General features: G+C 48.7%; 52 protein-coding genes, 9 tRNA genes, 1 other RNA gene and 1 pseudogene (1 of these 63 running past the window's edge). 58 read left to right on the forward strand and 5 right to left on the reverse strand.

The genetic code is table 11. The annotated features are described in order from the left end of the window. Positions 1 to 123 precede the first annotated feature (123 nt). The 16 genes from ACFVU8_RS26045 to ACFVU8_RS26120 all read left to right on the forward strand — a co-directional run bounded on the left by ACFVU8_RS26045 (position 124) and on the right by ACFVU8_RS26120 (position 9,130). Positions 124 to 215, forward strand: a tRNA-Ser gene (locus ACFVU8_RS26045). 29 nt (positions 216 to 244) lie between these two features. Beyond that, positions 245 to 321 (forward strand) — tRNA-Met (locus tag ACFVU8_RS26050). 8 nt (positions 322 to 329) lie between these two features. Continuing rightward, positions 330 to 405, forward strand: a tRNA-Val gene (locus ACFVU8_RS26055). Positions 406 to 433: 28 nt separating this feature from the next. Further along, positions 434 to 509 (forward strand) — tRNA-Thr (locus ACFVU8_RS26060). An 18-nt stretch (positions 510 to 527) separates the two neighbouring features. After that, positions 528 to 605: transfer RNA gene (locus tag ACFVU8_RS26065), tRNA-Asp, on the forward strand. A gap of 81 nt (positions 606 to 686) precedes the next feature. Next, a tRNA-Phe gene (locus ACFVU8_RS26070) sits at positions 687 to 759 on the forward strand. An 8-nt stretch (positions 760 to 767) separates the two neighbouring features. Further along, positions 768 to 853 (forward strand) — tRNA-Tyr (locus tag ACFVU8_RS26075). A 5-nt stretch (positions 854 to 858) separates the two neighbouring features. Continuing rightward, a tRNA-Lys gene (locus ACFVU8_RS26080) sits at positions 859 to 931 on the forward strand. A 169-nt stretch (positions 932 to 1,100) separates the two neighbouring features. After that, positions 1,101 to 2,045, forward strand: a complete 945-nt coding sequence (locus ACFVU8_RS26085; protein WP_387431207.1) for an NAD(P)/FAD-dependent oxidoreductase — start codon at positions 1,101 to 1,103, stop codon at positions 2,043 to 2,045. A 107-nt stretch (positions 2,046 to 2,152) separates the two neighbouring features. Beyond that, positions 2,153 to 3,250 (forward strand): PucR family transcriptional regulator, encoded by a 1,098-nt coding sequence (locus tag ACFVU8_RS26090; protein WP_379470304.1) that lies wholly within the window; start codon positions 2,153 to 2,155, stop codon positions 3,248 to 3,250. Positions 3,251 to 3,359: 109 nt separating this feature from the next. Then, positions 3,360 to 4,481: an ABC transporter ATP-binding protein gene (locus tag ACFVU8_RS26095; protein ID WP_379470302.1), complete on the forward strand. Its 1,122-nt coding sequence runs from the start codon at positions 3,360 to 3,362 to the stop codon at positions 4,479 to 4,481. 237 nt (positions 4,482 to 4,718) lie between these two features. After that, a complete protein-coding gene (gene hprK, locus ACFVU8_RS26100; RefSeq protein ID WP_175369942.1) occupies positions 4,719 to 5,657 on the forward strand; it encodes an HPr(Ser) kinase/phosphatase in 939 nt (312 codons plus the stop codon). A 12-nt stretch (positions 5,658 to 5,669) separates the two neighbouring features. Next, positions 5,670 to 6,701 carry a prolipoprotein diacylglyceryl transferase gene (gene lgt / locus ACFVU8_RS26105; protein ID WP_387431209.1) on the forward strand — a complete coding sequence of 344 codons (1,032 nt, stop codon included), beginning with the start codon at positions 5,670 to 5,672 and terminating at the stop codon, positions 6,699 to 6,701. A 2-nt stretch (positions 6,702 to 6,703) separates the two neighbouring features. Then, positions 6,704 to 7,354, forward strand: a complete 651-nt coding sequence (gene ppaX, locus ACFVU8_RS26110) for a pyrophosphatase PpaX (protein WP_387431211.1) — start codon at positions 6,704 to 6,706, stop codon at positions 7,352 to 7,354. Positions 7,355 to 7,356: 2 nt separating this feature from the next. Beyond that, positions 7,357 to 7,866: an acyltransferase gene (locus tag ACFVU8_RS26115; protein WP_379470297.1), complete on the forward strand. Its 510-nt coding sequence runs from the start codon at positions 7,357 to 7,359 to the stop codon at positions 7,864 to 7,866. A gap of 112 nt (positions 7,867 to 7,978) precedes the next feature. Beyond that, positions 7,979 to 9,130: an acyltransferase gene (locus ACFVU8_RS26120; RefSeq protein ID WP_387431213.1), complete on the forward strand. Its 1,152-nt coding sequence runs from the start codon at positions 7,979 to 7,981 to the stop codon at positions 9,128 to 9,130. A gap of 119 nt (positions 9,131 to 9,249) precedes the next feature. Here ACFVU8_RS26120 and gntK read toward each other — a convergent pair whose 3' ends face one another. Continuing rightward, positions 9,250 to 10,794 carry a gluconokinase gene (gntK, locus tag ACFVU8_RS26125; protein ID WP_387431216.1) on the reverse strand — a complete coding sequence of 515 codons (1,545 nt, stop codon included), beginning with the start codon at positions 10,792 to 10,794 and terminating at the stop codon, positions 9,250 to 9,252. A 434-nt stretch (positions 10,795 to 11,228) separates the two neighbouring features. Here gntK and ACFVU8_RS26130 point away from each other — a divergent pair, with 434 nt between their 5' ends. From ACFVU8_RS26130 to ACFVU8_RS26240, 23 genes are all read left to right on the forward strand, one after another. Next, positions 11,229 to 12,434: an ATP phosphoribosyltransferase regulatory subunit gene (locus tag ACFVU8_RS26130; RefSeq protein ID WP_387431218.1), complete on the forward strand. Its 1,206-nt coding sequence runs from the start codon at positions 11,229 to 11,231 to the stop codon at positions 12,432 to 12,434. A gap of 98 nt (positions 12,435 to 12,532) precedes the next feature. Further along, entirely contained in the window at positions 12,533 to 13,192 is a 660-nt protein-coding gene (gene hisG / locus ACFVU8_RS26135) for an ATP phosphoribosyltransferase (protein ID WP_066375749.1), read from the forward strand. A 24-nt stretch (positions 13,193 to 13,216) separates the two neighbouring features. Continuing rightward, a complete protein-coding gene (gene hisD / locus ACFVU8_RS26140; protein ID WP_175369948.1) occupies positions 13,217 to 14,527 on the forward strand; it encodes a histidinol dehydrogenase in 1,311 nt (436 codons plus the stop codon). Then, on the forward strand, positions 14,514 to 15,122 hold the full coding sequence (gene hisB, locus ACFVU8_RS26145; RefSeq protein WP_175369949.1) for an imidazoleglycerol-phosphate dehydratase HisB: 609 nt from the start codon (positions 14,514 to 14,516) through the stop codon (positions 15,120 to 15,122). Before hisD ends, hisB begins: the two co-directional genes overlap by 14 nt. 1 nt (position 15,123) lies before the next feature. Further along, a complete protein-coding gene (gene hisH / locus ACFVU8_RS26150) occupies positions 15,124 to 15,747 on the forward strand; it encodes an imidazole glycerol phosphate synthase subunit HisH (RefSeq protein ID WP_387431219.1) in 624 nt (207 codons plus the stop codon). Positions 15,748 to 15,933: 186 nt separating this feature from the next. Then, on the forward strand, positions 15,934 to 16,671 hold the full coding sequence (gene hisA, locus ACFVU8_RS26155) for a 1-(5-phosphoribosyl)-5-[(5-phosphoribosylamino)methylideneamino]imidazole-4-carboxamide isomerase (RefSeq protein ID WP_175369951.1): 738 nt from the start codon (positions 15,934 to 15,936) through the stop codon (positions 16,669 to 16,671). A gap of 18 nt (positions 16,672 to 16,689) precedes the next feature. Beyond that, entirely contained in the window at positions 16,690 to 17,448 is a 759-nt protein-coding gene (hisF, locus tag ACFVU8_RS26160; protein WP_175369952.1) for an imidazole glycerol phosphate synthase subunit HisF, read from the forward strand. After that, positions 17,445 to 18,179 carry a bifunctional phosphoribosyl-AMP cyclohydrolase/phosphoribosyl-ATP diphosphatase HisIE gene (gene hisIE / locus ACFVU8_RS26165; RefSeq protein ID WP_387431221.1) on the forward strand — a complete coding sequence of 245 codons (735 nt, stop codon included), beginning with the start codon at positions 17,445 to 17,447 and terminating at the stop codon, positions 18,177 to 18,179. Before hisF ends, hisIE begins: the two co-directional genes overlap by 4 nt. Before the next feature lie 15 nt (positions 18,180 to 18,194). Beyond that, positions 18,195 to 19,022, forward strand: a complete 828-nt coding sequence (hisJ, locus tag ACFVU8_RS26170; RefSeq protein WP_387431223.1) for a histidinol-phosphatase HisJ — start codon at positions 18,195 to 18,197, stop codon at positions 19,020 to 19,022. Between the two features lie 25 nt (positions 19,023 to 19,047). Then, positions 19,048 to 19,998, forward strand: coding sequence for a ribose-phosphate diphosphokinase (locus ACFVU8_RS26175; protein ID WP_066375716.1), 951 nt, complete (start codon positions 19,048 to 19,050; stop codon positions 19,996 to 19,998). Positions 19,999 to 20,262: 264 nt separating this feature from the next. Continuing rightward, positions 20,263 to 21,963, forward strand: coding sequence for a tetratricopeptide repeat protein (locus ACFVU8_RS26180; RefSeq protein ID WP_387431225.1), 1,701 nt, complete (start codon positions 20,263 to 20,265; stop codon positions 21,961 to 21,963). 206 nt (positions 21,964 to 22,169) lie between these two features. Further along, positions 22,170 to 23,123: a thioredoxin-disulfide reductase gene (gene trxB, locus ACFVU8_RS26185; RefSeq protein WP_387431227.1), complete on the forward strand. Its 954-nt coding sequence runs from the start codon at positions 22,170 to 22,172 to the stop codon at positions 23,121 to 23,123. Positions 23,124 to 23,908: 785 nt separating this feature from the next. Next, entirely contained in the window at positions 23,909 to 24,136 is a 228-nt protein-coding gene (locus ACFVU8_RS26190; RefSeq protein WP_387431229.1) for a DUF1858 domain-containing protein, read from the forward strand. 45 nt (positions 24,137 to 24,181) lie between these two features. Beyond that, a complete protein-coding gene (locus ACFVU8_RS26195; RefSeq protein ID WP_387431232.1) occupies positions 24,182 to 25,447 on the forward strand; it encodes a DUF438 domain-containing protein in 1,266 nt (421 codons plus the stop codon). Positions 25,448 to 25,778: 331 nt separating this feature from the next. Then, the gene (locus ACFVU8_RS26200; RefSeq protein ID WP_175369959.1) at positions 25,779 to 26,729 is read left to right on the forward strand and encodes an ROK family glucokinase; all 951 of its coding nucleotides are present in this window, start codon (positions 25,779 to 25,781) and stop codon (positions 26,727 to 26,729) included. Positions 26,730 to 26,786: 57 nt separating this feature from the next. Then, positions 26,787 to 27,686, forward strand: a complete 900-nt coding sequence (rapZ, locus tag ACFVU8_RS26205) for an RNase adapter RapZ (RefSeq protein WP_066375696.1) — start codon at positions 26,787 to 26,789, stop codon at positions 27,684 to 27,686. A 57-nt stretch (positions 27,687 to 27,743) separates the two neighbouring features. After that, positions 27,744 to 28,712, forward strand: a complete 969-nt coding sequence (locus ACFVU8_RS26210; RefSeq protein ID WP_379470308.1) for a gluconeogenesis factor YvcK family protein — start codon at positions 27,744 to 27,746, stop codon at positions 28,710 to 28,712. A 64-nt stretch (positions 28,713 to 28,776) separates the two neighbouring features. Beyond that, positions 28,777 to 29,706 (forward strand): DNA-binding protein WhiA, encoded by a 930-nt coding sequence (gene whiA / locus ACFVU8_RS26215; protein WP_175369961.1) that lies wholly within the window; start codon positions 28,777 to 28,779, stop codon positions 29,704 to 29,706. A gap of 98 nt (positions 29,707 to 29,804) precedes the next feature. Further along, positions 29,805 to 30,074 carry an HPr family phosphocarrier protein gene (locus tag ACFVU8_RS26220; protein WP_019914358.1) on the forward strand — a complete coding sequence of 90 codons (270 nt, stop codon included), beginning with the start codon at positions 29,805 to 29,807 and terminating at the stop codon, positions 30,072 to 30,074. A gap of 114 nt (positions 30,075 to 30,188) precedes the next feature. After that, entirely contained in the window at positions 30,189 to 30,713 is a 525-nt protein-coding gene (locus ACFVU8_RS26225) for a GNAT family N-acetyltransferase (RefSeq protein WP_387431233.1), read from the forward strand. Positions 30,714 to 30,850: 137 nt separating this feature from the next. Continuing rightward, positions 30,851 to 31,606 carry an SIMPL domain-containing protein gene (locus tag ACFVU8_RS26230; protein WP_387431235.1) on the forward strand — a complete coding sequence of 252 codons (756 nt, stop codon included), beginning with the start codon at positions 30,851 to 30,853 and terminating at the stop codon, positions 31,604 to 31,606. A gap of 263 nt (positions 31,607 to 31,869) precedes the next feature. Then, positions 31,870 to 32,976, forward strand: coding sequence for a PdaC/SigV domain-containing protein (locus tag ACFVU8_RS26235; protein WP_387431237.1), 1,107 nt, complete (start codon positions 31,870 to 31,872; stop codon positions 32,974 to 32,976). 84 nt (positions 32,977 to 33,060) lie between these two features. After that, on the forward strand, positions 33,061 to 33,699 hold the full coding sequence (locus tag ACFVU8_RS26240; RefSeq protein WP_387431239.1) for a GDSL-type esterase/lipase family protein: 639 nt from the start codon (positions 33,061 to 33,063) through the stop codon (positions 33,697 to 33,699). A 100-nt stretch (positions 33,700 to 33,799) separates the two neighbouring features. Here the strand turns inward: ACFVU8_RS26240 and clpP are convergent, their stop codons facing one another. Further along, positions 33,800 to 34,396, reverse strand: coding sequence for an ATP-dependent Clp endopeptidase proteolytic subunit ClpP (gene clpP / locus ACFVU8_RS26245; protein ID WP_175369966.1), 597 nt, complete (start codon positions 34,394 to 34,396; stop codon positions 33,800 to 33,802). Positions 34,397 to 34,584: 188 nt separating this feature from the next. Beyond that, positions 34,585 to 34,659, reverse strand: a tRNA-Arg gene (locus ACFVU8_RS26250). 321 nt (positions 34,660 to 34,980) lie between these two features. Between ACFVU8_RS26250 and ACFVU8_RS26255 the strand changes: the two genes are divergently transcribed. From ACFVU8_RS26255 to ACFVU8_RS26320, 14 genes and pseudogenes are all read left to right on the forward strand, one after another. Continuing rightward, positions 34,981 to 36,033 carry a sugar-binding transcriptional regulator gene (locus tag ACFVU8_RS26255; RefSeq protein WP_387431241.1) on the forward strand — a complete coding sequence of 351 codons (1,053 nt, stop codon included), beginning with the start codon at positions 34,981 to 34,983 and terminating at the stop codon, positions 36,031 to 36,033. A gap of 117 nt (positions 36,034 to 36,150) precedes the next feature. Next, the gene (gene gap / locus ACFVU8_RS26260; RefSeq protein ID WP_379470231.1) at positions 36,151 to 37,161 is read left to right on the forward strand and encodes a type I glyceraldehyde-3-phosphate dehydrogenase; all 1,011 of its coding nucleotides are present in this window, start codon (positions 36,151 to 36,153) and stop codon (positions 37,159 to 37,161) included. A gap of 120 nt (positions 37,162 to 37,281) precedes the next feature. Continuing rightward, positions 37,282 to 38,463: a phosphoglycerate kinase gene (locus tag ACFVU8_RS26265; protein WP_175369969.1), complete on the forward strand. Its 1,182-nt coding sequence runs from the start codon at positions 37,282 to 37,284 to the stop codon at positions 38,461 to 38,463. 24 nt (positions 38,464 to 38,487) lie between these two features. After that, entirely contained in the window at positions 38,488 to 39,240 is a 753-nt protein-coding gene (gene tpiA / locus ACFVU8_RS26270; RefSeq protein ID WP_175369970.1) for a triose-phosphate isomerase, read from the forward strand. A 2-nt stretch (positions 39,241 to 39,242) separates the two neighbouring features. Beyond that, entirely contained in the window at positions 39,243 to 40,787 is a 1,545-nt protein-coding gene (gpmI, locus tag ACFVU8_RS26275; protein WP_387431244.1) for a 2,3-bisphosphoglycerate-independent phosphoglycerate mutase, read from the forward strand. 73 nt (positions 40,788 to 40,860) lie between these two features. Then, entirely contained in the window at positions 40,861 to 42,147 is a 1,287-nt protein-coding gene (gene eno, locus ACFVU8_RS26280; RefSeq protein ID WP_379470227.1) for a phosphopyruvate hydratase, read from the forward strand. Between the two features lie 207 nt (positions 42,148 to 42,354). After that, positions 42,355 to 42,588 carry a preprotein translocase subunit SecG gene (gene secG / locus ACFVU8_RS26285; RefSeq protein WP_175369973.1) on the forward strand — a complete coding sequence of 78 codons (234 nt, stop codon included), beginning with the start codon at positions 42,355 to 42,357 and terminating at the stop codon, positions 42,586 to 42,588. Between the two features lie 262 nt (positions 42,589 to 42,850). After that, positions 42,851 to 45,733, forward strand: a complete 2,883-nt coding sequence (gene rnr, locus ACFVU8_RS26290; RefSeq protein ID WP_387431247.1) for a ribonuclease R — start codon at positions 42,851 to 42,853, stop codon at positions 45,731 to 45,733. Positions 45,734 to 46,045: 312 nt separating this feature from the next. Next, positions 46,046 to 46,525 carry an SsrA-binding protein SmpB gene (gene smpB / locus ACFVU8_RS26295; protein WP_175369975.1) on the forward strand — a complete coding sequence of 160 codons (480 nt, stop codon included), beginning with the start codon at positions 46,046 to 46,048 and terminating at the stop codon, positions 46,523 to 46,525. A 194-nt stretch (positions 46,526 to 46,719) separates the two neighbouring features. Continuing rightward, positions 46,720 to 47,084: a transfer-messenger RNA gene (gene ssrA, locus ACFVU8_RS26300) on the forward strand. Positions 47,085 to 47,411: 327 nt separating this feature from the next. Then, positions 47,412 to 47,774, forward strand: a complete 363-nt coding sequence (locus ACFVU8_RS26305) for a hypothetical protein (protein ID WP_387431249.1) — start codon at positions 47,412 to 47,414, stop codon at positions 47,772 to 47,774. 270 nt (positions 47,775 to 48,044) lie between these two features. After that, on the forward strand, positions 48,045 to 48,437 hold the full coding sequence (locus tag ACFVU8_RS26310) for a MerR family transcriptional regulator (RefSeq protein ID WP_387431250.1): 393 nt from the start codon (positions 48,045 to 48,047) through the stop codon (positions 48,435 to 48,437). Next, positions 48,434 to 49,048: pseudogene (locus ACFVU8_RS26315) on the forward strand (SDR family oxidoreductase); the annotation flags it as partial. The gene ACFVU8_RS26310 and the pseudogene ACFVU8_RS26315, both read left to right, overlap by 4 nt. 779 nt (positions 49,049 to 49,827) lie before the next feature. Then, on the forward strand, positions 49,828 to 51,135 hold the full coding sequence (locus ACFVU8_RS26320) for a DUF6270 domain-containing protein (RefSeq protein WP_387431252.1): 1,308 nt from the start codon (positions 49,828 to 49,830) through the stop codon (positions 51,133 to 51,135). Positions 51,136 to 51,454: 319 nt separating this feature from the next. Here ACFVU8_RS26320 and ACFVU8_RS26325 read toward each other — a convergent pair whose 3' ends face one another. After that, positions 51,455 to 51,814 carry a collagen-like triple helix repeat-containing protein gene (locus ACFVU8_RS26325; protein WP_083205389.1) on the reverse strand — a complete coding sequence of 120 codons (360 nt, stop codon included), beginning with the start codon at positions 51,812 to 51,814 and terminating at the stop codon, positions 51,455 to 51,457. 302 nt (positions 51,815 to 52,116) lie between these two features. On the opposite strand from ACFVU8_RS26325, the gene ACFVU8_RS26330 reads away from it, so the two are divergent. Together ACFVU8_RS26330 and ACFVU8_RS26335 are read left to right on the forward strand one after the other, a co-directional pair. Next, positions 52,117 to 52,908, forward strand: coding sequence for a sensor domain-containing protein (locus ACFVU8_RS26330; RefSeq protein ID WP_379470375.1), 792 nt, complete (start codon positions 52,117 to 52,119; stop codon positions 52,906 to 52,908). A gap of 332 nt (positions 52,909 to 53,240) precedes the next feature. After that, on the forward strand, positions 53,241 to 53,804 hold the full coding sequence (locus ACFVU8_RS26335; RefSeq protein ID WP_066375570.1) for a tyrosine-type recombinase/integrase: 564 nt from the start codon (positions 53,241 to 53,243) through the stop codon (positions 53,802 to 53,804). A 73-nt stretch (positions 53,805 to 53,877) separates the two neighbouring features. Here the strand turns inward: ACFVU8_RS26335 and ACFVU8_RS26340 are convergent, their stop codons facing one another. Further along, on the reverse strand, positions 53,878 to 54,561 hold the full coding sequence (locus tag ACFVU8_RS26340; RefSeq protein WP_066375567.1) for a universal stress protein: 684 nt from the start codon (positions 54,559 to 54,561) through the stop codon (positions 53,878 to 53,880). 131 nt (positions 54,562 to 54,692) lie between these two features. Here ACFVU8_RS26340 and ACFVU8_RS26345 point away from each other — a divergent pair, with 131 nt between their 5' ends. The 3 genes in view from ACFVU8_RS26345 to ACFVU8_RS26355 are tightly spaced (at most 1 nt apart) and all read left to right on the forward strand, a layout consistent with a single transcriptional unit that may run on beyond the window. Further along, positions 54,693 to 57,098: a Na+/H+ antiporter subunit A gene (locus ACFVU8_RS26345; protein WP_387431479.1), complete on the forward strand. Its 2,406-nt coding sequence runs from the start codon at positions 54,693 to 54,695 to the stop codon at positions 57,096 to 57,098. Continuing rightward, positions 57,085 to 57,507, forward strand: coding sequence for a Na(+)/H(+) antiporter subunit B (locus tag ACFVU8_RS26350; protein WP_066375562.1), 423 nt, complete (start codon positions 57,085 to 57,087; stop codon positions 57,505 to 57,507). The genes ACFVU8_RS26345 and ACFVU8_RS26350 overlap by 14 nt, the downstream gene beginning before the upstream one ends. 1 nt (position 57,508) lies before the next feature. Further along, positions 57,509 to 57,671 carry the beginning of a Na(+)/H(+) antiporter subunit C gene (locus tag ACFVU8_RS26355; RefSeq protein WP_066375559.1) on the forward strand. 176 nt of this gene lie beyond the right edge of the window, so the window shows 163 of its 339 coding nt (coding positions 1-163); the start codon lies at positions 57,509 to 57,511; its stop codon lies beyond the right edge, outside the window.

Raw genomic sequence — 57,671 nt, forward strand, 5'->3', positions numbered from 1 at the left:
ATGCATGGAGCTGACCAATACTAATCGGTCGAGGGCTTATCCTACATTTAGAATGCAAATTCGTTTCGGATTCAGTTTTCAGGCGATTAAGCCTGTATGGATTATATGGAAAAAGTCTTGTTTGGAGAGATACCCAAGTGGCTATAAGGGGACCCTCTGCTAAGGGGTTAGACTGCGTAAGCGGTGCGTGGGTTCGAATCCCACTCTCTCCGCCATTCCAATCCATATGAATACTAATTATTGTGGCGGTGTAGCTCAGCTGGCTAGAGCGTACGGTTCATACCCGTGAGGTCGGGGGTTCGATCCCCTTCGCCGCTACCATAATACCTGGAGGCTTAGCTCAGCTGGGAGAGCATCTGCCTTACAAGCAGAGGGTCGGGGGTTCGATCCCCTCAGCCTCCACCATTTATAATACCGTAATACCTTACACTGTGCCGGTGTAGCTCAATTGGTAGAGCAACTGACTTGTAATCAGTAGGTTGGGGGTTCAAGTCCTCTCGCCGGCACCATTTTTTCATCTAAATTGTGGAACCGTGGTGTAGTTGGCCTAACATGCCTGCCTGTCACGCAGGAGATCGCGGGTTCGAATCCCGTCGGTTCCGCCATTTATCTTAATGAAGTATAGTTTTCCACAGAAGAGTGGAAGTGTAACTATTCCGCTTCATTGTCATGTAAAAATTTCATATGGCTCGGTAGCTCAGTCGGTAGAGCAGAGGACTGAAAATCCTCGTGTCGGCGGTTCGATTCCGTCCCGAGCCACCTTTCTTGGGGGATTAGCGAAGTGGCCAAACGCATCAGACTGTAAATCTGCTCACGTACGTGTTCGGTGGTTCGAATCCATCATCCCCCACCATTTATGAGCCATTAGCTCAGTTGGTAGAGCACCTGACTTTTAATCAGGGTGTCGAAGGTTCGAGTCCTTCATGGCTCATCCCAATTAGAAAAAGTCATCACCTTTATGGTGGTGGCTTTTTTGTTTTTTAGTTGTTTTTTTGTTTTTCCAGTGAAAACTGAAAAAGGATTACAGTAAGCAAGTTTAAAAATCCGGATTTCGTTTAATTATAAGGGTATTCATGCAGTGCAGAAACGAGGGATATTCCTTGATATATGATGCGATTATTGTTGGTGGTGGGATTGCTGGTTTACAGGCAGCGATTCAGTTGGGTCGGTACTCGGCTCATCGTGTGTTGGTGGTGGACGCTGGGAAGGGACGCTCGAGTCTGTGCCGGAGCTATCATAACATACTGGGATGGCCGGATGGCGTATCGGGAGAGACGCTGAGGGCCAGTGGTAGACAACAGGCGGAACGTGTCGGAGTAGAGTTTTTGGTGGATGAGGTCCTGAAGGCGGAGAAGCAGGAGAACCATTTTCAGCTGCGGGGTAGTCAAGGTCAGACCTATCGCACGAAGACGATATTGCTGGCAACTGGGGTATCGGATCGTTTTCCAGACCTGCCAGGGTTGACCTCCTTGCTGGGCTGCAGTGTATATGTCTGCCCCGACTGTGACGGGTATGAGATTCAGGACCGGCAGACCGTGCTGATGGGTGCGGGGGAAGCCGGGGCAAATATGGCTTTTATTTTACGTGAACGGACGAAGCATTTAACCTATATTAATCATGAGAAAACAGCGTTGTCCCCTGAATTGCTAAATCGCTTGAACGCAGAGGGCATAACATATATAGAAGAAACTATATCGCGTGTGAACGGGCAAGAGGATGGAATGATTACGGGAGTAGCTTTGGAAAATGGTACATTTCTTCCCGCAGAGCGTGGCTTTATTGCTTTTGGCGGAAACCCAGTGCATTCGGAGCTTGCAGCCCAACTAGGCGTGGAATTGCATAAGAACAAGCACATAGAAGCTAATAAGCGCTCAATGACAACCAATGTGGAGAATGTATGGGTGGCAGGAGATGTAGCTGTTCATGCTGAGCAAGCGACAGTAGCTATGGGCGAGGGTGCCCTGGCCGCGATCTGGATGAACAAGGCTTTGAGGAAATTGAAACGTGAAGAACATAACTATTCTGAGAGTACAACCGGAATATGACATAAAATTGCACAAGATATTATCGTTCGACCTGTTCTGACACCGCATGATGCATAGAAATATGTTAAAATAGTCGAAAAGAGTAAGAGTGGTGGAGTATGGTGACGATGGATAGCGAGACATTGCGTCAAAAGTTGGAACAGCTCACCGGAAAAAGAACCGGACTCAAGCAGTTAGGGAGGCAGCAATCCGCTTCCCTTTTTGGCGTAGGAACGGAAGGCAAGGAACAGCAGCCTGTTATCTCTGAAGGAAGTTTGTGGGTGCCCTTATATGATAATGATGGCCGTATAACGACAGTATGGGTAGAACTGGAAGGTCTTAGTTCGCGGGAAGTTCAGCTGGTCAATTATGCAGCCCAGAACTTTGCAGTAGCGCTGAAAGCCACAGGGTTTCGTGAAGAAGGCGAGGTGGAAGCCCGTCAGCTTAGCAGTTGGTTGAATGCTCAGTTGGAGCAAGAGAAGGATGACGCAGAGATCCCTGATGATATGGCTTTAAAGAGCCGGCTTTTCAGCGATATGATTCCTTTTCTCCTAAGTAGTGAAAACGTACACAGTCCTCAGGTATCTTACAGATCGCTAATGAAGTTGCTGCGGAGTTATTTTGAGAATGAGGTTCTGCTTATTCCGCTTCAGGAGAAGGAATGGTTGATTTTAGCGCGTAAGGAACTGCTCACCGGCGGGGATGATAAGGAAGATGAAGAAGAGAATGACGATGATCTGCTGGCCCAGACTTCAATGGGGCTGCATGAGCTGATCGCCAGTGAATGGGTAGGGATCTTTCATCTAGCGGTAGCACCGGCGGTTGTTCCGGTCAAAGGTCTAACGGGTTCAGTGGCGCTGCTACGGGAAACCATCATTTTAGGTCGGATCTTCCAGGTCGGCGAATATATTCATCTCCCTTGGGAACTGCGCTTAGAGCGTCTAGTGAATAGTATTCCTGACACCAGACGGCGCAAGCTACTTGGGCAGATCGGCGACTATAGCTCAGTCTTGTCCGACAAGGAAATGCTGCTCACATTGGAGACTTTCTTTGAAATGGACTGTAATGTGAGCGAAACCGCTAAGAAGCTATATATCCACCGCAATACGCTGCTCTATCGTCTGGACAAGATCAAGCAGGAGACTGGGGCCGATGTCCGAAGCTTTGGAGACGCTGCAATTGTAAAGCTGACGATGCTATTGTATAAAGTGACGAAAAGAAAATAGGTTTTTTGTGAACGTTACAAATAGCCATCCCGGCATAACTGGGGTAAGATAAATGTACAAGAAACGAATTGATGTTTTAATCTAATAAATGACTCGAGGGGGAAATACAATGGCAGGCGTACGTTTAGAGCATATTTTCAAAAAATACCCGGGTTCTGATAAAGCTACAGTTGAGGATATCAATCTTGATATTAAAGATAAAGAATTTCTAGTACTGGTTGGACCTTCCGGTTGCGGTAAATCCACAACTTTGCGGATGATCGCAGGTCTGGAAGAAATCTCCGAAGGTAAAATGTACATTGGCGACCGTGTCGTGAATGACGTTGCTCCTAAAGACCGTGACATCGCGATGGTATTCCAATCTTACGCGTTGTACCCGCACATGAGCGTATACCAAAACATGGCGTTTGGTTTGAAATTGCGTAAAGTGAAGAAAGAAGAAATCGACAAGAAGGTACGTGAAGCTGCGAAGATCCTCGACATCGAGCACTTGCTTGAGCGTAAACCAAAAGCACTCTCCGGTGGTCAACGCCAACGTGTCGCTTTGGGACGTGCGATTGTCCGTGATCCGCAAGTCTTCTTGATGGATGAGCCTCTTTCCAACTTGGATGCTAAACTTCGTGGTCAAATGCGCGCGGAAATCACTAAACTGGTTAAGCGCCTTGAAACTACTTGTATCTACGTAACGCATGACCAAACAGAAGCTATGACAATGGGTGACCGTATCGTAGTTATGTACGATGGTATCATTCAACAAGCTGCTTCTCCTGAAGAGCTTTACAACCAACCTCAAAACCTGTTCGTAGCGGGCTTTATCGGTTCCCCTACAATGAACTTTATTACAGGTACTTTGAGCGATGTAAACGGCGCTGTTCGTTTCCGTGCTGACAACCTGGATGTTGAAGTACCAGGCGGCAAAGCTCAAATCGTTCGTAACAAAGGCTTCATCGGTAAAGAAGTGGTTATGGGCGTTCGTCCAGAAGATATCCACGAAGAGCCAGTATTCCTGGAAGCTTCTCCGAACACAATCTTCTCTTCGTTGGTTGATGTTACCGAGAACCTGGGTCACGAAATGCTCTTGTACCTGAGCGGTGTGGGCAACAGCACTGTTATTGCCCGTGTAGACGGACGTTCTACAACTCGTGAAGGCAGCAAGCCAAAATTGGCGATCGACATGAACAAAGTTCATTTCTTCGACAAAGAATCCGAAAAGAACATTTTGCTGGGATAAGACTTACCCCGCTTTGCGAGCCACCCCTTTGGGGTGGCTTTTTGGTTGGCCTGTGAAGGGTATGCATCCTTCTCCTAAGGGGGATATACCCTTTGTTAAGGGGCATTAAGATTGCATTCATAGGCATTATCCATTAAGATTAGCAGGAGAATTACCTGCGGATGGAATGGGAATATCATCCTAACCGAACGCGGGATAGCGGAGAAAAAACCGCAGGCGAGGAAAGGAAGAATTCACATGGCTAAGAAGGTAAAAGTATCTGAATTGGTACAGCATTTTCAATTAGAAGTGGTATCGGGACATGAGGGTCTGAAGCGGCCGATCACGGTCGATGACCTCAACCGCCCTGGTCTGGAAATGGCCGGTTATTTTGAATATTACCCTGAAGAACGTGTTCAGCTGCTGGGCAAGACCGAGCTGGCTTTCTTCTCCATGCTGCCGGAGGAAGAGCGGAAGAGCCGTGTCCGGGGCATTTGTAATGACAATACGCCTTGTATTGTAATCACCCGTGCTTTGGAAGTACCACAGGAACTCATTGATATAAGTAATGAAAAGGGATTGCCTGTGCTGCGCAGCTCGATGGCTACTACGATTTTTTCCAGCCGTCTGACGAGTTTCCTGGAAGGGCGTTTGGCTCCTACGGCTACCATTCATGGCGTATTGTGTGACGTGTATGGGGTAGGGATGCTTATTACAGGTAGCAGTGGTATCGGTAAGAGTGAGACGGCGCTTGAGCTTGTCAAACGCGGTCATCGTCTGATTGCCGATGATGCGGTTGAGATTCGCCAAACTTCGGATAACCAGCTTCATGGTACAGCACCGGAACTGATCCGTCACTTGCTGGAGATTCGCGGCGTAGGGATTATCAACGTGATGACGCTATTTGGTGCAGGTGCCATTCGTAATCATAAGCGTATTACGCTAGTGGTTAGACTGGAAGCTTGGCAGCAGGATAAACAATACGACCGCCTGGGGCTTGATGAAGAGACGACTCGTATTATCGATACGGACATTCCGCTCGTAACCATTCCTGTTCGTCCGGGACGTAACCTTGCCGTTATTATCGAGGTTGCGGCGATGAACTACCGGTTGAAGCAAATGGGCTTTAATGCGGCGCTACAGTTTACCAACAAATTAACAGCCACCATCTCTGAGGATATGGATGATCTGGACTAGGAGTGTGAGAGAATGTTCCCTTTAGCTTTGGACCCTATAGTCTTTAGAATTGGATCTCTGCCGGTTCACTGGTATGGTTTGATTCTAGGACTGGGCGCACTGGTGGGATTATTTCTGGTCATTCGCGAGGGCAGCAGGTTTGGCATTCCTCAGGAGTTCTTTATGGACATGCTTTTGCTGGGAGTGCCCTCCGCAATTATCGGTGCCCGCATTTATTATGTAGCGTTCAAGTGGAATGACTATAAGGATAACTTTGTGGATGTCTTCAAAATCTGGAACGGAGGCATTGCCATCTACGGGGCGCTAATCGGTGCCATTATATGCGGAATCATCTATTTCCGGTATAAAGGTTATCCATTCTGGCGCATTATCGATATTTGCGCACCTGGGCTGCTTGCCGGTCAGATGATCGGGCGTTGGGGGAACTTTGTGAATCAGGAAGCCTATGGCGGCGTTGTTGAGGAATCTTTCCTGCGCAGCAAGCTACATCTGCCTGACTTCATTGTTAATCAAATGTACATAGGAGATGCTTTTCATCATCCTACCTTCCTCTATGAGTCACTCTGGAGTCTGCTCGGGATCGCAATTCTAATGATACTCCGGCGCCAGAAGTTTGTCCGTGCAGGTGAAATATTCCTGTCTTACTTCATCTGGTACTCCATTGGACGTTTCTTCATTGAGGCCTTGCGTACGGACAGTCTAGGTTACAATGGAAGCAGTGGTCTGGCATCATTCATAAATGGACTGTGGAGTCCGATGAAATGGCTGGGCTTTGAACCAGGGTTCCTGGATCCAAACTACGGAAATATCCGCATTTCTCAGCTGTTGTCCTTGTTAATTATTGTTGCTGCTGTGGTGCTCATTATTATCCGTCGGACTACAGGACAGCCGAAAGCTCATTATTCCGATCCTATTGTTTCGACAAAGACTGGGAACACAGATGCCGTTGTACCTGACAGCGCAGAGCATACACCACAGCAGGCCTCTAAGGGGTCACAGGCCGGTCTCAAGCCGCCTGCTGAAGAGGATAAGAAGGAGCAGTAAACTTGAAAATAGAATGCGTTCTTTTTGATCTGGATGGAACGATTGTTGATACGAACGAGTTGATTCTGAATTCGTTCATGTATGCACTACAGCACAATAACCTGCCCACACTGAGCAGGGAAGAGATGATTCCCCACATGGGGACTACGCTTCAGCATCAGATGAGAGTGTTCTCGGGGCTGGAGGATATAAGTGGTTTGGAAGCTTCCTACCGCTCCTATAATTACGAGCATCACGATGCCCTGATTCGTTCTTTTCCACATGTGAATGAGACGATGGAAGCATTGGCGCGGCGGGGGATTAAGATGGGGATTGTAACCACCAAGATCCGTCCGACGACTATCAAAGCGCTAGAAATGTTCGATCTGCTCAAGTACATGGATACCATTGTGACAGTGAACGATGTTACGGAACCTAAGCCACATCCGGAGCCTGTCCTGACAGCTGTACGCAATCTGAATGCTGATCTCCGTACAACCTTGATGGTGGGGGACAGCATCGTGGATATTCAGTCGGCCAAGGCTGCGGGAGTGTATGCGGCAGCTGTCGCCTGGTCACTCAAGGGCGAGGAGACGCTTAGCAAGTATGGGCCGGACTATATCATCCACGATATGAAGGAAATCTGTGATCTCGTGGATCAAGGGACGGATTAATCGTGAGAAATGTGACCCGTTATCCCGTGGAAGGGCATAACTCGTTGTGGTACATCTACCGCACGGTCAGCCCGTGGAAGGGCGTCAAAAACTTTATATTCATTCAAATTGCCCGTTACTGTCCGATTCTGCCGTTAAAGAACTGGATATACCGGCGTGTGCTCGGTATGAAGGTAGGAAAGCATACGGCGTTTGGACTGATGGCGATGGTGGATGTATTTTTTCCGGAGAAAATAACGGTTGGTGAAAACTCAATTATTGGCTATAACACAACTATCCTGGCGCATGAGTATCTCATTAAGGAATACCGCCTGGGTGAAGTCATTATCGGGGAGAACGTACTGGTGGGTGCCAATACCACGATCCTTCCCGGGGTGACCATTGGGGATGGGGCGATCGTAGCTGCGGGCTCTGTAGTCCACAGAGACGTGCCAGCCGGTGCTTTTGTGGGAGGTAATCCACTTAGAGACCTGAAATCGTCTCAAAGCGCGGAGAGTGTGGAAGAATCGTGAATAACAGCTTGGACCCTGCAGTTGAATATTGCGTGCTTGTGCGCAACACCTGCAGGGTTTTTCGCGTCTTATATGAATAATGGAAACACAAAGTTTAACAGGAGGGAAGATAATGAAGCAAAAAGAAAGGATTCCACAGCTGGATATTTTCCGGGCCATTGCTATTTTTGCCGTGCTGGCGATTCATGCTACTTCGCGTACACTCGCGGAGACGCTGGGAACCTCCATGTTTCACCCGTTCTTATTCATTAATAAATTCAGTCAGTTTGCAGTACCTTCATTTGTATTCTTGAGCGGGTTTGTCTTGTTCTACAATTACATAGATCGGCCGCTAAGCGGCAAGACGCTTGGGAAATTCTATAGCAGACGGTTAATTTATATCATAGTGCCGTATGTGATGTTCTCGCTGATGTACTTTATATTGAAAATGACCGCAGGACATAGTTGGAGTCTGCCGCCCATGGAGCTGGCTTCCAAGCTGGGCAAGTATCTGCTGACAGGTACGGCGTACACGCACCTTTATTATGTCATTATCATTATTCAATTCTATGTGCTGTTCCCGCTGATTCTGTGGTGTCTGCAAAAGGTCCGTTCACTGGCGGCTTGGGCTCCGTTAATCGGGCTGGCGCTTCAGTGGGGCTTCGTCGTTCTTAACAAATATATGACCAACCACGGGTACTGGCAGTTGACGAAGGGAAGCCTGGCCATTACATACTTCTCTTACTTCCTGCTCGGGGCAGGGATAGCGGTCTATTACGGATCATTGAAAAAATGGCTGGTACCTTCTCGCGAAGGCTGGCGTGCCGGCAGGGGTTATGTCTGGGTTGCACTCTGGTTGCTGTGGATCGCTGCAGGTGTGGTTCATGTGGAGCTGTGGTTCAATAACTTTACCAAGAAAACCGTCATCAACAGTCTGTGGTATGAGGCATTCTCCAATCTGCATGCGCTGCTCTCCTGCCTTGTTCTGCTGCAGCTGTCCTTCCTGCTATACGGGGCGGGCCGCAGTCTGACTGCTAGATTGCTGACCTCTGCAGGCGCATGCTCGTTCGGAATCTACTTGATCCATCCGGCGCTTCTCTTCTTCTATAGAAAGCTGCCGTTCCATGGCGGTTCACTGGCCTACACTGCGGCCATTGCCGGAGGCTGGCTGGTCGCGTTGCTCGTGTCCTGGTTGATTGTCGCGATAGCCTTCCGCTATGTGAAGCCAGCATGGATTGTGTTCGGCTCTGCACCGCAGAAGGCGAAACCAGGCGTGCAGAGCTAATCTGCGGACCTGTAGCCTACATTCTGCCTAAAATACTAGGTGACAGCTTAAAAAGCGCCGTACATCCCCAAAGTGGGGTGTGCGGCGCTTTCTGGTTACTATAGAAGAAATAGCGGATTCTACTCCCCGGCTTGTTCCCGCTGGAATTGGGCAATGGCCTCGTACTGACTTTCCAGACTTCTAAATACGGAAATATAGATCGGCAGGAGTTTCTTGTACACCTTGGCATGCTCAGTGAACGGATGGTGCTGGTGTGTGGAGCCAATCATATCGAACACGACGTCGAAGGATTCTGCACGCCCAGTGGCGAGCAGTCCGAGGACAACCGCGCCTAGGCAAGAGCTTTCGAAGCTCTCTGGCACAACCACCTCCTGGTCGAAAATATCGGCCATCATCTGCCGCCAGAGCGGGGAGCGGGCGAAGCCGCCTGTCGCAAGAATTTGATGCGGGCGGCCGATACTCTCTTCCATCGCCAGCAGCACGGTATACATATTGAAGATCACGCCTTCCAGCACGGAGCGGATCATATGCTCTTTGTGATGGTTTATCGACAGTCCAAAAAAGGAGCCGCGGGCGTCAGGATTCCATAGTGGCGCTCGTTCACCTGTCAGATAAGGATGGAACAGTAAGCCGCCGCTGCCGGGGGGCACCTGCTCGGCGATACGTGTCAGCACCTCGTAGGGATCGATGCCAAGACGCTTAGCGGTTTCTACTTCGGAGGCTGCGAATTCATCGCGTACCCAGCGGAACAGCATGCCGCCATTGTTCACCGGTCCGCCGATGACCCAATGGTCTGCCGTAAGAGCGTAACAGAAAATCCGCCCTTTGGGATCTGTAATCGGACGATTTACAACCGTTCGGATAGCCCCGCTGGTCCCGATCGTAGCGGCGACAACTCCCGGCTTAATGGCACCTACACCGAGATTGGACAGCACGCCATCACTGGCGCCAACGACGAACCGGGTCGATTGGAGCAAGCCAAGCTTGTCCGCCAGCCCGGGGAGCAGGCCCTGCATGACATGTGTAGTCGGCACAATCTTCGAGAGTCGGTCTTTGGTAATCCCGGCGATATTCAGGGCTTCAGCATCCCAGTCGAGCTGCTCCAAGTTAAGCATCCCAGTCGAAGAGGCGATGGAGTAATCAATAACATATTCGCCGAACAGCTTGGCGAATATGTATTCTTTAATGGAAATGAACTTATCGGCCTGCTGGAACACGTCCGGATGATCTTCCCGCAGCCACATTAGCTTGGTAATTGGCGACATGGGATGGATAGGTGTCCCTGTTCGAAGGTACAGGTCCTGGCCATGCAGTTCATTCTTGAGACGCAGCGCACAACCTGCACTACGGTTATCGGCCCAGGTGATACAGGCCGTTAAGGGATTGCCGCTGCCGTCAATGGCAATAACACTATGCATGGCGGAGCTGAAGGAGACGAACAATACATCGTCTGCCCGGGTCCCGCTCTGTTTCATTACATCCGACACAGTGCGGATGACCGCTTCTAGAATCGCATTCGGGTCCTGCTCTGCCACCGATGGGGATGGCTGGTGAAGCGGGTAGCCGATATTTGCCTGGGCTACAATGCCACCGTTTTCCCGGAAGAGGACCGCTTTGGTGCTAGTCGTCCCGATATCCACGCCAATCATATAGGAATTGCTCATGCTTCAGTCCTTCTTTCCATTGGAAGTACTGCATAAGATACGAACATTTTAAAGGGGATTTCATGCAGTCTGAAGAAAATGTATTACGTACACAATTACATAAATCTTTGAAATATTCCGATATTCTAAGTACAACGAGGTCAACTAGGCCGATTCCCTAACGATTTTAGCATACCTTGACAGGGCGGTTCCAACCCCTTTAAGCCAGAGCTCTGCTTTGCATCTGAACGGAGTGGAAGGTCCGAGGGGTTTTGTAACTACGGTAACCATCAAGAAATTAGGTTTGAAAAGCAACAGTTTTACAAGGCACAATTGACGATTTAGAGTAGTACGTGATACGATATTGCAAATACTTTAATTTGCTACCACTTTACCATAGTAAAGTAAGTGGAATTTATAAATTACAATGATACCTGATGAGGTGAACCTAGAAGATGTCCAAACCAAAAGGATTCGAGAAGCCAGCCGGCGTGCGTGACTATCTCCCGCATGCGGTATCGAAGCTGCGCAAGATTGAAAGAGACGTGCTGCATTGCATGAGCCGTTGGGGATACCGGCAGATGATCACACCTACGCTGGAATACTACGATACCGTTGGTGTTGCCAGCTCTACATCCGATCAGAAGTTATATAAATTACTGAACAACCGCGGTCAGGCACTGGTGCTGCGTTCGGAGATGACTGCGCCCGTAGCCCGGGTGGTATCCTCGCTGCTGAAGGATGAGCCACTGCCGCTCCGTCTCTCTTATCACGCTAATGTCTTCCGGGCAATTGAGGAAGAGGCCGGGCGGGAAGCGGAATTTTTCCAGACTGGCGTTGAACTGGTGGGTGACGATTCCCCAGAGGCGGATGCAGAGGTGGTTGCGCTGGCGATTGCATCGCTGCAGGCTGCAGGTGTGAAGTCTTTCAAAATCGCGATGGGCCATGTCGGTTTCCTAAATGGGCTGTTCCAGGAGGCTGTGCCGGGTCTGCCGGAGGCTCAAGAGGAATTAAAGAGCCACCTGCTGAGCCGGGATTATGTCTCCTTCCGTGAAACCCTGCGCCGTCTGGAGTTGCCTGAAGCACAGAAGAATGAGCTTAACGACCTGCTGCGTCTTCGTGGCGGTAAGGAAATATGCAATCAGGCGCTGGAACTTAGCGGTCACCCGCTGGCCCGGGCTTCCATCGAGCATTTATGCAAAGTGTGGGAGGTGCTGGAATCTTACGGGGTGTCCCAGCACGTGTTGATCGATCTGACGATGATCGGAGACTTCACTTACTATACCGGAATGACCTTCGAGGGCTACGCGGCTGAGTTGGGCTTCCCGGTATGCAGCGGCGGACGTTATGACAATCTGTTGCAGCAGTTTGGTCGTCCCGTTCCTTCCACAGGCTTTTCGCTCAAGACGAATCGTATTCTGGACGGTGTTCCTGCAGAGAATGAAACGGAAGAGCTGCCTATTCTGGTACAATACGATGTATCCCGGCGTCAGGATGGGCTGCAGGAGGCTGCGCGATTACGGTCGGAGGGACGTGTTGTAGTAACCCGTTTGCTCTCCGAGCAAGGAGATTCTGATAGCGGCGATAAACCAGGGGCTGATAGCGCCGGGCTACAGGAAGAAAGATATGAGGAAGTACGTACATTCGCGGTCCGTTCATGACTTCGAATTATAAATATAATTAACCAGATCTAAATAACTGTCGTGAGCGACAGGAGAAAATAACCAATGATCGCACCGGAAATGGAGGCAATTGAACAATGGCGCAGATTTTGAAGGTGGCTATGCCTAAAGGCCGCATTTACAATAAAGCGGCGGAATTATTCCGTCAAGCCGGGCTTCCGATTCCGCCGGATGGCGAAGAATCCCGCAAGCTGGTCGTCCCAATTCCCGAAGCTGGCATGGAATTCATACTGGCGAAGCCGGTAGATGTTCCTACATATGTCGAATATGGTGTGGCAGACATCGGAATCGTGGGGAAGGATGTTCTGCTGGAAGAGGACCGGGATGTGTATGAACTGCTTGACCTTGGTATTGCACGGTGCCGGATGTCGATTATCGGCCTGCCGAACTGGCAGCCGGGCATTCAGCAGCGGGTGGCAACCAAGTACCCCAATGTTGCGTCCCGTTACTTCCGCGAGCAGGGTCAGCAGGTGGAGGTTGTTAAGCTGAACGGCTCTATCGAACTGGCCCCGCTGATCGGACTGGCGGATCGGATCGTTGATATGGTGGAGACAGGACAGACCTTGCGGGATAACGGACTCGTGGAAATGACCAGTATCTTTGAAATTACAAGCCGTCTTGTGGCGAACCGGGTAAGCTACCGGATGAAGAATGCAGAAATCCAGCAGCTGTGTGACCGGCTTCAAGGCGTGATTGCAGGTCCAGGGCTCGAAGTTGGCGTGAGCAAGCAGCGTTAGGGATGTCTAAAGGAGGAACCAGCAGTGAAGATCCAATCAAGCAAAGAATTCAATCTTCAGCGGGAAGTTGAATATGGAACGCCGGAGCAGAATAAGGCCGTGAAGGAAATTGTGGCCGATATTAAAAAAGAAGGAGACGCTGCGCTTTTCCGTTACACGGAGCGTCATGACGGTGCCCTCTTGACGCCGGATACACTGCGGGTGAAGCCGGAGGAGCTAGAGGCAGCCTACGGGAAGGTTGAGGCGTCGTTTGTCTCCGCCATCCGCGCGGCGGCAGCCAACATTCGGGCGTTCCATGCCCGGCAGAAACGCAATTCCTGGATGGATCTGCAGCCGGATGGCACCATCCTCGGCCAGATCATCCGCCCGCTGAAGCGGGTGGGCGTATACGTACCAGGCGGGAAGGCGGCTTACCCGTCTTCCGTGCTAATGAATGTCATCCCCGCCCAAATCGCGGGCGTGCCGGAGATTGTGATGGTGACTCCGCCATCCACCGGCGGCAAGGAAGGCATTGACCCTTATATTCTCGTGGCCGCCGCGGAAGCGGGCGTACACGAGATCTACCGTGTCGGCGGTGCGCAGGCGATAGCCGCGCTGGCCTACGGCACGGAGAGCATTGCGCCTGTCGATAAAATCTGCGGCCCCGGCAACATCTACGTCGCGCTGGCAAAGCGCGAGGTGTACGGGGCTGTCGATATCGACAGCATCGCCGGTCCAAGCGAGATTGTCGTGCTGGCGGATGAGACCGCCGAGCCGGCTTATGTCGCTGCTGACCTGCTCTCACAGGCCGAGCATGACGAGATGGCCTCGGCCATTCTGGTGACGCCATCGCAAAGCTTGGCGGAATCGGTTGCCGCCGAAGTGGAGCGGCAATTACAGGCGTTGCCGCGGCAGGCCATCGCCCGGGCCTCGGTGGAGAATTACGGTGCGATCATCGTCGTAGAGTCGATGGAAGAGGGAATCTCGGTCGTTAACCGGCTGGCGCCGGAACACCTGGAGATTGTAACGGCCGATCCGATGAGCCTGACCGGGGCCATCGAGAATGCTGGGGCGATTTTCCTGGGCGCGTATAGCTCGGAGCCGGTGGGGGATTATTTTGCGGGACCGAACCATATCATACCGACCAATGGCACGGCGCGTTTTTCCTCCCCTGTGGATGTGGACGATTTTATCAAGAAATCAAGCCTGATCTACTACAGCAAGGAAGCTTTGCTGCGTGACGGGCAGACGATTATAGAACTGGCGCGCCGTGAAGGGCTGGAAGGCCATGCGCGGGCCATTGAAATCAGACTGGAGAACGAACTGAAAGGTGGAAACGGACATGGAGAGCAATAACGGACAGGTGGCACGCGAAGCGGGGTTAAGCCGCACAACGAACGAGACGGACATCAAGCTGTCCTTTGCTGTAGACGGGAACGGGACTTCGGAGCTTGAGACTGGAGTGCCTTTTCTGAACCATATGCTGGATCTCTTCACCAAGCACGGCCAGTTTGATCTGACGGTTCAGGCGAATGGCGATATTGATATTGACGATCACCACACGGTGGAGGATATCGGTATTTGTCTCGGGCAGGCGCTGCGTGAAGCGCTGGGCGATAAAAAGGGAATCAAGCGTTATGCGAGTGTGTTCGTTCCAATGGACGAGGCGCTGGCTCAGGTTGTTATTGATATCAGCAACCGGCCTCACTTTGAGTACCGGGCAGAGTATCCTTCTCAGCAGGTAGGAAGCTTCTCGACAGAGCTGGTGCATGAATTCCTCTGGAAGCTCGCACTGGAAGCACGGATTACCCTGCATGTCATCGTACACTACGGCTCCAACACGCACCACATGATCGAGGCTGTGTTCAAGGCGCTGGGACGTGCACTGGATGAAGCCACCTTGATTGATCCTCGTGTGAAGGGTGTGCCTTCCACTAAGGGAGTGCTTTAACATGGCTGTTGCGATCGTCGATTATGGTATGGGCAATCTGCACAGCGTCAGCAAGGCTGTCGAGCGTCTCGGCTACGAGGCGTTGGTGACGGGTGATCGTGAACAGATCTTGGCTGCGGACAGCGTTATTCTGCCGGGTGTCGGCGCCTTTGGCGATGCCATGGAGCATCTGCGGGAGAGCGGCCTGGATACGGTGGTAAAAGAGGCCGCTGCCGCTGGGCAACCGCTCCTCGGTATCTGCCTCGGCATGCAGCTGCTGTTCAGCAGCAGTGAGGAGCATGGCTCCCATGCTGGCCTAGATATTCTGCCTGGCTCCGTGGTGCGCTTCGCGCCCCGTGATGGCTATAAGGTGCCGCATATGGGCTGGAACCGCTTGAGCTTCCGTCAGCCGGAGAGCCCACTGCTGGAAGGGCTTGAGGAAGGACATGTGTACTTCGTCCATTCCTATCATGTGGAAGTGGGCCGGGAGAGCAATCTGTTGGCCGTGACTGATTATGGTCATCCAGTAACGGCAATCGTTGGACAGGATAACGTCTTCGGCATGCAATTCCACCCGGAGAAGAGCGGGGACCTTGGCGTGCAGTTACTGGGGAATTTTTTGAAGCTTACTAGGGAACGGGTTTAGGGGATTTTTAACGGCTACGGACAATGAGCTTCTGAGAATCAAGTAAGGGCTAAGAGTAAGGTGTTAAAACCGTAGCAACGAGAATTAGAATACTTGTTCCGAGAGTAACAATAACCGTATCAGCTATAACAAACATAAGCCCATTGCTGGGCTATAACCATATTGTAACGAGAGCGGGGAGCGTCAATGTCTTCTTTTATAGTGTATCCGGCGATTGATATCCGGGATGGAAAATGCGTCAGATTGCAGCAGGGCGATTACAATCAGGAAACAATCTTCAGCGACAGTCCACTGAAGGTGGCGCAGTCGTGGGAAGCCCAAGGTGGAGAGTTTATCCATCTGGTTGACCTTGACGGAGCAAAGGCCGGACACCCGGTCAACGATGCCATTATTGGCGCCATTGCTTCCAGTGTGAATGTTCCTGTACAGGTTGGTGGAGGTCTTCGTACCCTTGCCGATGTAGAAAAGCTGCTGGGCCTTGGGGTCAGCCGTCTGATTATCGGGACAGCGGCGATCAATGACCGCGAATTCACGGAAGCCGTGCTGGGTAAATACGGCGACAAGGTAGCCATCGGCATTGATGCGCGGAACGGCTTCGTAGCCACGCATGGCTGGCTGGAAACCTCGGAGGTGCGTGCGGAGGATCTAGCCAAGGAATTGGCGGCCAAAGGCGCTGAGACCTTTATCTACACTGACATTTCCCGGGATGGCATGATGCAGGGTCCGAACGTGGAAGGCATTCTGTCGATGGCAGCGGCCAGCGGCAAAACAGTGATCGCTTCCGGCGGTGTGACCAGCCTTGATGACCTGCTGCGTCTGAACGTGCATAGCAGCAGTGGTATTGGCGGCGCAATTGTCGGTAAAGCGCTTTACACTGGCAACATCGACCTTGGCGGAGCATTGAAGGCGCTAGGACAGAAATAAGATCGGGGGATATCATCTATGTTGGCTAAACGTATCATTCCCTGCCTCGACGTCAAGGACGGGCGGGTAGTCAAAGGCGTCAACTTTGTCAATTTGCGCGACGCTGGTGATCCAGTCGAACTGGCAGCTCTATACGACCGCGAAGGTGCGGATGAGCTGGTATTTCTGGACATCTCCGCTTCAGTGGAAGGCCGGGCGACCATGATTGAGGTGGTACGGCAGACCGCAGGTGAGATCAGAATTCCTTTTACCGTCGGCGGCGGAATTTCCGCACCGGAGGATATGAAGCGGCTGCTGCGCGCAGGTGCGGATAAGATTGGTATCAACACTGCGGCTATCACCAATCCGCAGCTAATTTTGGAAGGTGCCCGGCGTTTCGGTTCCCAATGTATTGTCGTGGCTATTGATGCCAAATACAATGACGCTTGGGGCGAGTGGGAAGTGTATACGCATGGCGGACGCAAGCCGACCGGAATCCGTGCACTTTCCTGGGCCAAGGAAGCGGAAAAACTGGGAGCAGGTGAAATCTTGCTTACGAGTATGGATGCTGACGGCACAAAGGACGGCTTTGACCTGAAGCTGACAAGCGCTGTCTGCGATCTGCTCAGCATTCCTGTGATTGCTTCAGGCGGGGCCGGGAAGAAAGAACACTTTTACGATGTATTTACGGAAGGAAAGGCGGATGCTGGGCTGGCCGCTACCATTTTTCACTATAAAGAAATTGCTATTCATGAGTTGAAGACTGATTTGAAGCAAAAAGGGGTGGAGATCCGATGAGCCAGGAGCAAGGAAAGAAAGAGCTGACACAACAAGAGGTCTTGGAGGGCATCCGCTGGAACGAGGCGGGTCTGCTGCCAGCAGTCGTTCAGGATGCAAATACGCTGGAGGTTCTAATGTTCGCCTATATGAACGAGGAATCGCTGCGGCTGTCGCTGGAGAGTGGGCAGACTTGGTTCTGGAGTCGTTCGCGCAGTGAACTATGGCATAAGGGCGGTACTTCCGGAAATACCCAAGGGATCATTTCCATTCATTACGATTGCGACAGTGATACTCTGTTGGTCAAAGTGGTTCCTGAAGGCCCCGCTTGCCACACAGGCGAGACCTCCTGCTTCTTCCGCGAGATTCCGCTTAATCCACCAGTTGAGGTGGCACTGGACGCAGAGAAAGATGCGCAAGCGGCCAATGCTGCAGCCAATCTTTCAGACGCTCAGCGCTTCGCGGTACTTGGCGAACTGGAACGCGTCATTGCTGAGCGGGAAGTAGAACGGCCGGAAGGTGCGTACACAACTTATCTGTTCGATAAGGGCGTCGACAAGATTCTGAAAAAAGTAGGCGAAGAAGCTTCCGAAACGATTATCGCCGCCAAGAATAAAGATAACGCCGAGCTGCGCCTGGAGATCAGTGATCTGATCTACCACCTGCTCGTGCTGCTGCAGGAACGCAAGCTGCCGCTGGACGAGATCATGGAAGAACTAAGCGCTCGTCACGAACGCCCACGCCGCGACTAAGGGGGTTCTTAAGAAATGCATATCGACTATCATACCCATCATGAACGCTGCGGGCATGCTGTGGGCAAGCTGGAGGAGTACGTCAAGCGCGGGATAGAGCTGGGTCTGGAACAAATGGGCTTATCTGATCATTTGCCGTTGATTCATGTGGACCCGGCTAGCTATTATCCCGAGATGGCGATGCCACTGTCAGAGCTGCCCCGCTATGTGGAAGAGTGTCTGTCGCTAAAAGAGCGATACCGGGGCATTATTGATCTGAGAGTAGGCCTGGAGGCTGATTATATCGAAGGCTACGAGGAGCAGATTCGTGAGTTGCTGTCTCCGTACCCGTGGGATTATTTAATCGGTTCCGTACACTTTCTGGGAGAGTGGGATATCACGGATTTCCGGCAAGTTCACGGCTGGGAGGGCAAGGATCCCCTGGACGTTTACCGGAAATATTATGATGCGGTTAGGAAGTCGGCGTTATCGGGATTATATGATATTATAGGACATATGGATGTGATTAAGCGCTTCGGCTATGGGCCGCAAAGCCCTGAAGGGCGTGCTGAGGTAAGGGAGCTTGAACGCAGCGCGTTGCAAGCCATTGCTGAAAGTGGCATCGCCATGGAGCTGAACGCTTCCGGGCTGACTAAGCCCTGCGCTGAGATGTTCCCGGCGGAGCATGTGCTTCAGGAGGCGCTGGCGCTCGGTATTCCGCTTACCCTTGGTTCTGATGCTCATGACCCAGCTAAGCTCGGCGAAGGCCTTCAAGAGGCCCGCAGGCTGCTGTGGGAGACGGGCTTCCGCGAGTTAGCGGTATTCGAGGGTCGCAAGCGCACATTCGTACCGTTTGAACTATAAAAATATAATCTTGCAGGAGGGCGTCATGCATCATCATCAATTGCGTATTTTTTCCGGTTCGTCGAATCCAAAGCTGGCCGCAAATATTGCGGAACGGTTAGGAGTGGAATTGGGGCAGATCAAGCTGACCCGCTTCAAGAGCGGCGAGATTTACGTGCATTACGAAGAAAGCATCCGGAACTGCGACGTATTTTTGGTGCAATCCCTCTCTCATCCCATCAATGAGATGTTTGTAGAGCTGCTGGTAATGATTGATGCCGCCAAGCGTGCATCGGCTCGCACCGTCAATATTATTGTGCCGTATTACGGGTATGCCCGGCAGGAACGCAAGTCCGCACCTCGTGAGCCGATCTCGGCTAAAATGGTGGCGGATGTGCTAACCACAGCGGGCGCGAACCGCGTCATTACGATCGATCTGCATGCAGCAGCCATTCAGGGCTTCTTCAATATTCCTGTCGATCATCTGACGGCGCTTGACCTGATCAGCGGATATCTGAAGAATAAGAAGCTTACGGATCTCGTGGTCGTCTCTCCGGATGCCGGACGTGCATCGATGGCTGAAAAGCTGGCGAACCGTCTGGACTCGCCGTTCGCGATCATGATCAAGAAGCGTCCAGCCCATAATGAATCAGTCATTACTCATGTGATCGGTGATGTGGAAGGGCGTACGCCTATTATTATAGAAGATCTGATTGATACGGGAACCACGATTGTTAATGTGGTCGAGGGTTTGAAGGAAAGAGGGGCCAAGGACAGCATCATCTGCGCTACGCATGGCCTGTTCTCCGGGCCGGCATTAGAGAAGCTGGATCATCCTAACATTCAGGAAGTCGTGGTCACCGATTCCATCGCATTGCCTGATAACCACTCCAGCCGCTTCAAAGTATTGTCTGTCGCCCCTATGTTGGCACAGGCTACGCGCATCATTCTGGAAGGTGGCTCCATTGATCAATTATTCAGAGACGCGGGAATCTAGATTCCCCGTCTTTTTTTATGCGTAATCTTCATGATTGAGGTCTCAGGCTCTCTCTGAAGGCTTTCTTTTCCTGTTTTTGCAGTCAGAACCCTATTCGCATGGTGAGAATCTCCTTGATACATGTGGTATACTGTGTGAAGACAGTCGGAACCATTACTGGAAACGACAGAGACCTTAAATAAGGAGTGTAGGGCTGCCGCAGGGCGCCACTCTCCTATTTTTCATAAGGATAAAGGAAGCTTACAAGGGAGGTGCGTTGCTTCCATGATGGAAACCACTTCAGAGAACGATGCGGTGAACAGCAAGCTGATCCCCGTCACTCTGGATGCCAATTTTTTCTTTGAAAGAGCCGTTCGGTCGCTGGACCGCTTTCAATATGATAAGGCATTAAAACATTTTCGCAAGGCTGTAGAGTACGAGCCGGATAATCCGGTGAATCATTGCAACATGGCGGGTATATTATCAGAGATGGGTAAATATGAAGCCTCGAATGATATATTGGCCCAGGTTCTGGAGACAATAGATCCAGGAATGACGGAATGCCACTTCTATATGGCTAATAATTACGCTAATATGGAAAGCTTTGAAGAGGCGGAGCGGGCGCTCGTCACATATCTGGAAGAGGATGCCAAGGGAGAGTTCCTGGCTGAATCCGAGGAACTGATGGAGCTGCTGCAGTACGAGCTGGATCGCCCGGCACCGCTGAACCGGATCAAGAGCCGGGAAGGGGTCGTGGAACATGACCGGGCCCGGGCACTTTTGGAAGCAGGTCAGTTTACGCAGGCAGTGGGACTGCTGGAAGAGATCGTGAGCGCTACTCCGGACTTTCTCGCCGCACATAACAATCTGGCCCTGGCCTATTTCTATATGGGGCGTTTCGCCAAGGCCCGGGAGTGCATCTCCGAGGTGCTTGAGCAAGATTCCGGCAATTTGCATGCCCTGTGCAATCTGGCGATCTTCTTGCAATATGAAGGGGACCGGGATCAACTCACCGGGCTGGTACGCATGCTAGAGGCTACAGTTCCCTTCCACCAGGAGCATGTCTTCAAATTGGCAACGACCATGGGTATTCTGGGCCGCCACCGCACCGCTTACGGCCATTTCCGTCGTCTGCTGAAGGATGAAGAGGTTGGCGGGGATGCTAGCCTCTACCATTACTGTGCGGCTGCAGCCAGCAACAGCGGGCTTTATGCCGAAGCTCAGCGCTGCTGGCGGCAAGTTACCAAGCTGGACCCCGAATCGGTGGTTCCGCAGTTCTTCTTAGCCCAGCTGGAGCAAGCCCAGAGTGAAGGGATCGAAATGCCGCTGGTGAGTTACAACTATCAACTGCCCTTTCAGGAGAAGTTGAAGCTGTGGAAGGACAACAAGGGCAGCTTCGCCGAGGAAGTGAAGACCAACCCGCTTCTGCGCTCCTCATTCTTCTGGGCGCTGCGCTATGGCGATACCAACACGAAGCTGCAGGTCACCGAAGCATTGCGCTGGATTGACGACGCAGAGATGTCCCGGATTCTACAAGACCTGCTGAGCCAACAGCCTTTGCAGGAGGAGAAACTGCAGGAGGCCGCTCTGCTTAGCCTGCAGAAGCTGATTGGCAGTGGCCCGGTGGAGACCGCGCCGCTGCAGCAAGATCCAGAACCGGCACCCTTGTTCCAGAAGGGACAGCCGGAATGGAAAGAGGACTGGCAGCGGGTCATTGACCAGACCGCCAGCATGATGGACCGCCGCTATGATGCCGGCCAGAAGAAGGACGCCGAGCAGCTCTGGCAGCAGTTCATCGGGCGACTGTACCCGGATGTGCCTTACATCCGCCACGCTGAGGGCTGGTGTGCCGCCCTGGAGTATCTCACTGCCAAGCTGCATAAAAGGCCGGTCACGTTCCGTGAGGTCGCGCAGCGATATGGCGTCACCGAATCGATGGTCAGCCGCTATGCCAAGCGGATCGCAGCAGAATGTGAAATTAACTAGATCTTGGACAGGAGCTTGACTCCGCGTTTACCGAGAACAGATAAGTGCCTGATGCATACCGGAGGATGTCTGAAAATATCACAATTTATAGGCGTTATGACATAAATGAGACCTATTTTTTGACGAGAAAACGGATGTCGATTCTCTTTTTTGGAGGACGGCCAACCCGTTTCTTATAAAACCCTATCTGCGAGGAGGCCACTGTGATGTACAAAACAATTGTAATCGGAACAGGCCCGGCCGGGCTGACTGCCGCTATTTATCTAGCACGTGCCAACTTGAACCCGCTGGTTATTGAAGGTTTGCAGCCGGGTGGACAGCTGACCACCACTACAGAAGTAGAGAACTTTCCAGGATTCCCTGAAGGAATACTCGGTCCTGAGTTGATGGATAATATGCGCAAGCAGGCTGAGCGTTTCGGTGCGGAATTCAAGAATGGTTGGGTGGAGTCTGTTGATTTCTCCCAGCGTCCATTCAAAGTAACGGTAGATGGATTAGGCGTACTAGAGGCGGAGTCGGTGATTATCTCGACCGGCGCTTCGGCCAGATATCTGGGTATTCCCGGTGAGCAAGACAACGTGGGGCGCGGGGTCAGCACATGCGCAACCTGTGACGGATTCTTTTTCCGCGGCAAAAAGATTGTTGTGGTTGGCGGCGGCGACTCCGCGATGGAGGAAGCCAGCTTCCTGACCCGGTTTGCTTCCAGCGTCACGCTGGTACATCGCCGGGACGAACTGCGTGCTTCGAAGATCATGCAGGATCGTGCACGGGACAACAGCAAGGTAGCCTGGGCGCTTAACCGGACTCCGCTTGAAGTCACGACAGACGAGTCTGGCGTGAAGGGCTTGACGGTGCGCAACAATGAGACGGGGCAAGAAGAGCTTGTTGAAGCAGACGGTGTATTTATCGCTATCGGGCACACCCCAAACACGGCATTCCTTGGTGGACAAATTACCACGGATGAAGGCGGATATATTGTAGTGAACCCGGGTACAACGGAGACGAATATTCCAGGCGTCTTCGCCTGTGGCGATGTGCAGGATAATCGCTACCGCCAAGCGATCTCGGCTGCGGGCACAGGTTGTATGGCTGCAATGGATGCGGAGAAGTTCCTCGAAGGTACCATGGTGCATGACTGGAGCGAGACTCTCGATAAATAAGCATATTTTCAATGTAAAAAAACCGCGTACCGTTGAGGGTACGCGGTTTTTTTTATGTTTAGATTAAATCTCCATATGTAGCACGTTCGTCCCCAATATTTCCCTCTGGATTATTCTTAAATTTCATCTATATAGACGAATTAGAATGACAAACAAAGCCTGAGTTAATAATCATGATTTCCGAAGTGTAATTAACGGCATTTTTGTATCTTAAATAGTCTGCAATTAGTGGTTATTAGAAATTAAGTGCAATATTGTACCTTAAATCTTCCACAATACCCCTTTTAACGTGATTTCTTAAAAATAAGCTACAAAAATGCTCTTAGTTTGCTTATATGCCTCTATTTGAGAAATATAAGGTACAAAAATGCTCTTATATGGCCTGAACTGAAAAATTTACTTAATGGAACGGATTGGAAGGGGATTTTGGATCTGTAGGAGCGATAGTGTCGTCCTAAAAGCTTTTCGTAGGAAAACTGGCATCGGAAGCATAGGCATACGCGGTCCGGGCTTTACCCGCGAATAGCGGTACAATCCCAATAAATCTGGAGACAACCGTAGCCGGAAGTCCAAACACTTGCCGTAATGACAACTATAGACTTGTTAACATCCAGGTTCAATCTACATAGTTGAAGAGGTTACGATTATCGAAAGGTTGTTGCTTGAAAATCTCTACCTGCCCGCTTAAAAACACTTTTTTTCACTTTGTGATTGCAATCACTATGGTGCCTGTTTTCCTATGATAACCTGATGTTGAGAACAGTTCTCAGTGAGGGGGAGTACAGATGAAAAAGGTGTTGAAGCTGGATGAATCCATCTTCGAACTGGTGGGCAGGCACCCCGAGGTAATGGAGATTATGGTGGAGCTAGGATTTCACGATATTGCCAAGCCAGGAATGCTGCAGACGGCCGGCCGTTTCATGACCCTGTCCAAGGGAATCAAGTTGAAGAAAATGGACCCGGATACCGTTAAGCTGACTTTTGAGCAGCGGGGGTTCAAGGTTCTGGAATAGATGCTCCGCCGAATGACCCCCATTACAGACAAGGAGAGAATACCAATGAGCGAACTGATTAATAACCGTGAAGCCACAGTGCCGGAGCAGACCCGCCGTCAAGCCATGCTAAAGGAGATTATCAAGGAACTGCATGCTGGAAAAAGCGTAGAGGAGGTCAAAGCCCGCTTCGCTGAAGCGGTAGGGAATGTGACGGTAGCCGAAATTTCCGCGATGGAGCATTCGCTAATGACAGAGGAGGGCATTCCGGTCTCCGAGGTGCAGCGCCTGTGTTCCGTGCATACGGCAATTTTTAAAGGCTCAATAGAGGAGATTCACCGTTCCTCGACGCCGGAAGAACAGCCTGGACACCCTGTGCATACATTCAAGCTGGAGAACCGTGAGGTGGAAAAGCTCCTGAACTTCCGTCTATCTCTGCACGCAGACAAATTCGGGAGAGCGGACAGCGAGGAGATGGTCTACAAGCTACTGGAGGACCTCAATCTGTTGCTGGACCTCGACAAGCATTATAGTCGTAAGGAAAATCTTTTGTTCCCTTATCTAGAGAAATACGGGATCTATGGTCCGACCAAAGTGATGTGGGGCGTCGATGACGGCATCCGCAGCCTGATTAAGACCGCCAAGGCGCAGCTGAGTCCTTATCAAGGTAATCAGAAGGAAGTTGGCGAGCTGCTGACAGAGATCATCCAGGAAGTTAATGAGATGATATTTAAGGAAGAAAATATTCTGCTGCCTATGGCGCTCGACAAGCTGACTGAGGATGAATGGGTGAAGATTGCCCGGGAAAGCGATGAAATCGGCTTTTGCCTGACCTTCCCTGAGCAGGAATGGATACCGGAGCGTGCCTCGGAGCCGGAGGGAGCCGCACAGTCCGCAGTTTTAGAAGAAGGTGGGGAAGCGCCGCAGGGCTTTATCCGTTTTGAGACTGGACTGTTGTCACTTCATCAACTGGAGACTGTGCTCAATCATTTGCCGGTGGACCTGACTTTTATAGATGAGAACGACGTGGTACGGTATTTCTCGCACGGCAAGGAGCGTATTTTCGCCCGGACCAAAGCGGTTATCGGCCGTACAGTACAGAACTGCCATCCGCCGCAAAGTGTACATGTAGTAGAGAAGCTGCTGGAAGATTTCAAGGCGGGCCGCAAGGATGCCGAGGATTTCTGGATTGCGATCAAGGATAAATTCATCTATATCCGTTATTTTGCTGTGCGGGATAAGGAAGGTAACTATATGGGCACTCTGGAGTTTACGCAGAATATTGCTCCGATCCGGGCGCTAGAGGGACAGAAACGCATTTTATCGGAGTAACATCAGCACTGCGAGTGGATTATAATATACCAGGGAGTCCTGGTAGTCGAATATATGACTCTCTACCCCAGTGGGCAGGGAGTCTTTTTTAAAATATAAGAATTTATATGTTCTACGCTACAAATTATCCTTATATTTCTCGCTGAAACGGATACCGTCCCTTAGAGGACGGCAAAGCCGTGTCTACTTACTAATATAGAATTAATCAGTCTCACAGGAGATATATAACAAAAAGCCGGGTGTGTCGCCTTTCCTTGACCGCAGGGAGGGCTTCTATTATAGTGGGTACGTAGGATTAACTATTTTAGTATAGAAAAAGGTGGCTTGTTACATGTCTGAAAATATCTACGTTGGCGTGGATTTGGGCGGAACCGCAATCAAGGTTGGAATCTGCAATGCCGAGGGGCACCTGCTGCATACTTATGAAGGTCCGACAGGGACCCAAGAAGGCGTCGATACGGTTATCGATAATATCGTAAAGTACGTACGTCAAATCGTTGAAGACTCTCCATACACTTGGGACCAGCTTGCCGGTGTGGGAGCAGGGGTGGCCGGGTTCACAAATATCCGTGAAGGAATCATCATTCTTGCGCCGAACATAGGTTTTCGGGATGTGCCGATCCGTGCCATTCTGGAGGAGCGTTTAAACAAGCCTGTCAAAATAGACAATGATGCCAATGTGGCAGCTCTTGGCGAAGCCTGGAGCGGTGCGGGACGCGGCGTAGACAATTGTGTTTGCTATACTCTCGGAACCGGTGTCGGTGGCGGTATTATCATTAACGGTAAGATTTATCAAGGCTTCGGAGGCCTGGCTGGTGAGCTTGGACACATCTCTGTTGTGCCGGATCTGGAAGCTATTCAATGTGGCTGCGGCAAGATGGGTTGTCTGGAAACCGTTTCCTCGGCAACGGGAATTATTCGTATGGCCAATGACGCTGTAGCACGCGGTGATCGTACTTCCCTGTCCATGGTGGAGAAAATCGCTGCTAAGGAAGTATTCGATGCGGCAAAAGCTGGCGATGAAGTTGCGATCCGTATCGTTAACCGTGCTGCCTTCTATCTGGGCAAGTCTATGGCTGCTGTAGCTGCTGTGCTTAACCCTGAGAGCTTTATTGTAGGCGGAGGCGTGTCCAAGGCCGGAGATATTCTATTTGATGAGGTTCGCCGTGTATTCGCTAAGCTGGCGCCTGAGCCGCTCCAGGGTGGCGTAAGCATTATCCCTGCCGAGCTGGGTAATGATGCTGGTATTGTTGGCGCCGCAGGCTTGCTGCTTCGCTCTTAGAGTTGTTCTCGAAAGACCGCCTTTATTCATATAATATCCGATAGGAGGGGACGCTTGATGACGGAACTGGAGGAAGCTCCGACCGGAGGAGCCACCCTGATCATCATTACAGGCATGTCGGGTGCGGGCAAGACGATTGCTGTTCAGAGTCTGGAAGACTTAGGCTTCTTCTGCGTCGATAATTTGCCGCCCGTACTGATCCCGAAGTTTGCAGAGCTGATCGAGCAGTCCAAAGGCAAAATCGCCAAGGTCGCGCTTGTCATCGATTTGCGGGGGCGGGAATTTTTCACGGCCCTGTCTGAATCACTCAGCTTTATTAAAGAACAGTTCACCATCGGATGCGAGATTTTGTTCCTCGACGCGACCGATTCCGTACTCGTCCAGCGCTATAAGGAAAGCCGGCGCCGGCATCCGCTTGCCCCGAAAGGCATGCCGCTTGATGGCATCAAGCTGGAACGCAAAATGCTGGATGAACTGAAGAGTTCAGCAACCCAGTACCTGGACACCAGCAGCATGAAACCGGCGCAGTTGAAGGAGAAGATTGTATCTCGTTTTTCCCACCTTGGAAAAAGCACACTCTCTGTCAATATCACATCGTTCGGCTTCAAGTACGGAATACCCATTGATGCAGACCTCGTTTTCGATGTCCGCTTTCTGCCCAATCCGCATTATGTGGATCACCTGCGGCCTCACACAGGCCAGGATAGTGATGTCTATGAGTACGTAATGAAATGGCCTGAAACGCAGGCGTTCCTGACCAAACTGCTCGATATGCTTCATTTTCTGATTCCCCAGTACCGCAAGGAAGGTAAATCCCAGATTATTATTGGCATTGGCTGTACCGGCGGTAAGCATCGTTCGGTAGCGATATCAGAATATCTGGGTAAAATGCTGGGGGTCAGCGAGACGGAATCCGTCACGGTCAGTCATCGTGATTCCGAGCGTGATCGGCATTAACGAGAGAAGGGATCAATAGTGGCTGAAGAACAAAGACAGCGTCCCCGAATCGTCGTGATGGGCGGCGGGACCGGACTGTCTGTAATGCTTCGCGGTTTGAAGGAAAAGCCGCTTGATATAACGGCTATCGTCACGGTAGCCGATGATGGGGGCAGTTCCGGCATTCTGCGCAGTGAGCTGCAGATGCCTCCTCCAGGCGATATCCGCAACGTCCTCACGGCGATGGCGGATGTAGAGCCGCTGATGGCGGATATCATGCGATACCGCTTCAGCAATGGTGAGGGGCTTGCCGGGCATAGCCTCGGCAACCTGATTCTGGCGGCGCTCACTGATATCTCCGGTGACTTCGTCACCGCCGTGCGTGAGCTCAGCCGATTGTTCGCCGTACGCGGAAGGGTGCTTCCGGCTGCGGGCGATGCGGTTGTGCTGCATGCCGAAATGGCGGATGGCAGCATTATCACCGGCGAATCGAAGATTCCGGAAGCCGGTGGTGTCATCAAGCGGGTGTTCTTGGAGCCTGCCGATGTGGAACCGCTCCCCGAAGCGCTGCAGGCCATTGAAGAGGCTGATGCGATTCTTCTTGGACCGGGCAGTCTCTACACCAGCATTCTGCCGAACCTGCTTGTGCCGAAGCTGGCGGAGGCGGTCGTGAATTCGAATGCGATCAAGATTTTTGTCTGTAATGTCATGACACAGCCCGGAGAGACGGATAATTACACCGTGAGTGATCACCTCCAGGCGGTCTATGAGCATATTGGGCTGCATCTGTTCGATTACGTCATCGTCAATGATGGCGAAATCCCAGAGCAGGTACAGAGTAAATACGCCGAGAAGGGCGCACGTCCGGTGCAGCTCGACCGGGAGGCGCTTGAAAGCAACCGCTATAAGGTGATTGCCGATAAGCTTGTACTATTTCGGACGTATTTAAGGCATGATACGGATAAGTTAAGCCATCACATTTACCAGCTTGTACAGGACTGGATGACCAGAAAACCTGTCAGCAACGGATCGGGCCCCGAGGCTTAGGTACAGTTGTCTGCGGAATTTCCCGTAGCGGTAATAAAGTGATATCATGAAAGAGGTGAGATTCTTGTCTTTTGCGGCACTTACCAAAAAAGAGCTGACGATGGTGGAGAGCCAGCCCTGCTGTGAGAAAGCGGAAATGTCAGCCCTGATCCGGATGAACGGTTCGGTGCAGCTTTCAAGCAAAAAGGTGGTTCTTGACATCTCGACGGAGAACGCCGCGATTGCAAGACGGGTATATTCTTTGCTTAAGAAATATTACCAGGTCCATATCGAGCTGCTCGTGCGTAAAAAAATGCGTTTGAAGAAGAATAATGTCTATATCGTTCGAATCCCGAGCCATGTGCAGGAGATATTGAATGATCTAAGAATCGTCTCCGAGGGCTTTATTTTCACGGATGGGATTGACCATGAAATTGTCGCTAAGAATTGCTGCAAGCGGGCTTATCTGCGCGGAGCATTCATGGCGGGCGGATCGGTCAACAACCCGGAGGGCTCCTCTTACCATCTGGAGATTGCTTCTATGTATGAGGAGCATTGCAAGGCGTTAGTGGATCTTGCGGGTGAATTCCACCTGAATGCTCGCTGCATTGAGCGAAAAAAAGGCTTCATTCTGTACATCAAGGAAGGCGAGAAAATTATCGAATTCCTTAGCTTGATTGGGGCGCACCAGGCCTTGTTCAAATTTGAAGATGTGCGGATTATGCGCGACATGCGTAATTCCGTCAACCGGATCGTGAACTGCGAGACGGCCAATTTGAACAAAACCATCAGTGCAGCCGTGCGGCAGATTGAGAATATCAAGCTGCTGCAGCGGGAAGTTGGCCTGCAAAGCCTGCCGGATAAGCTGCGTGAAGTAGCAGAAATACGGCTGGCGCACCCGGATATCAACCTTAAAGAGGTTGGTGAGATGTTGAAGGGAACGGTCAGTAAATCGGGCGTAAACCACCGACTGCGGAAGATTGATGAGCTGGCGGATAAGGTAAGAGGCGGCTAAGTATTTTTTTTCTAGTGTGGAATAAGTAATAATGATATAATATTATAAAATTTAATGTGAAATTTTTGGGCAGATCTCAATTAGGGGGTAAGTGTTTCATGACAAAGCACCCGGTAGTTGTACGGCTGAAGACGGGTCTCCATGCTCGGCCGGCAGCATTGTTCGTGCAAGAAGCCAACAAGTTTTCGTCGGAGATTTTCGTGGAAAAAGACGATAAAAAAGTAAACGCTAAGAGCATTATGGGTATCATGAGTCTGGCGATCAGTTCCGGCACGGAGATTTATATTAGCGCAGATGGCGCTGATGCGGATCAAGCTGTAACCGCTTTGACCAGTTTGGTGAGCAAGGAAGAACTGGAGAACCAATAATTGTAAGGCCTTACTTTATATTCGGCAGGACCAAAAGCCCCCTTGTGGGCTTTTTTTCATATTGAAAACTATAAATTTGAATTTATTAGACTATTGATAATGAGGTGTATAGTTATGGCGAAACATGTGAGATTGGTAACGCCGGGTCCTGAGTATAAAGAGGCCTATTTGGAATTTTACCGGGAATGGGTCGATAGTGAGGAAGATATCGTTCCTTGGGTTGTTGAGAAGGATCCTAGTGATTTTGCAGCGATGTTGCACTTTCTGGAGGAGAACCGACTAGGCCTGGGTCTACCGGAAGGCTGGGTGGCGAATTCAACATTTTGGCTGGTGACCGAGGATGGGCAAGTTGTCGGCGCTGTTAATATCAGACACACTTTAACCGAGCGAGGGCTACTCGTGAGTGGGCATATCGGCTATGGGATCAGACCTGCGGCCAGACGCAAGGGGTACGCTACAGAATTGCTAAAGCAGGCGCTGGTGAAGGCCCGGGAGCTCGGTATTAATAAAGTGCTGGTACTCTGTGATGCAGTGAATACAGGATCGGCGAAGACGATTGCTAATAACGGCGGCGTCGAAGATAAGCCCTACACCGAGGAAGATGGGAATGTCATCCGTCGCTTCTGGATTGAGAACTGAGTTAAGGGATATCTTGAATAGAGTCTGGAATAATTGATAAATATTTTTGTGTTGAGGCATAAAATGATGCAACATTTGCCAACCCGTCCCGTCTAAAGGGTACCAACTAATCAAGAAGCTGAAAGGGGATAGTAAACATGAATAAAGTAGCTAAATCATTAGGAACGGTAATGCTGGCAGGGAGTTTATTGATTGGAGGCAGTGCTTTGAGCGCTGTATTCCAGGGGACTGCCACGGCTTATGCGGATGAGGTACAGAAGAATGTTGTGAATGTAGTAGGTAAAGGGGAATTGTCCATCAAGCCGGATATCGTCTATCTGTCCATTGCGGTAGATACCTCAGCAGCGACAGCGCAGGAAGCACAGAAAACAAACGCAGCCAAGATCCAAAAAATCACTACACTGTTGAAGGGTACTTGGAAGATCGCGGATAAGGACATTCAAAGCACCCAATTCTATGTACAGCCAAATTACACTTACAGTGAGAAAGAAGGACAGCAGGTAAAGGGCTACAACGCTAATCATACATTGGTGGTTGCCTATCGTGATCTGTCAAAAGTAGGAGAGTTGTTGGATGCTGCTTCCGCTGCAGGTGCTAACAATATCGGCAATGCACGTTTTGCAGTAGAGGACAGCGCTGCTTTTGAAGCACAGGTTATTGAAAAAGCAATGGCTAACGCCGATGTTAAAGCTGGTGCGATCGCCAAAGCCGCTAAGCGCAGCCTGGGTCAGGTGATCAGTGTTAGCCAAAACGACCTTGGTAGCCAACCAGTGTTCTTCGATCAAACTTTAAAGGCGATGGCCGCTTCAGCTGATGCCTCTGGCAACACATCCGTGCAGCCGGGAGAAGTTAAAGTGACTACACAGCTTAATGTAACCTATGAATTGAAATAAACCAGCAGTCCCGTCATGAATGACGATAGGCTGTAATCATGAAGGGGCCATTTCCAGCCGCGTGTGCGGAGGGAGTGGCCTCTTTTTGCTGCGGATATTCTATAGAAAGGTACGAATTCTCTCATTTTGTTTAATGAAATGTAATAACACTACCTGTTATGCTGCTAATTTACTAAGGAATTGTAAAGAGATTTGTAACGACTGCATATGGCGTGTTCTCTATAATTAGAGGAGTGCAAATGACTCGGAGGGAGAAATGACAAATGAGTAAGATATCGATGAAAAATGGACGAAAATGGGGCGTGGGCCTGCTGGCGGCGGGGCTGCTGCTGGGCGGAGGCGTGCTGCCAGTACATACTAGCTTTGCTGCACCTGCTGTGAACAATCCGAGCAAAGCGGACACAGTAGCAGTTCTGAAATGGAATGGTGCCCTTACACAGCAGACCGGAATTGTTAGAAACGGACAGGTTTTTGTACCAGTAACTTTTCTGCGTGATGTCGTGAAACTTCCTGTAACCTACAGTCAAAAGGACAGCGCCTATACGATTGGAAAAGACAGCGCGGAGACGAAACTTCTGGTCTCTTCGTATGGGGTGTCCATCACGGTGAACAACTTTTTCATTAACGATTATGAAGGACTAAACGTCAATAACCGGCTTTATGTACCACTGGGCCTCCTGACCGATTATATGGGTTATAAAGGTGACTGGAACGCCCCCTCTGGCCGCCTGAACCTCATGGTCAGTCCGCAGAATGCACTGAAAATCACCACGGCGAATTATGCCAAGGGTAGTGAGGATAAGGGGGCAGTCATCAACCTCGATTACCCACAGATAAGCGGGCTAGCTAATACGGATGTGCAACAGAAAATCAACGCTGCACTCAAGCAGTCGGCCATGAGATTCGCGGCTGGGGCCGAAGCAGACATCGCAGACAGGGACGAACAGAGCCCTCCCTATGAATATGATGCAGGATATGCGGTGACCTACAATCAAAATGGTGTGCTGAGTGTGCTGCTGAATCAGTATGGTTATAGCGGAGGCGCGCATGGTATGTCCTACCGTCAGGCCTTTACCTTTTCTTTGAAGGATGGGAAACAGCTGCTCTTGCGTGATCTGTTCGGCGCTAATCCCAATTACAAGAAAGACCTGAACACCAAGCTGAGCCAGCGATTCAAAGCTGATGAAAGTTATTTTGGCGGCTTCATAGGTCTGAATACGGAGCAAAGTTACTATTTGAAAGACGGTAAGGTCGTTATCTTCTTCCAACTTTATGAATACACTCCATACGCTGCCGGATTCCCTGAATTCGCCTTCACTTTCAAGGAGTTGTTACCGAATGGGAGTAGCCCGTTTTCCGCTTTAAATTAGAGCCAAGGACACCTCCCCGTTACCTCTTCTATGCAAGGCTCATATGATACATAGAGGTCCAGCATAGAGCGGGGAGGGAGAGTTATGAGCTTTCAGTATACAGCGCTGGGTGATTCCTTGACGACCGGATTTGGGGCGTTGCCGGGCAATGGATTTGTGCCAGTATACCGCAGAACGGCGGAGTCCAGGCTGGGTTCCTTCGTGGCCTCGTCCAATCTGGGTGTTAATGGGATGACTACAGCTGAACTGGAACAACGTCTGCGTAGAAGCAACGTCTTCCGGCAATCGGTGCGGGAAGCGGACATTATCACGATATCTATCGGCGGCAATGACCTAATCCGTGCAGCAAAGTCGGGGTCAGGCCCTAATGGGATTTCACCCAGGGTTCTGCAAAAATCATTGCAGGAATGTAGGCAGAACTTCGGCGGCATCATGAACTTGCTTGGACAATTGAAGGCGGGTACACGGGAGCCTTATATCATAAGAATCGTGGGATTGTATAATCCCTACCCCCAAGTAGAGGAAGCGACAGCATGGGTACGTCAATTTAACCAGTATGCTTCTGGTTACAGCAGCCGGGTAGTAGGTTTCGCTTCGATCTACGGTGAGTTCGCCGGCAACGAGCGAGGTTTGCTATCGATTGACCATCTTCATCCCAATGGACGGGGATATCGGGTGATTGCGAGCAAACTGGATGGACTCGGGTACGGAATGCTGTACTGATTAACAGACGTAGGATAAGAGCATAAAGTCCGATCGAATATGTAAAAAAAGCCCCTGGATCTGCAGCGCAGATTCAGGGGCTTTTGCATGCTCAGGAGAATTAAACTCCAGGAACCAGTGTCTTCTCAATCACTTTGTCAACAATACCGTACTCGGCAGCATCAGCAGCGCTCATGAAGTAGTCACGGTCAGTATCCTTCTCAATACGCTCCAGCGGTTGGCCAGTACGTTCGGACAGGATACGGTTCAGCTTGTCACGCAGCTTCAGGATACGACGGGCGCGGATTTCGATATCCGTTGCCTGTCCCTGAGCACCGCCCAGCGGCTGGTGAATCATGATCTCGCTGTTCGGAAGCGCAAAACGCTTGCCTTTAGCACCGGCGTTCAACAGGAAAGCTCCCATAGAAGCAGCCATGCCCACACAAATGGTGGAAACGTCAGGCTTGATGTATTGCATTGTATCAAATATAGCCATACCAGCAGTGATTGATCCGCCAGGACTGTTCACATAGAGGTGAATATCCTTCTCCGGGTCCTCAGCTGCCAGGAACAGCATTTGGGCGATGATGGAATTGGCCACCACGTCATTAACCTCCGTTCCGAGGAAAATGATGCGGTCCTTCAGCAAGCGGGAATAGATGTCATAAGCGCGTTCACCGCGGTTGCTCTGTTCTACTACCATTGGGATATAACTCACGTGGAAAACCTCCTTGGTATTGGCTCTTCGAATGTGTTCATTTTTTACTCTTACCGTAATAACCACATGATAAACAAATTCAAACAAAAAGTCAAAGAAAGTCAAACTTAGTTGCAAAAAAAAGAGCCACATCATGGCACTTTGGTTAAGAACACTATAGAACTTACAAATAAAGCTGTTAAAATTAGTGGCGCGCCCGCCAAGAATCGAACTTGGATCTCAGGCTTCGGAGGCCTACGTCATATCCATTGGACCACGGGCGCAACAGAAATTATTATAATACAAGAAGGTTACAATTGCAATGTATTAATATCAAAGCGTTAGAATCTTTATTTCCCATGGGTATCGGATGGAAATGGTACAAGCCCGTCCTCGCTGCAGAACAAGCAATATAGATGCGGTAAAGCCCTTACATCCCGTGATATATGTATAAGTTGAAAAGAGGTTGTGAATTCTACTCTCGGAAGACTTGCGCTCCCTGCGAAATTTGGTTAGAATAGGGGTGGGACTTAAAAAGTTAACCCGGGACGTTTTAAGACCATGAACAAGGGAATAGAGAAAGACGAAGTTGCAGGAGTGAAAGCATGCGTAATTTATTGGAAATCCAAAAGCAGCTTCTGCCTGATCTCATGGAAACCCTTAAGAGACGGTACACGATTCTTCATCAGATCATGTTGTCCGATATTATCGGGCGCAGAACGCTGGCCGCTTCCCTTGATATGACGGAGCGGGTGCTGCGTGCCGAGACGGATCTTCTGAAATCGCAAGGGCTCATTGAGATCGAGAGCGTAGGCATGCGCATTAGCGATGCCGGTCGCAGACTGCTTGACCTGCTGGAGCCGATCGCCAAGAGCCTGTTCGGCCTGGATGATCTGGAAGAGAAAATCCGCACAACCTATGGTCTTAGTAAAGTTATCATAGTACCGGGTGACTGCGAGTCGTCACCGTTCACCAAACGAGAGCTTGGACGCGCTGGCGCCAAGGCGTTACTCGGTGTACTGCGTTCAGACGATACCATTGCCGTTACAGGCGGCTCAACGCTAGCCGAGATGGCCGATCAGTTGTCCCCCCCGCTATCCCATTCCTATAAGAACGCCTGGTTTGTACCGGCGCGCGGAGGGCTGGGAGAGAGTATGGAGATTCAAGCGAATACCATCGCATCCACGATGGCCAAACGGGTAGGCGCAAACTACCGGCTGCTACATGTACCGGATTTGCTCAGCGAGGATGCTTATCAGTCCCTTGGACTGGACTCCAATATTGGAGAGATCGTCGGCATCATCCGCCGCTCACGTATCATCGTGCACGGTATCGGTGACGCCCTGGAGATGACCCGCCGCCGTAATCTGGATGAAGCCACAGTGGCAGAGATCCAAGGAGAAGGGGCGGTAGCCGAATCTTTTGGTTATTACTTCAATGAAGAGGGCAAGGTGGTTCACACCATGCTCACAATGGGACTGCGTCTGGAGGATATCATGCGGACGGAAGTCGTCGTCGGAATTGCCGGCGGCAAACGCAAGGCCAAAGCCATTCATGCGATGCTTCGTTTTGGGCAGGAGGATATTCTGATTACCGATGAGGCCGCTGCGGTGGAGATTGGCAGAGAAATCGACAGTGAATTACAGCTTCCTTTATAGTTTTACAGAAAATGGGGAGCAACGTTAATTATTTTGCATTATACTTAATATTGTTGTCATGACAAGCTTTACGGCCTGTCTTGAATAAATAAAACGAAATCTAGGAGGAACTATTCAATGAGTGTAAAAGTAGGTATTAACGGTTTTGGACGTATTGGCCGCCTTGCTTTCCGCCGTATTCAAAATGTAGAAGGTATCGAAGTGGTAGCAATCAATGACTTGACTGACGCTAAGATGCTTGCTCATTTGCTTAAATATGATACAACTCAAGGCACTTTCAAAGGCGATGTTGAAGTGCATGATGGATTCTTCAAAGTAAACGGTAAAGAAGTTAAGGTTCTTGCGAACCGCAACCCAGAAGAATTGCCTTGGGGCGACCTTGGCGTTGACATCGTACTGGAGTGCACAGGCTTCTTCACAACTAAAGAAGCAGCTGAGAAGCACTTGAAAGGCGGAGCTAAGAAAGTAGTTATCTCTGCTCCAGCTACTGGCGATATGAAAACTATCGTTTACAACGTTAACCATGACATCCTTGATGGTACTGAAACTGTTATCTCCGGTGCTTCTTGCACAACGAACTGCCTAGCTCCAATGGCTAAAGTTCTGAACGACAAGTTCGGTATCGTTGAAGGCTTGATGACTACAATTCACGCTTACACTGGCGACCAAAACACTTTGGATGCTCCTCACTCCAAAGGTGACTTCAGACGCGCACGTGCAGCTGCTGAGAACATCATCCCTAACACTACCGGTGCTGCTAAAGCGATCGGTCTGGTTATTCCAGAACTGAAAGGCAAACTCGACGGCGCTGCTCAACGCGTTCCAGTAGCTACAGGTTCCCTGACTGAGCTGGTAACTGTACTTGAGAAGAGCGTAACTGTGGAAGAACTGAACGCAGCTATGAAAGAAGCTTCTGATCCAGAAACTTATGGCTACACTGAAGATGAAATCGTATCTTCCGACGTTAAGGGTATCACTTTCGGTTCCCTGTTCGATGCTACACAAACTAAAGTATTGACTGTTGGCGACAAACAACTGGTTAAAACCGTTGCTTGGTATGACAATGAAATGTCCTACACTGCTCAATTGGTTCGTACTTTGGAGCACTTCGCAAAAATCGCTAAGTAATATCACTTTTATATAAGCATTATCTATAGAGCGGAAACAGAAGTTCCTTGTTTCCGCTCTTTCTAAATGCATTCCTTGTAATTCCTGTTCGGATAAACTATGGGTGTGGAGGAAACTGTCATGAACAAAAAGAGTGTACGTGATGTAGAAGTAAAGGGTAAACGCGTATTCGTACGCGTCGATTTCAATGTTCCTGTAGAAGATGGTAAAATTACAGATGATACTCGTATCCGTGAAACGCTTCCTACGATTAAATACCTGATCGAGAACGGTGCGAAGGTCATTCTGGCCAGCCACATGGGCCGTCCTAAAGGTGAATTCGTAGATTCCTTGCGTTTGACAGCTGCTGCTGAGCGTCTGTCCGAGCTGCTTGGCAAACCAGTGGCAAAAGCAGATGAAGCAGTTGGCGAAGCCGTTAAAGCTAAAATCGCTGAACTGGGCGAAGGCGACGTTCTCGTACTTGAGAATGTACGTTTCTACCCAGGTGAAGAGAAGAACGATCCTGAACTGGCTAAGCAGTTTGCAGAACTGGCTGACCTGTTCGTGAATGACGCATTTGGCGCGGCTCACCGTGCACATGCATCTACAGAAGGTATCGCTCACTTCCTTCCAGCAGTATCTGGTCTGCTCATGGAGAAAGAATTGTCCGTACTTGGTAAAGCATTGTCCAATCCGGAACGTCCTTTCACTGCCATCATCGGCGGTTCCAAAGTAAAAGACAAAATCGATGTAATCGACAACCTGCTGACACTGGCTGACAATGTCCTGATCGGTGGCGGCTTGTCCTACACCTTCACTAAAGCATTGGGATTCGAGATCGGTATTTCCCTGGTGGACAACGAGAAATTGGATGTTGCCCTTGGATTCATCGAGAAAGCAAAAGCGCTCGGCAAGAACTTCTTGCTTCCAGTTGACGTCGTAGTAGCCGACAAATTCGGTGCCGATGCTAACACGAAGATTGTTCCTTTCAATGAAATTCCAGAAGGCTGGGAAGGTCTTGATATCGGACCAAAAACTCGTGAAATCTATGCAGATGTAATCAAAAACTCCAAGCTGGTTGTATGGAACGGTCCTATGGGCGTATTCGAAATCGACAAGTTTGCTGAAGGTACACTTGCAGTAGCTAATGCTTGCGCAACTACAGAAGGTTACACTGTAATCGGTGGTGGTGATTCCGCAGCGGCAGCAGAGAAGTTCCATCTGGCTGACAAAATGGATCACATCTCCACTGGCGGCGGCGCATCCCTGGAATTCATGGAAGGCAAGGCTCTTCCTGGCGTAGAAGCACTTAACGATAAGTAAGACGTAGAAGGAGGCAACCAAGCCATGAGAACACCTATTATCGCCGGCAACTGGAAAATGTTCAAAACTGTTCCGGAGGCGGAAAGCTTTATCGCCGACATCAAAGGCAAAGCGGAAGTAGAAGGCGTAGAGACTGTAATCTGCGCTCCATTCACTAACCTGCCTGCTTTGGTAGCAGCAGTAAAAGGTACTAACATCAAGATTGGTGCACAAAACCTGCACTTCGAAGATAACGGAGCTTACACAGGCGAGATCAGCGGCGTAATGCTTAGCGATCTTGGTGTGGATTATGTTATCATCGGCCACTCCGAGCGTCGTGCTTATTTTGGCGAGACAGACGAAATCGTGAACAAGAAGCTGCACGCAGCATTCCGTCACGGCATTACTCCAATCGTATGTGTAGGCGAAAAGCTCGAAGAGCGTGAAGCTGACCAAACTAAAGACGTTTGTAAAGTTCAAACTGAAGCTGCATTCCAAGGCCTTAGCGCTGAGCAAGCAGCTAAAGTGGTTATCGCTTATGAGCCGATCTGGGCCATTGGTACAGGTAAATCCTCTACTTCCGAGGACGCTAATGAAGTTATTGCCTACATCCGCAGCCTTGTAAAAGGTCTGTATGATGAAGCAACAGCTGAAGCGGTTCGCATTCAATACGGCGGCAGTGTGAAGCCTGAGAATGTAACGGAGTACATGGGTCAAAGCGACATCGACGGCGCTCTCGTCGGCGGTGCCAGTCTGCAACCTGATTCCTTCGTGTCCCTGGTTGAGGGGGCGAAGTAATAATGTCAGCTCCAAGACCTGTAGCTCTTATTATCATGGACGGTTTCGGTTTGCGCGGTACGGATGAAGGCAACGCTGTTGCTCAAGCCAACAAGCCCAACTATGACCGTTATCTTAAGCAATATCCGAACACCACACTAACCGCTTGCGGTGAAGCTGTGGGTCTGCCGGAAGGACAAATGGGGAACTCTGAAGTGGGTCACCTTAACATTGGTGCCGGCCGGATCGTATACCAGGATCTTACCCGTATTGACAAATCGATTCGTGACGGAGAATTCTTCGATAACGAGACGCTTGTTGCGGCTGTAAGAAATGCTAAAACAACCGGTAAAAAACTTCATCTGTACGCGCTTGTATCCGACGGAGGGGTACATAGCCATATTCAACACTTGTTCGCAATGCTTGATCTGGCGAAGAAGGAAGATATGCACGACGTGTACATCCATGCCTTTATGGATGGCCGCGACGTAGCGCCTGATAGTGGTCAGAAGTTCATTAAGGACCTGCTGGCTAAGATCGAAGAAGTTGGTGTAGGCCATATCGCTACCGTATCTGGACGTTACTTCGCGATGGACCGCGACAAACGTTGGGAACGGGTAGAGAAAGCTTACCGTGCAATGGTTTATGGCGAAGGCCCGAAATACACAGATGCACTGCAAGCAATCACTTCATCTTATCAGAATTCTGTATATGATGAATTTGTTGAGCCAAGTGTAATTGTGGACAGCGAAGGCAAGCCTCTGACAACGGTAGAGAGCGGCGATTCCGTCGTATTCCTTAACTTCCGTCCAGACCGTGCCATTCAACTGTCGCAAGTCTTCACCAATGCGGATTTCCGCGGTTTCGACCGGGGTCCGTTGTTCCCGCAAGGACTGCATTTCGTATGCCTGACGACATTCAGCGAAACGGTGCAAGGATACGTAGCCTACGCGCCGAAGAACCTGGACAACACGTTAGGTGAAGTGCTAGTGCAGAATAACAAGAAGCAATTGCGCATTGCAGAGACTGAAAAGTATCCGCACGTGACTTTCTTCTTCAGCGGCGGCCGCGATGAAGAGCTTCCTGGGGAGACCCGTATTCTGATTAATTCGCCGAAGGTAGCAACCTATGACTTGAAGCCGGAGATGAGCGCATACGAAGTGGCTGCAGCCTGCGTAGCGGAAATCGAAGCCGATAGACAAGATGCTATTATCTTGAACTTCGCCAATCCTGATATGGTTGGACACTCTGGTATGCTGGAGCCGACCATCAAGGCTGTTGAAGTAACAGATGAGTGCGTAGGTAAGGTAGTAGACGGGGTTGTTGCCAAGGGCGGCGTAGCGATTATTATCGCCGACCATGGTAATGCGGATATGGTGTTTGACGAGGACGGTCGTCCGTTCACGGCGCACACTACCAATCCTGTACCGTTCATCCTCACCGATGAAAATGTTGTACTGCGCGATTCCGGCATTCTGGCGGATGTAGCACCAACTATTCTGGATCTGATGGGCCTTCCGCAACCTGCGGAAATGACCGGACAATCCATGATTGCCAGCCGCAAGTAAGCTTCACCCGGCGCTGGAACGTTTAATAAAGCAAGATTAAGACTATACCAACGATAAAAGGAGATTAACTAACATGACTATTATTTCTGACGTATATGCTCGTGAGGTCCTTGACTCCCGCGGTAACCCAACTGTAGAGGTTGACGTTTACCTGGAATCCGGTGCTAAAGGCCGCGCTATCGTTCCTTCCGGCGCTTCCACTGGTGCACACGAAGCTGTAGAGCTTCGTGATGGTGACAAATCCCGTTACCTCGGTAAAGGCGTTCTGAAAGCTGTTGAGAACGTAAATGAGCTGATCGCTCCAGAAGTTATCGGTATGGACGCTCTTGACCAACTGGGTATCGACAAATTGATGATCGCCCTTGATGGTACTCCAAACAAAGGTAAACTCGGCGCTAACGCTATCTTGGCTGTATCCATGGCTGTAGCTCGCGCAGCTGCTGACGCTTTGGATGTACCTTTGTATGTATACCTTGGCGGATTCAACGCTAAAGCTCTTCCAGTACCAATGATGAACATCATCAACGGTGGTGAGCATGCTGACAACAACATCGACGTTCAAGAGTTCATGGTTCTTCCTGTAGGAGCTCCAAGCTTCAAAGAAGCTCTTCGCGTTGGTGCGGAAATCTTCCACAACCTGAAATCCGTACTGAGCTCCAAAGGCTTGAACACAGCTGTAGGTGACGAAGGTGGTTTCGCACCGAACCTTGGTTCCAACGAAGAAGCAATCACTACAATCATCGAAGCTATCGAAAAAGCAGGTTACAAACCAGGTGTTGACGTATTCCTGGGTATGGACGTTGCTTCCACTGAGTTCTACAAAGACGGTAAATACACACTTGCTGGCGAAGGTAAATCTTACACTTCCGCTGAGTATGTTGACCTTCTTGCTTCTTGGGTTGATAAATACCCAATCATCACCATCGAAGACGGTATGTCCGAAGACGACTGGGATGGTTGGAAATTGCTTACTGAAAAATTGGGCGACAAAGTTCAATTGGTTGGTGACGACTTGTTCGTTACTAACACTGAGCGTCTTGCAACAGGTATCGAAAAAGGTATCGGTAACTCCATCTTGGTTAAAGTTAACCAAATTGGTACACTGACTGAAACTTTCGATGCAATCGAAATGGCTAAACGCGCTGGTTACACAGCGGTTATCTCCCACCGTTCCGGTGAATCCGAAGATAGCACCATCGCTGACATCGCAGTTGCGACTAACGCTGGTCAAATCAAGACAGGTGCTCCTTCCCGTACAGACCGTGTTGCTAAATACAACCAATTGCTTCGCATCGAAGACGAACTGGGTGAATTGGCTCAATACAACGGCCTGAAATCCTTCTACAACCTCAAAAGATAATTTACTTCTCTCGAAGAAGTGAACAGAAGACCTGCCGTTTTCGGCAGGTCTTTTTTTGATTGTAGACAAATCGCTGGATTTCAAAGGAACTTATGGTCTTACTGGTTGTATTACCCCAGTTGTTATGATAAAATGAGAATGCTGTTTAAGATTCGTGAACCCTAAATGCCTATAGATATGATGCTTAGACGTAGGAGGTGGAAGTGAATGGATATCTTTTTGAAAGTATTGCTCCTTGTTTTTTCGATCGGTCTGATTACGGTCGTTCTTCTGCAAAAGGGGAAAAGCGCAGGTCTTTCCGGTGCCATCTCCGGCGGTGCTGAGCATCTTTTCGGTAAAACAAAGGCACGTGGTATGGAACTCGTACTGCAACGTGTAACAGTTGGTTTGGCAGCTGGATTCTTTATCATGGCGATCCTTGTTGCAGTTTTTGTTGACTAGATTCTTTATAATGTACATGCAAAGCCTTGGCTCTCTTCTGGATGGAACAGAGCGAAGGCTTTTTTTGTTATATATCTTAATTTTTTGTCCCGACTTAACGTCCAGATTACAGTTCTAGGGATGCCGACGATTGATTTCGTGTATACTAGGGTATGAAGTAGGTAAAGGTAAATTTTACTTGCGGCATATTTATCCTATAGGGACAAGCCATACATATATGCCAGCGGCTACGGAGCCGCGGAGGGCCGAGGTGAAGGAACAAATGATAACACAGGAAGTACTACTTGATTTTATGCGCGAAACAGCTTACAAACCTATGACTTACGACGAACTGGTGAGCCATTTCGCTCTGGAAGATAGCAACGAGTTCAAAGCGTTCGAGGATCTGCTGATTTCCTTGGAACAGGACGGGCGTATGGTGTTGACCCGCCATGGCCGCTACGGCGTGCCGGAACGGATGGACCTGCTGCGCGGAAGACTGCAAGCACATGCTAAGGGCTTTGCTTTTCTTATCCCCGATGATCGGGAACATCCTGACGTATACATCCATGCGAACGACCTGAAGGGTGCCATGAATGGCGATATCGTACTGGTGCGCGTGAGCTCCAAGAGCCCATCCGGTGGACGGATGGAAGGCGAGGTTGTACGGATTGTTAGAAGAGGTGTGCTGCAGACTGTAGGCGTATTCCAAAGCCTGGAGACTTATGGTTTTGTGCTGCCTGATGATAAACGGATTAACCGGGATATTTTTATTCCTAGGGAGTCCTTTAATGGTGCCGTGGACGGCGAGAAGGTCGTTGTACGCATCGTGAATTATCCGGAGGGCCGGTCAGCGGCTGAAGGGGAGATTATCGAGATTCTTGGACACAAGGATGATCCGGGTATCGATATTCTATCTGTTATCCGCAAGCATCAGCTGCCGGAGGCTTTCCCAGAGGAAGTTATGGCGGAGGCGAATGCTGCCCCAGATGCCATTACCGAAGAGGAGATCGTTCAACAGGGACGACGCGATCTACGCGGTCTGAACATTGTTACCATTGACGGTGAAGATGCGAAGGACCTCGATGATGCAGTCAACGTAGAGCGGCTCCCGAACGGAAACTATAAGCTCGGCGTTCACATTGCGGACGTCGGCTATTATGTGCGTGAGAGCTCAGAACTCGATAAAGAAGCTTATGATCGCGGGTGTAGCGTGTATTTGGTGGATCGGGTAATCCCGATGCTGCCACACCGGCTGTCAAACGGGATTTGCAGCTTGAATCCGCAGGTGGACCGTCTGACGATGTCGTGTGAGATGGAGTTCAACGAGCATATGAAGGTTGTGAAGCATGATGTCTTCACGAGCGTTATTCGTACCAAAGAGCGGATGACTTATAAAAATGTCCGCAGAATTCTGGAGGATGAAGATCCTGAGCTGCTGGAACGTTACAGTCCGCTGATTGAAGACTTCCGTCTGATGAAAGAGCTGGCCATGAAGCTTCGCGATGCGCGGATGCGGCGCGGGGCGGTTGACTTTGACTTTGAAGAGAGCAAGATTATTGTTGATGAGAACGGCAAGGCTGTAGATATTGTAAAACGGGAACGTTCTGTTGCTGAGCAGATTATTGAAGAATTCATGCTGGCAGCCAATGAGACAGTGGCTGAGCATTTCCACTGGCTGAAGGTTCCTTTCCTATATCGGATTCACGAAGACCCAGACCCGGAGAAGCTGCAGAACTTTATGGCTTTTGCGGCCAACTTCGGCCATCATGTCAAGGGCCGGGGCAACTCTGTTCACCCGCGTGCGCTGCAGAACCTTTTGGAGGAGATTCAGGGTACGAAGGAACAGACGGTTATCAGCACGATGATGCTTCGCTCTATGAAGCAGGCTAAATATGATGCGGAAAGCACAGGCCACTTTGGCCTTGCTGCAGAATACTATTCCCACTTTACGTCGCCAATTCGCCGTTATCCCGATCTGGTTATTCACCGGGTGATGCGCGAGGTGATTGAAGGCGGCGGTGTGCTGACTCCAAAGAGACAAGAATATCTTGCTACCCGGATGCCGGACATTGCCCAGCAGTCCTCTGAGCGCGAACGCGTAGCAGTAGAAGCAGAACGGGATACCGAGCAGCTTAAGAAAGCGGAGTACATGCTGGATAAGGTGGGCGAGGAATTCGATGCCATGATCAGCAGTGTGACCAGCTTCGGGATGTTCATTGAGCTGGAAAACACCGTGGAAGGGTTAATTCGTCTCAGTGCGCTGACTGATGATTATTACCACTTCGACGAAGCCCATATGGCACTCATCGGTGAGCGCACCTCGAAGGTGTTCCGTATCGGTGATGAGGTGAAGATTCGGGTCGCCCGTGTGAATATGGACGACCACACGATCGACTTCGAGCTCGTTGATATGAAGCCGCGCGCGGCAGGCGAGCGCCGTAGCGGTGGTTTTGGCGGCGGACGCGGAGGCAAGGGCGGCCGTCCAAGCGGGTTCAACAAGCCAGGCAGCGGTAAGGCTGGCGCTGGTAAGGGCCGCGGCGGCAAAGGCAAGCCCGGCTCGGGTGCCGATGCTGGCAAGGCAGGCAGAGGCAAGGGCGCGGGTGTTACGGCCGATGCTGGCAAGTCCGGCAAAGGGAAGACAGGCGCGGCGGGTGCACGCGCCTGGGAAATGCCGCGCGGTGCCGAAGGCAGCGTGGCTGGCAGTGGCCGCGGCAAGCGTAAGCGCGGCGGCCGTGGGGCCGGCGAGGATGCGAGCCGGGCAGCAGCAGTGCTCGCTCCCGGCGTAAGCACGGGTGCAGAGCGCAGCGACGGCGCCGAGCGTACCGCTGGCGGCGCGAAGGAGCAGGGCCGAAGTGGAGGCATCAACTTCGGCTTCGGCTCTGGCAAGGGCGGCTACAGCGCGCCAGGCAGCGGGCATGACCGCAACGGCCGCAGCGACTTCCGCGGCGTGGACGGCAGCACGAAGTTCCGCAGCCGTGAGGATCGCGGCGGCACCAGCTCTGCTGGGGCGGGCACCGAAGGCAAAGGGCGCCGCAAGAAAAAAGCCAAGGGCGGCGTGTTCATCGGACAAGCCGTGACCCCGGGCAACGTGGAGACCGCAGAGCAGGTATCCTCTAAGCGTAAAGACGGCGAGGGCAAGAGCCGTAAGAAGAAAAAGAAATAACTCGCAGCGCAATAAGCTGCTGAAAGAATACTTATTAAGACGCTGTTCTCTGATTGCAGGGAACGGCGTTCTTTTTACAGCAGCAAAAAAAGCATTTGCTTAGCCCGTAAGAGTCCTTGGCACAGAGATAAACCTCAATTCCATACTCCTAAGGGTCGAGGACATACAAAATTCCAAGACACGAGGAGAAGGCCAAAGTATAAATTGGAGACTGACCTGCCAACTTCCTTGCGCTCCGTGGATTCCATTTGTTACAATATAGATCTGACGTTCGGATGATTTTTATGAAATATGATTCGAGGAGTGATTCTCATGGGTAAAAAGGCAGACGGGAAAGTGCTCGCCCAGAATAAAAAAGCATCCCATGATTATTTTATCGAGGACACTTTTGAGGCTGGAATGGTGCTGACGGGAACGGAGATCAAATCGCTTCGTAACGGCCGCGCTAATATTGGGGATGCTTTTGCCACGATTCGTAATGGCGAGATTCACATTCACAATATGCATATCAGTCCTTTTGAGCAGGGCAACCGTTCCAATCCTGATGATCCTACCCGTACACGTAAGCTGCTGATGCATAAAGCGCAGATTCACAAGCTGCTTGGTCTGTCGAAGCAGGATGGTTACTCCATCGTGCCGCTGAAGATCTACGTGCGCAATGGCTATGCGAAGCTGTTGATTGGCTTGGGTAAAGGTAAGAAGCAATATGACAAGCGTGATTCTGCTGCTAAAAGAGATGCACAACGCGATATTCAACGTGCACTGCGCGAGAAGCAAAAGATCGCCAGATAGTCTAGTTGGTGCGTTGTTTGTAGCAGTTCCAGTTTCAACCTTCAATTCCTTTAACCCACGTGTTAAAGTGTTGATAAATGTGATATACTGTGTAAGTAAAGTAATTGCTTCTAAGCAGTCTTCTGATGAAGAAGCTGTGGATTGGATCTCTCTTGCTGGATGATCCGCTTAATCCGAAGCGCCCTTTTTAATGAGGGGCCGTTCTTGGATTCGACGGGGGTAGTTCGAGCATGAGCAGCGAGTAGTGGGGACGCGTCCGCTTCATCAACGCTAAAGCCTATTAAACGGCAAACAACAAAACAACTACGCTTTCGCAGCTTAATAACCTGTGTGCGTGCTTCTACCCTGCATCGCCCATGTGACAGGGATAGGGGCTAACAAGTAGTGGGATACGCCGCTTGGTCTCCGCCTGGGGTCAACGGAAGAAGATAATCAGGCTGACCCAACGTATAGCCGGTTACGGGGCGATACTCGGGTGACATCAAAACTGTGACTACACTCGTAGAAACTTATGTGCCGTTATCTTCGGACAGGGGTTCGACTCCCCTCGGCTCCATATGGAGTATTAGAAAAGCGACCTTGATGGGTCGCTTTTTTGTAACCTTACAAGTAAATTTTAGTCGTTTTTTATAATGATATGGAAATTTCTCAAATGTATATTTGTGTTTTATAGTGTCTACTGTATGTCTTCGCCATGTTTGATATGCGTTTTAAACTGCAGAAGATTCTCTCTACCGCCACGAATATCATCCGCATGAGGATGGTTTCAATACTATTATTAACGAGATTATCCTTTAGCAAAGTATCTTTGCTATAATTATTTATATGATAGCATTCACTGATAACGCTTTTTTATAATAAACTCTACAGTGGCTGGTGAATCTGAATGAGTGAAAAATTTTGGTTAGTGGTACAGTATCCTTTGAAAAGTGCAAAAGGCAGTCAACGTGATCAATGGTTAAGAGATAAAGTCATGGAATACTTGGAGATATCGCTAGCAGATGCTAATTTAGGCTATGTTGATGGCTCTGATATGGGGAAATGTATTTCCGACCCGAAAAAATATGCTCTTAATATATTTTGTGTCATTACAGAAGAAGAGCGGAGTATAGCCTTGGTAAAAAGAGTTTTGAGAGAAAGCAGGCTTGATTATACTCATATAAAAATTGCTACAATGCCCTACGGAAAAGAAGAAACATATACTTTGAAATATGCCTATAAAAAGGGTGTTACTGATTTTTTACTATAGCCTGATATTGTGTTATTTGTGATAAAAGTGCAGCTAACAATCATAAAAAATTATGATTCGTTATCTTCGGACAGGGGTTAGACTCCCCCTCTGGTCCATATGAAGTATTAGTGAAGACACCTTTAAGGGTGTCTTTTTTCATTTTAGTGACTGTTTTGAGCTAAGCATGGCGATCATTTTTTACTCCCACCCCCCCAGTTGACTTAAACCATGGTTTAAGTTGTATGCTAATTATGTCGACAACAACAGATAATACGGGGAGGCCTCCGGATGAAGTATTATTCCATTGGTGAAGTTGCAGCCAAATTCAATATACCTGAATCAACACTACGTTATTATGAGAAAAAAGGGCTAATACCACAGAGCGAGCGTGATGAGGCGGGGAGAAGGTTATTTTCAGAGGATCATATAGGCCTGCTTGGAACGGTGATTTGTTTGAAAAACACGAATATGTCCATAAGTCGCATCAAGCAATATATTGATTGGGTCGTAGAAGGGGATGCCACCGTTGAGCTCCGGCTCAAGATGATGAGGACGCACAAGCAGGAAGTGCTGACCGAAATTTCGCTCATGACGGAAGCCATCGGAGGGATTGACTGGAAAATTGACCGTTATGTCAAACGTTTGAAAGAAAAAAATAATGAAGGTGAGGAATCACGATGAGGCTTTCAGGAAATACCATATTGATTACAGGAGGAAGTACCGGAATAGGGTTGGCTTTTGCAGAGCGTTTCATCCAATTAGGGAATCAAGTAATCGTATGCGGACGGCGTGAGGAAGTACTTGAACAGGCAAAACAAAAGCTTCCTGCCCTCATTACCCGTGTGTGCGATTTGAATCATGAATCCGAGCGAGTGGCTCTGTTTGATTGGGTAACAGCCAATTATCCGGAAGTAAATGTTTTGGTTAATAATGCAGGAGTCCAGCAGCGGTTCAACGTGTTAAAAGGAGAAGCCAAGAACAATTGGGGATATTTCAATCAAGAAATCACTACTGATATCGAAGCACCATTTCACTTTTCTATTCTGTTCGCGCCATATTTTGCGGAAAAAGAAGAGGCGGCCATCATTAATGTCACCTCAGGACTAGCATTTACACCGTTTGCGATTGCACCGATTTATTCGGCCAGCAAAGCGGCGCTGCATTCCTTTACGATGAGCCTCAGACATCAGCTTTCTGATACGTCAGTAGAAGTTATCGAAGTTGCTCCTCCAGCTGTGAATACGCAGTTAGGCGGGCTAGGGCTGCATACACATGCGAAAAGCATGATTGAATAACTACGAATATAAAAGATAAGCCATTGTGTAAGAACTTTTCACACGCACAATCCAAAAGACAGAATGAAGTTACTTGATTACGTGCGATACTCGGGTGACATTAAAACTGTGACTTCACTCGTAGAAAAATATATGCCGATATCTTGGGATAGGGGTTACTCTCCTTGGTTTTATTCGGAGTAACAAAAGGCATCTTCATATTATTAGGTCAGCCAGAAATTCTGGTTGGCCTATTTTTGTAGGTGTTTTAAATTGTGGTATCCGGGAGAACGTAGGCACCTTTTGGGATTATGCCCCGTCAAAAAAACGGTTCTCCTATTCCCTTCAATGACCATGTTTGATTGGTAGGGGCATTTGACCCCGCAATAAGAGAAGCTATGGGTTTGGAATCATCGTAAAATGCCGTTAAATACAAATCAGAAGGTTATTGTGGAACCCATGGTGGGCGTAGATGCGGCAAAGAGATTAGCGGTACGGTATGGGGTTTGTTGAAAAAAATCCTATAATCCGATAGATTACGATAAAAAAAGAAAAGAGAGCAGACCCTATAAGGTGTTGTGACGCCTGTGCCAATAAGCTTCTCAATTACGTATACACCATCCTCAACAAGAAGTAGCCCTTTCACATCCAATTCCCAATTTATCAATGTTATTCACGCTAATGAAAGTTCTTTGTTCCATATACTTGACAAGGTCTTAGCAGTTTTTGCGTAGTTCAAGTAGGCATAGATTCATGTATAATAATACCATTATGTAATTAACATTGGAGGCGCTCAAATGGTATTGGTAGATATTCATGGTTCATGCATAAGCAGAAATATTTTCAACGTTAATAAAGACACTAATATATCGGTTAATAGTTATTTAAGCAGAAATAATATTGTATCTAGTATGATGCCTCCTGCAAATATTTCTACAAGATCTGAAGAGTTGTCTATTTTTGATAGTGAGTATTCTCATCGTTGTTTACGGAACGGTATTGAAAAGAATACGGTCCCAATCCTTTTGAATTCTAATGCTGATTTCCTTGTGATTGACTTTTTTGACTTTTGCCAGCCGGTTGCTGTATATAAAAATACGACTTTCTCTACTTATGATTACTCATTTTATAATACTGCAGCTTATAAAAGTGAACCGGAACAATTTCAAAGAACTAATTTTTTGGAAATTCCAAGTTGGTTGTGGTACGGATATATTGATCTATATTGGGAGAAAATGATCGAGAAGTTTGGGGCAAATATCATATTGGTTCGAATTAGAAGTTGTAATAATTATATAGCGAAAGATGGGGAGGTTAAGGATACTCCACCCGCAATGTTGCATTTTGGAAATGCAATCTATAATAAACCACTTTATGAACTTGAAGAGTATGTTATAGACAAGTATAATCCGTATGTTTTAGATGTTTCAAAATATTTTATTGCCGATGAAGAGTATAATCCGGATGTAACACCTGTTCACTTTGAAGAAAACTATGCCATAAGTTCTTGGTCATTAATGCAAGATATTATCCTGAATAAACCGAAACAAAGATACTATGATAACCTTAGGCCGCAGGTGGTTGCTGACTTATTAGGAAGAAGGGTTGATGATAGAAATTTTGAGGTAATCTGGAGAGAAACAGAGAGCTTTTTTGTTGCAAATGATCTTTTGGATGATATATCTTCAGATAGTGATCCAATAGATGTTATTCAAAATAGAGAATGGTTAGCGACCCTGTATCAAGGGTTAGATGTTATACATTCAGCTTTCTCTACTATGGATATAAATGAAAAACTAACACTAATAAATGAATTTATCAATGGAATCGAACTGTCGGAAAAAGATAATGTGTTTAAATGGAATTATTTACATAAACTTAAAGAAAAGCAAGAGTACTTAAATCAACCTGTTGAGCACTTGGTAGAAAGGTTTATAGCGGCTTTAGATAAAAACGACTTAAGGTGGATTCAAATGCTGAATTGTTTGGGGATATTGCTTCCAGAAGATGAATCAGTTATGTACTATCAATTGCAGTATTATATCGCTGTTGATAATAAAGTAATGATTACTAAGCTTAAGCAACGCCTAGATTCCGCAGAATAAACGTCTTGCCTCAGTCTTCAGTGAAAGTGAGATCTGTCTGTAACTACACAGGTAGAAACTTATGTGCCTTTATCTTCGGACAGGGGTTTGACTCCTCAGCTCCATCAATTAAATCCACGACCACATGAGGTTGTGGATTTTTCTTATCACTGAGAACAATAGTATAAGCCCGCCACTAAAATATATAGCCTAATCCAAGAGGTCCTTAGGAAAATTCAGCTAGAAGGTAATTAAAGAAGGAAGAGAGACTACTTACAGAAAAATCAACCTAAACACAAAAAAAGCTCCATTCCTACTGGAACGGAGCTTTTCCTCCAATTTAGAAACACGTGAATGATTGAATCAAATTCAAATCAAATCCCGTATACACCCAGAACCTTCCGTTCCATTGAAACCCTGCGACCGAGGTACGCCCTACGAAGACCGGGAAAAACCAGAATTGGTTTCTATTCACGAGCCAAACGTACGTATTCCGAAATAAACAACCAGCAATCGCTCCGGGGTCGACAGCCAAGGGGGTAATCGCAGGTTGCTGAGGGATAAATCCCGGGGGAGGTGAGCTGGGTCCCGCGGTTCCTGGTTGGCCAGGCTGTCCTGGGAATCCTGGTTGCCCTGGAAATCCCGGCTGTCCGGGCTGCCCTGGGAATCCTGGGGCACTAGGTGGTGGTAAAAATGACATGATCTCGTCACTCCTTAATGGATGGGCTAACACATTGTATGTAGGAGCGGAGAGAAGTGAATGGGCGCACTGCATATTTCTTCATGCATTCCGCAGAGGATGGAACGTTTAGCATAAATGTATAGCATTTGAAGGTGAGTGGTATGGCGCCTTTGCTTCCAAAAGTTCATCTCACCAGGGCTAGTCCTAGCCTAAAGTCTAGGCACAAACACCCCCTAAGACGGTTATGTCAGCTAAATAAGGCGGCTATAATTAATTTATTGAGAAGAACGTGACTTATGAAGCAAAGGAGTGTTTGAATAATGAACGCAACAGGGGCGACTGCGAAGGAGCCAACAGGTAAGGTGAACTGGGTGCTTTTTAATCCAAAAACTTATGCAACAATCCTCTATTTTTTACTCTCTCTCCCGTTAGGAATTATCTATCTTACTGTAGCGATAACAGGAGTTGCACTATCCATCGCTTTAACTCCATTATTTATCGGAATCCCGCTGTTTTTTGGAGTAGCTAAGTTGTTGGATGGGATTGTGAAATTTGAGCAAAGCATGATTAGACAAATTTTAGGCTTGCCGGTTCAGCCTGCCTCGTACGCTACGGGCCAACAGTCTGACGCTGGGCAGAACTGGTTTATGCGAATGGTGAGAGGGTTTGACGGCGGGTTATTTATTCGAAATTTGCTGCTCGTCTTCCTAAGATTTGTTACGGGTATTGTATTCTTTGTAATTATGATAACGGTGATCTCATTAGGACTAGGCTTTATTGCTCTTCCAGCCGTGCATATTATTTTGATGAATGAAATGCAACTGAATATTTTAGAAAATAGCTTGTTTAATTACTTCCATATCGATTGGACCTATAATCAGCAATATCTGTTGTACGTAGGTGTTGGCCTTGTCCTTTTTTGGATTGCGCTTCGCGTCGTGAATGGACTCATGCAAATTCAGCGCAGAATCATGTATGTGGATGAGGCATATCAGCGGCCGTCAGTAGCAGCGGAAGCATCAATATATGACTCCGTTCAGTCACTATATTATGAGCACCAAGAGGATCAGTCCACTCAAGGGTTGATGCAGCCAGCCTATAGAGAGCTTTAGAACATGGAGTTTTTATAGATATAAGGAAAAAACCTATGTTTCCAACTGTCAGTACAATAGACCTAACCTTACGATCCCCGCAATGGGGGTCTTTTTTTTGGAAGGAGGGGAGGGGGAAGTTTGGAACTGTAGGAGCGAAGCGCTTGCTACTGTAAAATGCTTTTAGAATGCGGGTATAGCAGCTTGTTGATTAGGTTCTTATCCGACTGGATATCATGTTCAATGGAGAGCTCATCCGTCAGTTTTTTTATTAAATTAAGCAATCTTTTAATTGTTATGTTACTTAATATATGTTAGCCTTAAATTAAGTAACATTATCGGAGGGATTTTCTGTGCAATTTGTTAATCCGATTCGGGACGTAAAAACCATACAAGCGATGAAAGAGGAGCTCCGAAAACACTCTTTAAGGGATCTGTTGCTTTTTGTATTGGGAATTAACACCGGGATTAGTCTTCTTGATTTGCTCAATCTTACTGTACAGGACGTTTGGGATGGCCAGAATGCCAAGCAGTTTCTTTATATTAAGGATGAGAAGACAGGAGAAGAAAAGGCTCATTACTTAAACAGCAAGGTCGGGGAGATACTAAACGAGTATTTATCTAACGTCGATTGGAAGCCTGAGGATTATTTGTTTAAATCCAAAAAGGATTCTGGTCCGATTACCCGTCAGCAGGCGTATCGAATTATTAATCACTCGGCAAAGGAGGTAGGGATATCTGAGAAAATCGGGACCCATACACTGAGAAAGACGTTTGGTTACCATGCATACTATAGAGGAGTTGCCATCTCCATTTTAAAGTCGATTTTGCATCATCATTCTACGGCTGAAACGTTGAAGTATCTGGGGATCGACAGGGTTGAGAAGCGGCCCATTAAAGTGGATGTGAATTTATAAACGATCTGTGTTTTGAAAAGATAAAAAAACTCCGCATGAAACATGCGGAGAGGGTGAGCTTTTTTATTAACTTTTATTGTGCAGAGTCATCCAGACCCAGTGCTGTATTAATATCTACATTTGTTAGTTCGGTGACAATCCCGTCAGTTACGAGAACATGTAAAGTCGAAGCATCCTTCATAAAACGGAAAATTCCGTTATCGAAATCGGTATCCGCTTCTTTGAAGAAAATGCCTTCATATTCCGTTTCTTTTTCGTGACTGAAGCTTAACTGGTAATTCTTCCCGTCTTTAATCAAATAAGCACGAATGCCCTTTTGATAATTACCTTCTTCATCCCGGATATAACGGGCAACGGAAACGATATGCAGATCGACAAAGGGGATCTCACGTACCAAAGAATTAATGATAGATCCCTTCGTAATTTGTTCCCATCGGCTGCTTGCTGTCTGGCCTAGAATAATCTGTGTAATGTTGTTATCTCTGGCTACTTCTGCAATGACCTTATAGACAGGGCGGCTTTCATTATCCTTCATGATAAATTGGGCCGTAGCGTGAGCGTGGGCATATTCTTTCCATTGTTCGATATAGAGTAATTTCTCGGCGTCCAGTTCGTCAAATGGCTTCGGATCGATGGTCAATATATAAAGCGGAGCTTTCATGATATTAGCGATTGCACAGCCACGTTTGATTAGTCTTTCGCTATTGGGACCATAATAAACGCAAACCAGAATGCTCTCATTATATACGCTAATCATTTTAAGTATTTCACCTCAATGCTAGTATTAGGACTCATTTAAACTATGTAAGACTATAGTTGATGTTAACAAAAGAGTCAATATGTAGATACGGAAGCAGAAGTCATGAATAAGGAGGAGTACGCTTGACTATGTTCTATACCTATATTTTTCTCCCGTTGATCAGTGCAATATTTGTTCCCTTCTTATATAAGTATTTCAATCGCGTAGTACATACGGGATGGTTCGTTTTACTTGTACCTACATCTATTTTTATCTATTTACTACAGTATATACCTGGTGTTGCGGCTGGTGACACGTATAAATACACATTATCCTGGATACCGTCCCTGGATATGAATATGATCTCCTATGTGGATGGGCTCAGCTTGTTATTTGGTCTGCTCATTAGCGGAGTCGGTAGCTTGGTCATTATTTACTCTATATTTTATATGTCTAAGGTTCGTGAGGCGCTCCACAACTTCTATATTTATTTGCTCATGTTCATGGGCGCTATGCTGGGGGTAGTATTCTCCGATCACCTCTTAGTCCTGTACGGGTTCTGGGAGTTAACCAGTGTTTCTTCCTTCTTATTAATCTCCTATTGGTACGAGCGCAAGAGCTCCCGCCAAGGCGCCTTGAAGGCGCTATTAATTACTGTCCTTGGCGGATTCGGCATGTTAGCCGGGTTTATTATGCTGATCATGATGGCGGATACTTACAGTATTCGGGAAATGATTGCGAACCTGGAAGTTATACAAAGCCATGTACTATTTATTCCCGCGATGTTATGTGTTTTGCTCGGTGCATTTACGAAATCCGCACAATTTCCATTCGGTATTTGGTTACCGGACGCGATGGAGGCGCCAACTCCGGTGAGCAGTTACCTCCACTCGGCTACAATGGTCAAAGCTGGTATTTATTTAGTGGCTCGTATGACTCCGATTTTCGGGGGGAGCTCCGTGTGGTTCTGGCTTGTGGCTGGAATTGGTCTCATTACGCTGCTTTACGGTTCTTTGACGGCGCTGAGGCAGACCGATCTAAAGGCGATGTTAGCATATTCTACAATTAGTCAATTGGGATTGATTATGTGCTTGCTTGGAGTCGGTTCTTTAGCCGTCTATTTTGGGCCTGGTGAGAGTGGCACGATCTTTACAGTAGCAACATTTGCCGCCCTATTCCATCTGTTTAATCATTCGACCTTTAAAGGAAGTTTGTTCATGGTTGTCGGTATTATTGACCATGAGACAGGTCGGCGGGATATTCGCTATTTTGGCGGTTTGATGCAAGTGATGCCGATTACGTTCACGATCGCTTTGATTGGCGGTTTATCGATGGCGGGATTACCGCCGTTTAACGGTTTTTTGAGTAAGGAAATGTTTTTTGCAGCGGTGAATGAGGTATCCCAGGCCGGTATCTTCGGTTTGGGCAGCATTGGTCTCTTGTTCCCGATCATTGCTTGGATAGCTAGCATATTTACCTTCGTTTATTGCATGATTTTTGTATTCAAAACCTTTGGAGGACAATATCGTCCTGAGAAATTGACACGAAAAGTGCATGAAGCGCCTTGGGGGATGCTATTTTCTCCAGCCGTCTTGGCATTACTCGTTATACTCATTTTCTTCTTCCCAAATGTATTGGGTAAGTATATTCTCACTCCGGCACTAACATCCATTTTGCCGATGATGCCGCTGTCTCCATACGACCTGAAAATCAGTGCATGGCATGGGCTCAATATGGAGCTGATAATGACGTTCGGTGTCATTGTTGTGGGTCTCCTTCTTTTCAAAACATCCAAGCAGTGGATCCAGGTGATGAGAAATTATCCGCAGGGATTAACGTTGAACCATTGGTACAATAAGGGCTTAACTGGTACAGAGAGACTGTCGGAGTCCTTAACGAATCGTTATATGACAGGCTCGCTGAGACGTTATCTGATCTACATTTTTTCATTCTTTGTCATTGTGTTGATAAGTTCGCTTCTGCTGCTCCACGGTCTCCAGTTTGATTTCTCAAATAATGCAGCTATCAGTATTTTTGATGTCGGACTTGTGCTCGCGATGGTGATCGCCGCAGGTACTGTCTTATTTGCCGGCAATCGAATTGTGGCTATTGTTGCACTAGGTGCGTTAGGTTATATGGTTTCGATGTTCTTTGTTATCTTCAGGGCTCCTGACCTGGCATTGACGCAAATGGTGGTGGAGACGGTGACAACGGTTCTGTTCCTACTGTGCTTCTACCATTTACCGAAACTTAAGAAAAGCATCGAACGGATTCCTTTCAAACTGACGAATCTGGTCATCTCGATCGCGATGGGTCTAACCGTGACTGTTCTCGCATTGTCCGCGAATGGGCATAAGTTATTTGAACCCATCACATCCTTTTTTGAAAATGCCTTTGAGCTGGCGGGTGCCAAAAATATTGTCAACGCTATATTAGTGGACTTCCGCGGATTCGATACGATGCTGGAAATATCCGTGTTATCCATTGCTGGACTAGGTGTATATATATTCGTTCATCAGCGTTCCAAAAGGAGGGAACAAAATGAAACCGAATGATGTGATATTGAAAAGTGTAACTCGAGTAGCTGCTGTAATCATATTGACCTTTTCGATCTATTTATTTATGAACGGTCACCATCATCCAGGAGGAGGATTCATTGGGGGACTGAGTATGGCATCATCTATTGTCCTGCTGTATCTTTCTTTTGGAGTCGAGAAGGTAAGGGAAAACATTCGGGTGGATTTCAAAAAACTTTCCGCGGTGGGAGTGTTGATTGCTGTTGCGACCGGAACAGTGAGTGTGGTATTTGGTAAGCCTTTTTTAACCCAGACCTTCGGTCATTTTGATTTACCGATCTTTGGCGATACCGAGCTCGCGTCTGCTTTGATTTTTGATACCGGAGTCGCTTTGGCTGTCATAGGCACCGCAGTCAATATTATTCTAAGCATAAGTGAGGATCGTTAATATGGAGACACTAATGGTCATACTAGTCGGTATTTTAATATCCATTGGAACCTATTTGATTCTATCTAAGCAGCTGCTGCGGATTGTGCTTGGAGCATCCATTGTGGGCCATGCGGTTAATTTGCTGCTCATTACTTCCGGTGGGCTGAAGACAGGGAGTGCCC

The organism is Paenibacillus sp. NPDC058177 (assembly GCF_042883835.1).
Classification (GTDB): Bacteria; Bacillota; Bacilli; order Paenibacillales; family Paenibacillaceae; genus Paenibacillus_AQ; species Paenibacillus_AQ agri.

Excerpts from the sequence above, each read along its gene's own strand:
- ACFVU8_RS26090 (WP_379470304.1), top strand. The coding sequence starts at position 2,153 with ATGGATAGCGAGACATTGCGTCAAAAGTTGGAACAGCTCACCGGAAAA.
- ACFVU8_RS26095 (WP_379470302.1), top strand. The coding sequence starts at position 3,360 with ATGGCAGGCGTACGTTTAGAGCATATTTTCAAAAAATACCCGGGTTCT.
- hprK (WP_175369942.1), top strand. The coding sequence starts at position 4,719 with ATGGCTAAGAAGGTAAAAGTATCTGAATTGGTACAGCATTTTCAATTA.
- lgt (WP_387431209.1), top strand. The coding sequence starts at position 5,670 with ATGTTCCCTTTAGCTTTGGACCCTATAGTCTTTAGAATTGGATCTCTG.
- ACFVU8_RS26120 (WP_387431213.1), top strand. The coding sequence starts at position 7,979 with ATGAAGCAAAAAGAAAGGATTCCACAGCTGGATATTTTCCGGGCCATT.
- gntK (WP_387431216.1), bottom strand. The coding sequence starts at position 10,794 with ATGAGCAATTCCTATATGATTGGCGTGGATATCGGGACGACTAGCACC.
- ACFVU8_RS26130 (WP_387431218.1), top strand. The coding sequence starts at position 11,229 with ATGTCCAAACCAAAAGGATTCGAGAAGCCAGCCGGCGTGCGTGACTAT.
- hisG (WP_066375749.1), top strand. The coding sequence starts at position 12,533 with ATGGCGCAGATTTTGAAGGTGGCTATGCCTAAAGGCCGCATTTACAAT.
- hisB (WP_175369949.1), top strand. The coding sequence starts at position 14,514 with ATGGAGAGCAATAACGGACAGGTGGCACGCGAAGCGGGGTTAAGCCGC.
- hisH (WP_387431219.1), top strand. The coding sequence starts at position 15,124 with ATGGCTGTTGCGATCGTCGATTATGGTATGGGCAATCTGCACAGCGTC.
- hisA (WP_175369951.1), top strand. The coding sequence starts at position 15,934 with ATGTCTTCTTTTATAGTGTATCCGGCGATTGATATCCGGGATGGAAAA.
- hisF (WP_175369952.1), top strand. The coding sequence starts at position 16,690 with ATGTTGGCTAAACGTATCATTCCCTGCCTCGACGTCAAGGACGGGCGG.
- hisIE (WP_387431221.1), top strand. The coding sequence starts at position 17,445 with ATGAGCCAGGAGCAAGGAAAGAAAGAGCTGACACAACAAGAGGTCTTG.
- hisJ (WP_387431223.1), top strand. The coding sequence starts at position 18,195 with ATGCATATCGACTATCATACCCATCATGAACGCTGCGGGCATGCTGTG.
- ACFVU8_RS26175 (WP_066375716.1), top strand. The coding sequence starts at position 19,048 with ATGCATCATCATCAATTGCGTATTTTTTCCGGTTCGTCGAATCCAAAG.
- ACFVU8_RS26180 (WP_387431225.1), top strand. The coding sequence starts at position 20,263 with ATGATGGAAACCACTTCAGAGAACGATGCGGTGAACAGCAAGCTGATC.
- trxB (WP_387431227.1), top strand. The coding sequence starts at position 22,170 with ATGTACAAAACAATTGTAATCGGAACAGGCCCGGCCGGGCTGACTGCC.
- ACFVU8_RS26190 (WP_387431229.1), top strand. The coding sequence starts at position 23,909 with ATGAAAAAGGTGTTGAAGCTGGATGAATCCATCTTCGAACTGGTGGGC.
- ACFVU8_RS26195 (WP_387431232.1), top strand. The coding sequence starts at position 24,182 with ATGAGCGAACTGATTAATAACCGTGAAGCCACAGTGCCGGAGCAGACC.
- ACFVU8_RS26200 (WP_175369959.1), top strand. The coding sequence starts at position 25,779 with ATGTCTGAAAATATCTACGTTGGCGTGGATTTGGGCGGAACCGCAATC.
- rapZ (WP_066375696.1), top strand. The coding sequence starts at position 26,787 with ATGACGGAACTGGAGGAAGCTCCGACCGGAGGAGCCACCCTGATCATC.
- ACFVU8_RS26210 (WP_379470308.1), top strand. The coding sequence starts at position 27,744 with ATGGGCGGCGGGACCGGACTGTCTGTAATGCTTCGCGGTTTGAAGGAA.
- ACFVU8_RS26220 (WP_019914358.1), top strand. The coding sequence starts at position 29,805 with ATGACAAAGCACCCGGTAGTTGTACGGCTGAAGACGGGTCTCCATGCT.
- ACFVU8_RS26225 (WP_387431233.1), top strand. The coding sequence starts at position 30,189 with ATGGCGAAACATGTGAGATTGGTAACGCCGGGTCCTGAGTATAAAGAG.
- ACFVU8_RS26230 (WP_387431235.1), top strand. The coding sequence starts at position 30,851 with ATGAATAAAGTAGCTAAATCATTAGGAACGGTAATGCTGGCAGGGAGT.
- ACFVU8_RS26235 (WP_387431237.1), top strand. The coding sequence starts at position 31,870 with ATGAGTAAGATATCGATGAAAAATGGACGAAAATGGGGCGTGGGCCTG.
- ACFVU8_RS26240 (WP_387431239.1), top strand. The coding sequence starts at position 33,061 with ATGAGCTTTCAGTATACAGCGCTGGGTGATTCCTTGACGACCGGATTT.
- ACFVU8_RS26255 (WP_387431241.1), top strand. The coding sequence starts at position 34,981 with ATGCGTAATTTATTGGAAATCCAAAAGCAGCTTCTGCCTGATCTCATG.
- gap (WP_379470231.1), top strand. The coding sequence starts at position 36,151 with ATGAGTGTAAAAGTAGGTATTAACGGTTTTGGACGTATTGGCCGCCTT.
- ACFVU8_RS26265 (WP_175369969.1), top strand. The coding sequence starts at position 37,282 with ATGAACAAAAAGAGTGTACGTGATGTAGAAGTAAAGGGTAAACGCGTA.
- tpiA (WP_175369970.1), top strand. The coding sequence starts at position 38,488 with ATGAGAACACCTATTATCGCCGGCAACTGGAAAATGTTCAAAACTGTT.
- gpmI (WP_387431244.1), top strand. The coding sequence starts at position 39,243 with ATGTCAGCTCCAAGACCTGTAGCTCTTATTATCATGGACGGTTTCGGT.
- eno (WP_379470227.1), top strand. The coding sequence starts at position 40,861 with ATGACTATTATTTCTGACGTATATGCTCGTGAGGTCCTTGACTCCCGC.
- secG (WP_175369973.1), top strand. The coding sequence starts at position 42,355 with ATGGATATCTTTTTGAAAGTATTGCTCCTTGTTTTTTCGATCGGTCTG.
- rnr (WP_387431247.1), top strand. The coding sequence starts at position 42,851 with ATGATAACACAGGAAGTACTACTTGATTTTATGCGCGAAACAGCTTAC.
- smpB (WP_175369975.1), top strand. The coding sequence starts at position 46,046 with ATGGGTAAAAAGGCAGACGGGAAAGTGCTCGCCCAGAATAAAAAAGCA.
- ACFVU8_RS26305 (WP_387431249.1), top strand. The coding sequence starts at position 47,412 with ATGAGTGAAAAATTTTGGTTAGTGGTACAGTATCCTTTGAAAAGTGCA.
- ACFVU8_RS26310 (WP_387431250.1), top strand. The coding sequence starts at position 48,045 with ATGAAGTATTATTCCATTGGTGAAGTTGCAGCCAAATTCAATATACCT.
- ACFVU8_RS26320 (WP_387431252.1), top strand. The coding sequence starts at position 49,828 with ATGGTATTGGTAGATATTCATGGTTCATGCATAAGCAGAAATATTTTC.
- ACFVU8_RS26325 (WP_083205389.1), bottom strand. The coding sequence starts at position 51,814 with ATGTCATTTTTACCACCACCTAGTGCCCCAGGATTCCCAGGGCAGCCC.
- ACFVU8_RS26330 (WP_379470375.1), top strand. The coding sequence starts at position 52,117 with ATGAACGCAACAGGGGCGACTGCGAAGGAGCCAACAGGTAAGGTGAAC.
- ACFVU8_RS26340 (WP_066375567.1), bottom strand. The coding sequence starts at position 54,561 with ATGATTAGCGTATATAATGAGAGCATTCTGGTTTGCGTTTATTATGGT.
- ACFVU8_RS26345 (WP_387431479.1), top strand. The coding sequence starts at position 54,693 with ATGTTCTATACCTATATTTTTCTCCCGTTGATCAGTGCAATATTTGTT.
- ACFVU8_RS26350 (WP_066375562.1), top strand. The coding sequence starts at position 57,085 with ATGAAACCGAATGATGTGATATTGAAAAGTGTAACTCGAGTAGCTGCT.